General features: G+C 46.9%; 33 protein-coding genes and 1 pseudogene. 21 read left to right on the top strand and 13 right to left on the bottom strand.

Annotated elements, in window-relative coordinates:
* From NDI34_RS19455 to NDI34_RS19405, 11 genes and pseudogenes are all read left to right on the top strand, one after another.
* A pseudogene (locus NDI34_RS19455) lies at positions 1-106 on the top strand (IS630 family transposase); the annotation flags it as partial.
* A 316-nt stretch (positions 107-422) separates the two neighbouring features.
* A complete protein-coding gene (gene rfbF / locus NDI34_RS19450; RefSeq protein WP_190412202.1) occupies positions 423-1,196 on the top strand; it encodes a glucose-1-phosphate cytidylyltransferase in 774 nt (257 codons plus the stop codon).
* Between the two features lie 53 nt (positions 1,197-1,249).
* Positions 1,250-2,464: an L-2-hydroxyglutarate oxidase gene (gene lhgO / locus NDI34_RS19445; protein WP_348233559.1), complete on the top strand. Its 1,215-nt coding sequence runs from the start codon at positions 1,250-1,252 to the stop codon at positions 2,462-2,464.
* 11 nt (positions 2,465-2,475) lie between these two features.
* On the top strand, positions 2,476-3,525 hold the full coding sequence (locus tag NDI34_RS19440; RefSeq protein ID WP_348233558.1) for an SDR family oxidoreductase: 1,050 nt from the start codon (positions 2,476-2,478) through the stop codon (positions 3,523-3,525).
* Positions 3,512-4,753: a class I SAM-dependent methyltransferase gene (locus NDI34_RS19435; RefSeq protein WP_348233557.1), complete on the top strand. Its 1,242-nt coding sequence runs from the start codon at positions 3,512-3,514 to the stop codon at positions 4,751-4,753. Before NDI34_RS19440 ends, NDI34_RS19435 begins: the two co-directional genes overlap by 14 nt.
* Positions 4,750-5,298, top strand: a complete 549-nt coding sequence (gene rfbC, locus NDI34_RS19430; RefSeq protein WP_190412206.1) for a dTDP-4-dehydrorhamnose 3,5-epimerase — start codon at positions 4,750-4,752, stop codon at positions 5,296-5,298. Before NDI34_RS19435 ends, rfbC begins: the two co-directional genes overlap by 4 nt.
* A gap of 104 nt (positions 5,299-5,402) precedes the next feature.
* The gene (locus NDI34_RS19425) at positions 5,403-6,344 is read left to right on the top strand and encodes a hypothetical protein (RefSeq protein ID WP_190412207.1); all 942 of its coding nucleotides are present in this window, start codon (positions 5,403-5,405) and stop codon (positions 6,342-6,344) included.
* A gap of 313 nt (positions 6,345-6,657) precedes the next feature.
* On the top strand, positions 6,658-7,935 hold the full coding sequence (locus NDI34_RS19420; RefSeq protein ID WP_348233560.1) for a DUF4910 domain-containing protein: 1,278 nt from the start codon (positions 6,658-6,660) through the stop codon (positions 7,933-7,935).
* A gap of 31 nt (positions 7,936-7,966) precedes the next feature.
* Complete coding sequence (locus NDI34_RS19415) at positions 7,967-8,692, top strand: SDR family oxidoreductase (protein WP_348233556.1); 726 nt, start codon at positions 7,967-7,969, stop codon at positions 8,690-8,692.
* A gap of 164 nt (positions 8,693-8,856) precedes the next feature.
* A complete protein-coding gene (locus NDI34_RS19410; RefSeq protein WP_348233555.1) occupies positions 8,857-10,200 on the top strand; it encodes a glycosyltransferase family 87 protein in 1,344 nt (447 codons plus the stop codon).
* Positions 10,201-10,783: 583 nt separating this feature from the next.
* Entirely contained in the window at positions 10,784-11,056 is a 273-nt protein-coding gene (locus NDI34_RS19405; protein ID WP_199302994.1) for a hypothetical protein, read from the top strand.
* Between the two features lie 44 nt (positions 11,057-11,100).
* Here the strand turns inward: NDI34_RS19405 and NDI34_RS19400 are convergent, their stop codons facing one another.
* Positions 11,101-11,799 carry a hypothetical protein gene (locus tag NDI34_RS19400; protein WP_348233554.1) on the bottom strand — a complete coding sequence of 233 codons (699 nt, stop codon included), beginning with the start codon at positions 11,797-11,799 and terminating at the stop codon, positions 11,101-11,103.
* 563 nt (positions 11,800-12,362) lie between these two features.
* On the opposite strand from NDI34_RS19400, the gene NDI34_RS19395 reads away from it, so the two are divergent.
* The 3 genes from NDI34_RS19395 to NDI34_RS19385 are packed head-to-tail and all read left to right on the top strand — an operon-like array spanning position 12,363 to position 19,227.
* Complete coding sequence (locus NDI34_RS19395; protein WP_348233553.1) at positions 12,363-13,163, top strand: alpha/beta hydrolase; 801 nt, start codon at positions 12,363-12,365, stop codon at positions 13,161-13,163.
* Positions 13,148-16,837: a response regulator gene (locus NDI34_RS19390; protein WP_348233552.1), complete on the top strand. Its 3,690-nt coding sequence runs from the start codon at positions 13,148-13,150 to the stop codon at positions 16,835-16,837. The genes NDI34_RS19395 and NDI34_RS19390 overlap by 16 nt, the downstream gene beginning before the upstream one ends.
* A gap of 2 nt (positions 16,838-16,839) precedes the next feature.
* Entirely contained in the window at positions 16,840-19,227 is a 2,388-nt protein-coding gene (locus NDI34_RS19385; RefSeq protein ID WP_190429263.1) for a response regulator, read from the top strand.
* A gap of 22 nt (positions 19,228-19,249) precedes the next feature.
* Here the strand turns inward: NDI34_RS19385 and NDI34_RS19380 are convergent, their stop codons facing one another.
* Together NDI34_RS19380 and NDI34_RS19375 are read right to left on the bottom strand one after the other, a co-directional pair.
* Positions 19,250-19,918: a hypothetical protein gene (locus NDI34_RS19380; protein WP_348233551.1), complete on the bottom strand. Its 669-nt coding sequence runs from the start codon at positions 19,916-19,918 to the stop codon at positions 19,250-19,252.
* Positions 19,919-19,980: 62 nt separating this feature from the next.
* Positions 19,981-20,937: a glycosyltransferase gene (locus tag NDI34_RS19375; RefSeq protein WP_190536518.1), complete on the bottom strand. Its 957-nt coding sequence runs from the start codon at positions 20,935-20,937 to the stop codon at positions 19,981-19,983.
* 471 nt (positions 20,938-21,408) lie between these two features.
* On the opposite strand from NDI34_RS19375, the gene NDI34_RS19370 reads away from it, so the two are divergent.
* Together NDI34_RS19370 and NDI34_RS19365 are read left to right on the top strand one after the other, a co-directional pair.
* Positions 21,409-22,965: a serine/threonine-protein kinase gene (locus NDI34_RS19370; RefSeq protein WP_348233550.1), complete on the top strand. Its 1,557-nt coding sequence runs from the start codon at positions 21,409-21,411 to the stop codon at positions 22,963-22,965.
* A gap of 123 nt (positions 22,966-23,088) precedes the next feature.
* On the top strand, positions 23,089-25,017 hold the full coding sequence (locus tag NDI34_RS19365; RefSeq protein ID WP_348233549.1) for a pentapeptide repeat-containing protein: 1,929 nt from the start codon (positions 23,089-23,091) through the stop codon (positions 25,015-25,017).
* 25 nt (positions 25,018-25,042) lie between these two features.
* Here NDI34_RS19365 and NDI34_RS19360 read toward each other — a convergent pair whose 3' ends face one another.
* The 4 genes from NDI34_RS19360 to NDI34_RS19345 all read right to left on the bottom strand — a co-directional run bounded on the left by NDI34_RS19360 (position 25,043) and on the right by NDI34_RS19345 (position 28,617).
* A complete protein-coding gene (locus tag NDI34_RS19360) occupies positions 25,043-26,113 on the bottom strand; it encodes an LOG family protein (protein WP_348233548.1) in 1,071 nt (356 codons plus the stop codon).
* 375 nt (positions 26,114-26,488) lie between these two features.
* Positions 26,489-26,812, bottom strand: a complete 324-nt coding sequence (gene trxA / locus NDI34_RS19355; RefSeq protein ID WP_190412216.1) for a thioredoxin — start codon at positions 26,810-26,812, stop codon at positions 26,489-26,491.
* A 314-nt stretch (positions 26,813-27,126) separates the two neighbouring features.
* A complete protein-coding gene (locus NDI34_RS19350; protein WP_190412217.1) occupies positions 27,127-28,290 on the bottom strand; it encodes a GuaB3 family IMP dehydrogenase-related protein in 1,164 nt (387 codons plus the stop codon).
* Positions 28,291-28,443: 153 nt separating this feature from the next.
* Positions 28,444-28,617, bottom strand: coding sequence for a hypothetical protein (locus NDI34_RS19345; protein ID WP_190536445.1), 174 nt, complete (start codon positions 28,615-28,617; stop codon positions 28,444-28,446).
* A gap of 112 nt (positions 28,618-28,729) precedes the next feature.
* Here NDI34_RS19345 and NDI34_RS19340 point away from each other — a divergent pair, with 112 nt between their 5' ends.
* A complete protein-coding gene (locus NDI34_RS19340) occupies positions 28,730-31,441 on the top strand; it encodes a tetratricopeptide repeat protein (protein ID WP_190536444.1) in 2,712 nt (903 codons plus the stop codon).
* 97 nt (positions 31,442-31,538) lie between these two features.
* Here the strand turns inward: NDI34_RS19340 and NDI34_RS19335 are convergent, their stop codons facing one another.
* From NDI34_RS19335 to NDI34_RS19325, 3 genes are all read right to left on the bottom strand, one after another.
* On the bottom strand, positions 31,539-32,147 hold the full coding sequence (locus NDI34_RS19335; RefSeq protein WP_190536443.1) for a hypothetical protein: 609 nt from the start codon (positions 32,145-32,147) through the stop codon (positions 31,539-31,541).
* Between the two features lie 189 nt (positions 32,148-32,336).
* Complete coding sequence (locus tag NDI34_RS19330) at positions 32,337-34,460, bottom strand: flotillin domain-containing protein (RefSeq protein ID WP_348233547.1); 2,124 nt, start codon at positions 34,458-34,460, stop codon at positions 32,337-32,339.
* Positions 34,461-34,631: 171 nt separating this feature from the next.
* A complete protein-coding gene (locus NDI34_RS19325) occupies positions 34,632-35,336 on the bottom strand; it encodes a DUF1449 domain-containing protein (RefSeq protein ID WP_348233546.1) in 705 nt (234 codons plus the stop codon).
* Positions 35,337-35,848: 512 nt separating this feature from the next.
* Here NDI34_RS19325 and NDI34_RS19320 point away from each other — a divergent pair.
* From NDI34_RS19320 to NDI34_RS19305, 4 genes are all read left to right on the top strand, one after another.
* Complete coding sequence (locus NDI34_RS19320; protein WP_190412221.1) at positions 35,849-36,088, top strand: hypothetical protein; 240 nt, start codon at positions 35,849-35,851, stop codon at positions 36,086-36,088.
* Positions 36,089-36,190: 102 nt separating this feature from the next.
* A complete protein-coding gene (locus NDI34_RS19315) occupies positions 36,191-38,647 on the top strand; it encodes an endonuclease MutS2 (protein ID WP_348233545.1) in 2,457 nt (818 codons plus the stop codon).
* A gap of 143 nt (positions 38,648-38,790) precedes the next feature.
* On the top strand, positions 38,791-39,381 hold the full coding sequence (locus NDI34_RS19310; protein ID WP_190536439.1) for a DUF3038 domain-containing protein: 591 nt from the start codon (positions 38,791-38,793) through the stop codon (positions 39,379-39,381).
* 41 nt (positions 39,382-39,422) lie between these two features.
* Positions 39,423-41,054, top strand: coding sequence for a DUF4335 domain-containing protein (locus tag NDI34_RS19305; RefSeq protein ID WP_348233544.1), 1,632 nt, complete (start codon positions 39,423-39,425; stop codon positions 41,052-41,054).
* A gap of 159 nt (positions 41,055-41,213) precedes the next feature.
* On the opposite strand, the gene NDI34_RS19300 is transcribed toward NDI34_RS19305, so the two are convergent.
* From NDI34_RS19300 to NDI34_RS19290, 3 genes are read right to left on the bottom strand one after another with little or no spacing between them, the layout of a single operon-like run.
* Entirely contained in the window at positions 41,214-41,732 is a 519-nt protein-coding gene (locus NDI34_RS19300; RefSeq protein ID WP_347276234.1) for an ISAs1 family transposase, read from the bottom strand.
* A 14-nt stretch (positions 41,733-41,746) separates the two neighbouring features.
* The gene (locus tag NDI34_RS19295; RefSeq protein ID WP_190524830.1) at positions 41,747-42,004 is read right to left on the bottom strand and encodes a hypothetical protein; all 258 of its coding nucleotides are present in this window, start codon (positions 42,002-42,004) and stop codon (positions 41,747-41,749) included.
* Positions 41,979-42,302 (bottom strand): transposase family protein, encoded by a 324-nt coding sequence (locus NDI34_RS19290; RefSeq protein WP_190536437.1) that lies wholly within the window; start codon positions 42,300-42,302, stop codon positions 41,979-41,981. Before NDI34_RS19290 ends, NDI34_RS19295 begins: the two co-directional genes overlap by 26 nt.
* Between the last annotated feature and the right edge of the window lie 219 nt (positions 42,303-42,521).

Here is a 42,521-nt window from a genome sequence, read left to right as displayed (position 1 = left end):
TGAATGGATAGAGATAGAGGCTTATCGGGACTGGAAAAGTTTAGTAAAGTATGTCAAAAATGTGCTAAAAAAAGTCGGAACCGAATATGTAATTAATTTTGCTTAAGCACTTAGTTAGTATTCTATCGGCAACCTTCTAGGCTACTGCTCTAGCCTACAAGCTTGAATCGCAAAATTAGTCGATTTTGCGATTTTTTTGCTGTTTTTATGAGTTAAAAATTTAAAACTACTAGAGGCTCAACTTTTTAAAGTTTTAATAAAGACCCTCTATTTGTTTACTGTATCTTTACAGATATCTCAGTATTTTCCGCTTAGAATATTTAATTAGAGAAAATTGATTTTTTCGACTAAGAATACATTTCTATTATACATGAATCTATCTAAAGGTATAGATTCATTTTCATGAAAAAAGAGGCGATCGCATGAAAGCAGTGATACTGGCTGGAGGCCTTGGAACTCGACTCACGGAAGAAACCACAATCAAACCAAAGCCGATGGTGGAAATTGGTGGACGACCTGTGCTGTGGCATATTATGAAAATTTACGCAGCTTATGGAATCAACGATTTTATTATCTGCTGTGGTTATAAAGGCTACGTAATTAAGGAGTATTTTGCCAACTACTTCTTACATATGTCCGATGTCACGTTTGATATGCGGTTTAACCAAATGAATGTGCATTGTGGCTATGCAGAACCCTGGCGAGTCACGTTGGTAGATACCGGAGATCAAACGATGACCGGAGGACGCTTAAAGCGAGTCAGAGAGCATATTGGGAATCAAACCTTTTGCTTTACTTATGGAGATGGCGTAGCGAATGTCAATATTCAAGAGCTAATAGACTTTCATCGAGAGCAAAAGTGTTTGGCAACCTTGACTGCAACTCAGCCACCGGGACGTTTTGGAGCGATTTCTTTAGAACCCGATCAACATAAAATTACCACTTTTCGGGAGAAGCCTGAAGGGGATGGTGCTTGGATTAATGGGGGTTACTTTGTTCTAGAGCCGGAAGTCATTGATTATATTGAAGATGACTCCACAATTTGGGAGCAAGAACCCCTGAAAAAATTATCTCAAGATGGACATCTGGCTGCTTACAGACATCCTGGTTTTTGGCAACCAATGGATACTTTACGGGATAAGAACTACCTAGAAGAACTTTGGAAGAGTGGGAATGCTCCTTGGAAAGTTTGGTAACAAATTTTTAGGATAAACACTCATCCATTTCAGTTGCAGGGGCAAGAATTCTTATGTATGATTTTGCAATTATTGGCGGCGGGATTGTTGGACTTTCTACAGCAATGGCTTTAGGCAAACGCTATCCCTCTGCCCGTATAGTGGTGCTGGAAAAAGAGAGCCAGTGGGCGTATCATCAAACCGGCAATAATAGTGGCGTGATTCACGCTGGCATTTATTACAAACCAGGAAGTTTCAAAGCTAAATTTTGCCGAGAAGGAAGCCGCTCAATGGTAGAATTCTGCCGAGAGCATGGCATTGCACACGAAGTCTGCGGCAAAGTAATTGTGGCAACGGAGGAAAAAGAGCTGCCACGATTAGAAAGCCTCTATCAACGCGGCTTGGAAAATGGGTTAAGGATTAGCAAGATTAGTGCAGAGGAAGTCAAAGAAATTGAACCTCATGTCGCCTGTATCGCGGGTATTCGGGTGTACGCAACCGGGATTGCCGATTACAAGCAGGTGGCTCGGAAATATGCTGAGCTAGTTGAAGCCCAAGGTGGAGAACTTCGCCTCAATACCAAAGTTGAGAAAATTGTTGGAACGGGTGAGAATCAGGTACTTGAGACAAATAACGGCACGTTTGAAACGCGCTTTGTCATCAATTGTGCCGGACTGCATAGCGATCGCGTTGCCAAATTAGGAAACGTCGATCCAAAAGCGAAAATTGTCCCTTTCCGGGGAGAATACTACGAACTCACACCAGAAAAACGCTATCTCGTCAAAACCCTGATTTATCCGGTTCCTAACCCAGATTTTCCCTTCCTAGGCGTTCATTTCACCCGGATGATTGATGGAAGCGTCCACGCAGGACCCAATGCCGTTCTCAGCCTCAAGCGAGAAGGCTACAAAAAGACAGACTTTAATCTGCGTGATTTTGCTGAAGTGATGACCTATCCAGGTTTTTGGAAACTAGCGGCAAAACACGCCGACGAAGGCATTCAGGAAATCATTCGCTCCTTTAGTAAAGCCGCCTTTGTGCGGAGCTTGCAAAGGCTGATTCCGGAAGTGCAATCGGATGACCTAATTCCCACCCACGCTGGGGTTCGCGCTCAAGCTTTGATGAACGATGGCAAGTTAGTGGACGACTTTTTAATTGTTAAAGGCGATCGCTCCGTCCACGTTTGCAACGCGCCTTCCCCTGCTGCTACCTCTTCCCTGGAAATTGGCAAAGCAATCGTAGAGCAAATTCCGGAACCCCAACCCCTACAAACAACTGTTAGCGTTTAGGAATTGAACGAATGAAAGTATTAGTAACAGGAACAGAAGGCTATCTCGGCTCGTTACTCGCGCCCTTTTTGATGAAACGCGGACACGAAGTGATTGGGGTAGACACCGGCTTCTACAAAGTAGGTTGGCTGTATAACGCCACCGATTTAACTGCCAAAACTCTCAACAAAGATTTGCGGCACATCACACCAGAAGACTTAGAGGGTGTCGAGGCAATCGTTCACATGGCAGAACTTTCCAACGATCCCGCCGGACAACTCTCACCCAATATCACCTACGACATTAACCATAAAGGTTCAGTTCGCCTTGCCAATCTCGCGAAGGCAGCGGGGGTGCGGCGCTTCGTTTATATGTCTTCTTGCAGCGTCTACGGCGTCGCCACAAAAGATGATGTGACTGAAGAATCTCCCGTCAATCCCCAAACTGCTTATGCAGAATGTAAAACCTTCGTAGAAAGAGATGTCAAACCACTCGCCGATGACAATTTTTCTCCGACCTTTCTGCGAAATGCCACCGCTTTTGGGGCATCCCCCAGAATGCGTTTTGATATTGTTTTAAACAACTTGGCGGGCTTAGCTTGGACAACGAAAGAAATCAAAATGACCAGCGACGGAACTCCCTGGCGTCCGTTGGTTCACGCCCTTGATATCTGTAAGGCAATTATCTGCACCCTAGAAGCGCCCCGTGACATTGTTCACAACCAAATTTTTAACGTCGGGGACACCGCTCATAACTATCGAGTTAAAGAAATTGCGGAAATTATTGCCTCAGTCTTCCAAGGATGCCAGTTAACCTTTGGAGAAAATGGCTCGGACAACCGCAGCTATCGAGTTTCTTTCGAGAAGATTAACAAAACCCTACCGGGATTTAAGTGTGAATGGGATGCCCGACGGGGTGCCCAGCAGTTATTCGATTTGTTCAAGCAAATTGATATGACTGAAGATATCTTCTTGTTCAGAGGTTTCACTCGCTTGAAGCAGCTAGAGTACCTAATTCGCACCCAACAAATTGATCGAGATTTTTTCTGGAGTAAGGAGTTATTAAATCATGGCGATCGCTAAGTGTCGTTTTTGCAGCAAATCCCTTGAGCACACCTTTGCCGATCTAGGGATGTCACCCATTGCCAATGACTACCTAACACCAGAACAGCTGCGTCGGGCAGAAAAAAGTTACCCACTTCATGCCTATGTTTGCGAAAGTTGCCTTTTGGTGCAGCTAGAAGAGTTTGAATCTCCCGATCATATCTTTGGGGATGGAGACTACGCTTACTTTTCTTCTTACTCAGACAGTTGGTTGCGTCATGCCAAAGCTTACACGGACTTGATGGTAGAAAGGTTTGGGTTTGACAAAAATCATCAAGTCATTGAAATTGCTAGTAATGACGGCTACCTGTTGCAGTATTTCCATGAAAAGGGAATCCCGGTTTTAGGAATCGAACCAGCGGCAAATGTAGCAAAAGTCGCAGAGGAAAAAGGAATTCCCAGCTTAGTCAAGTTCTTTGGGGTGGAAACATCTAAGGAACTGGCAGCAGAGGGGAAGCAAGCCAATCTGTTGTTGGGCAACAACGTCCTCGCCCACGTTCCGGATGTGAATGATTTTGTAGCGGGAATGAAGATAGCCTTGAAGCCAGATGGCATCTTGACAATGGAATTTCCCCATTTGTTACAGCTGATGCAGCAAAATCAGTTTGACACAATTTATCATGAGCATTTTTCCTACTTCTCCTTCTTAACCGTCGAAAAAATCTTTGCAGCTCACGGTTTGACCTTATTTGATGTCGAAGAAATCCCGACTCACGGCGGTTCGCTGCGAATTTACGGCAAGCATGACAATGCGGCTGAGCCAGCCATGAGCGATCGCGTCAATCAATTAAAATCTAAGGAAACCCAGGCAGGCTTAGATAAGATAGACACCTATCAGACCTTTGGAGAAAAAGTCAAAGAAACCAAGCGCAAGCTACTGACTTTTTTGATTGAAGCGAAACAACAGGGGAAAGCGATCGCAGGGTATGGTGCCCCAGCCAAAGGCAATACCCTCCTAAATTATTGTGGAGTTCGCACAGACTTTGTTGATTTTACGGTAGATCGCAGCCCTCACAAGCAAGGAACCTTTCTACCCGGCACTCATATCCCCGTCCTCAACCCCGACGAAATCCGCGAAAGACAGCCTGACTACCTGCTAATTTTGCCTTGGAACCTCAAAGAGGAAATTATGCAGCAGATGGCATTTATTCGAGAGTGGGGAGGCAAATTTGTAGTCCCAATTCCAGAAGTGCAAGTTTACCTATGATATTCACCGAAACCAAACTCAAGGGTGCCTTTATTATTGACATAGAGCAACGAGAAGATAATCGAGGATTATTTGCTCGGACTTTTTGTGCCAATGAATTTGCAGATCGTGGATTAAAGCCAAACGTTGCCCAATGCAACCTATCCGTGAACTACAAAAAAGGGACGTTGCGGGGTATGCATTATCAAGCAGCCCCCGCCAGCGAAACAAAATTAGTTCGCTGTACCCGTGGTGCCATATACGATGCAATCGTCGATATGCGTCCAGAATCGCCCACGTATTTGTGTCATGTTGGCATCGAACTAACCGCTGAAAACCGACGTGCCCTGTATATTCCTGAAATGTTTGCCCACGGTTTCCAAACCCTAACCGATGACGCCGAAGTGGTATATCAGATGAGCGAGTTTTATACACCAGGGTATGAGCGCGGGCTGCACTATGACGACCCCATCCTGGGGATTGAATGGCCCTTACCCGTCAGTGAAATTTCCGAAAAAGATTTATCCTGGCCTTTGTTCAGCTCTTATGTTCTTGTCGGGGCATAATTTTTTTCTAACTATTGAGCGAGTTGTTCGATACAGAACTACCCGCTCAATGTTTGGATAATGTAGAGTGAATGGAGCGCTACAACCCTTAAGGAAATAGCAAAGTGAACACAATCTTTTTCGATTCTGATGTTAACGATGAGGTGAGGCGAAAACATCTTTTCAACGGACAGATTTTCGTCTTCTCACCCCGTCCAAGTGCGATCGCGCTGTGCGAATTAGCTCGCGAACTTACCCAAGAAGCGTTTGGTTCTCTAGATCCACGAGAAGCACAATTTAGCCTCCCCGTCGAAAAGTTTGTGGAGATTGTCGCTCCGCTCAAGCCCAGATTTATCCATCACCCCAAGTCAAAGCAGCTGATTCGGGAACTGCTAGAGGATCTTGGCTGCGAAATGAACAAAACCTATTTCGACGTTCCGCGCATGAGAGTCGTGTGTGATGGCACCTACCTCAACGCAGGGGTTGCTTATCCGCTGCACCCGCATCGTGACACCTGGTACGCCGCTCCCCTCTGCCAGATGAACTGGTGGCTTCCCATCTACGACTATGAATCCGAGAGTTCGATGGCATTTCAGCCCCGCTACTGGAGCCAGCCAGTAAAAAATGGCTCTAGCGAGTACAACCACTATGAGTGGAACCGAGAGGGGCGGAAAAACGCCGCCCAGCACATCAAGAAAGATACCCGGAAGCAGCCCCGCCCATTAGAACACGTCGATCTCGATCCGCAGATCCGAGTCGTTACCAAACCAGGCGGAATCATCCTCTTCTCTGGCGCACAGCTGCATTGGACAGTGCCCAACACCTCCGGACGCACGCGCTTTAGCATCGACTTCAGAACCGTACACCTCGACGATGTTATCGCTAAGGACGGCGCACCGAATCTCGACTCCGCGCCTCAGGGCACTACGCTCAGAGAACTCATGCGGGGTAGCGATCTCGCTCGCATTCCTGATGACATCATTGCGCTCTACGAAAACGAGCCACCACCCAGTGAGGAGGGGCTTGTGTTCCAACCTCCAGCGGAAGTCCTAAACTCTGTTCGTTAGAAGTTAACGAGCATTCAGCGAACACTTCCAGATCCAGATGATGCCCTCTTCGGTTTAGGATCTCCCCCAATCCCTTTTTAAAAGGCAATTGGGGGGATCTCCGAGAGCTGAAATGACCCACTCAGATGTATTGCCATCTGATGCAGCAACTAACAATCCTGTAAAGGTCGCTAAAATCAGTGCTAACTTTACGGGTGCTGAAGCTAGTATTAAGGACGTTCGAGTTGCCCTTGATTTTTTGCAAAAGAGGCTTAAAGCTGTGAACCTCACCGATCTAAAGAGAGTTCTTAACCCTGATGATATTGGCAACGAGATGTACCAGGTGATCTCAAAGCTATATCCGATTTGCCGCAGTATTACAGGAAATGGCTTTCGAGAAACTCTCAAGATTATTCAAGAACTCATTCCTTTAGAAATTCACGAGGTACCGACGGGAACGGAAGTGTTCGACTGGACGGTTCCGAAGGAGTGGAACATTAAAGATGCCTACATCAAAAATTCCCAAGGTGAGCGAGTCGTAGACTTCCAAAAATCTAACTTGCATGTTGTCAATTACAGCGTGCCGGTTCGGAAAAAAATGCCCTTCCAGGAACTGAAAGAACACCTGTTTACCCTACCAGATACTCCTGAGTGGATTCCTTATCGAACTTCTTATTATAAAGAAACTTGGGGCTTTTGTTTGAGCCACAAGCAATTTTTAGAACTAAAAGATGAAGAGTATGAAGTCTGCATTGATTCATCTTTAGAACCAGGAAGCCTGACTTATGGCGAGTATTACATCAAGGGAGAAAGCCCAGACGAAGTTTTAATCTCCTGCCATGCTTGTCATCCATCTCTCTGCGACGACAATCTATCGGGCATCGCTCTAAGTGCCTATTTAGCAAAACATCTCAGCTCGATTTCTCTGAGATACTCTTACCGATTTCTATTTATTCCGGGAACGATTGGTTCCATTACTTGGCTGTGTTTAAATGAAGCCCAAGCCCAAAAAATTAAACACGGATTGGTACTAACATGTGTGGGAGATCCAGGCAAAGTTACTTATAAGAGAAGCCGCCAAGGTGATGCTCAAATCGATAGAGCCAGCCTTCACGTTTTAAAGCATTCGGGGCAAGAGCATGAGATTATAGATTTCTTCCCCTATGGCTACGATGAGCGGCAGTATTGTTCGCCGGGGTTCAATCTGGCTGTGGGTTGTTTTATGCGATCGCAGCACGGTGAGTTTCCCGAATACCACACATCGGCAGATAATCTAGATTTTGTGCAACCGCAATATCTGGCTGACTCCTTCTCTAAATGTTTGTCAATTTTCCACGTTTTGGAAGGCAATGGGACTTACTTAAATCAAAATCCTAAATGCGAGCCGAGACTGGGAAAAAGGGGTCTATATAAAGGAATTGGCGGGCAGAAAGAGGGGGCACTGAATGAAATGGCAATTTTGTGGGTTTTGAATTTAGCCGATGGCAATCATACATTGCTAGACATAGCAGACAGGTCGGGTTTAGCATTTGATGAGATTAAAAGAGCAGCAGATGCTTTACTAGAACATGATTTATTGAAAGAGTGTTTAAAATCAGCAGCCGTCAGTTGAGATTAATCCAAATCCTTGCATCCAAGATTGAATGTCAACCTTAAAAGACAAAATTGCAGTTGTAACGGGAGCGAGTAGCGGAATTGGCAAAGCGATCGCTCTCGGTTTGGCAGCACAAGGAGCAACGCTTTGCTTGGTGGGACGTAATTTAGAAGCGCTAGAGGCAGTTGCCGAAACTGCTAAAGCAACTGCATCCAAAGTTCTGCTGTATCAAGTTGACCTGACACTAGACGAAGACATTCAGCAGCTAAAAACTCGTCTTGAGCAAGATGTAGGAGAGGTTGATCTGCTCGTTCATAGTGCTGGCGTTATCACCTTAGGACACATGAAAACCGCCTCTCTAGAAGACTTTGACTGGCAGTACCGTGTCAATGTTCGCGCTCCTTATGCGCTGACACAAGCCTTATTGCCGATGCTAACAGTTCGTCAGGGTCAGATCGCTTTCCTCAACTCGACCGTGGGTTTGAATGCCAGAGGCGGTGTGGGACAATATGCTGCAACCAAGCATGCACTGAAAGCGATCGCTGACAGTCTGCGAGAAGAAGTCAACGCAGATGGCGTGCGCGTTCTCAGCATCTACCCCGGACGCACTGCTAGTCCCATGCAAGCATCGGTTCAAGAGATAGAAGGTAGAGAATATCATCCAGAACGACTTCTGCAACCAGAAGATGTAGCCGCCGTGGTACTCAATGCCCTCAGTTTGCCCCGCACCGCCGAAGTAACTGACATCAACATTCGACCTTTGAGAAAAGCTTAAATTTCCTTCAGGTTCATAGAATCAAAGACACATTTGGGTAATAACCAAAGGCTTAATAGGCGTCATAATCCTCAACTTTATGTTTTCACGAGCTGAGATATCATTTGTCTGACCTTATCTTCAGAACTTTTTATAGCATTTATAGGAGTTAAATCAGGTTTTCTATGAAAAATTACTTGATTTTCATTCTTTTAATCTTAGGGGCAGTTGGGCTAAATAGCCTTGCTGATAAATACTTAAAAAAGCAATGGAATTTATGGTTAGGCTATGGATTCCCTGTCTTACTTATGATGCTATTTTTATGGAATATTTCTAATCCACCTGCACAAAATTTATTTGCTGACTTTGACAAAGCTTATTACCCAGCGGGTCGTCTTGTACTAGAAAATCCCCCAGATTTATACCTACCAGATAAAAATTGCTTAGGACAACCTGATTGTCCGGCTGGGACTTTTGTAAATATTCCAATAATTGCCTATTTATTTACTCCTTTTTCATTGTTAAGTAAGCAAAATGCCCACATTTTGCTGATGTTTTTAAGTGGCATTGCGATTCTCTTCACTTACTATTTACTAATCAAGCTAGGCGAACTAACAACCGAAAAACAAAAAATCGCCCTACTCGGACTATTTGCGATCAATGGTCCTCTTTATTACAATTTGCGAGAAGGAAATTCGACTCATTTTGTCTTGTTGTTGCTAATCGCAGCTTTTTTTTGCATCCAGGCTAAACGCGAAATTTGGACGGGTGCGCTCTTAGCGATCGCTGCTTTGATTAAAATTCCCTTGTTCCTTTTTGGTGTTTACTTTGTAATGAGAAGTCGATGGCGAGTAGTGGCGGGGTTTAGTGCAGCGCTACTGGCAATTGTCGGAGCATCAATCCTTTTGTTCGGTTTCGATTTACATCAGACTTGGTTTGAGATGTGCATTCAGCCTTACGCTGGAAAGCCAATCGCCGCCTACAACAGTCAGTCACTTGATAGCTTCTTAGCTCGTTTGCTAACTGACGGTGGTCTTACTAAGTGGCTGCCTCTAGAGGTAGGATTGGGGTTCAAACTGGTGCGGTACGCATTGCTCTCACTGCTGTTTGGTGCGACTATTTGGATTTGCTGGCGCTCAAAAAAACCTGTCACATTAGAAGAAGAAAATTTAGAGCTTTCTGTTGTCCTTTGTTTAGCACTGCTTACAAGTCCTATCTCTTGGACTCACTACTATCTCTTGTTGCTACTACCTTTATCTCTCTATCTAGGCAACAAATTAGCAGTCCCTAATAAACAGCTTTGGTCTAGCCTAATATTATTAGGCATTTTATTGATATCGTTGCCTGTTACCTATACTCTGGCTTACTTCAAACCAGGAAATGCTCAATTTCTGAGTTATTTAGTATCCAGGGTGTTTATCTCTCATTACTTCTTCGGCGGCATCTTACTACTGGGAGTCTTGTTGGCTGCTCGATGGCAGAATTCAAAACGCTTTCAGCAATCTCAAAGTAGTCTTGGTTCTCTGTAACCCTGCTTTGTGACCATGCTTTATGGCATTAATTCTTAAGGTGTCAGTATGATTGTTTTTGTTATACCGCTCAGAAGTCAGCAATCTTCAAATTCTTGGGAGCGCGTTCTTAAGTTATTTGCAAGATGTATTAAGTCAATCTCAATCAAACTTCACCAGATTTTAGGGTGATTTTTGTTTGTCACAAAAACCAAAATATTGAGTTGAATCATCCTCACATTACCTACATTGAAGTAGATTTACTACCGCCAGATCCAGCTTTAAAAACTGCGGCTATGGAGAAATAGACAGCTCCTGATTTGGCTGATAAGTGTTTAGACAAGTTGCAAAAAGTGATGGCAGGTTTCATCTATGCTCAACAGCTAAAACCCTCTCATATAATGCTATTGATGCCGATGACTGTGTAAGTAAGCATTTGGCAGAATTTGTCAATCAGCATCCTCAATCTAAGGGATGGTTTGTAGATAAGGGCTATGTATGTTAGGAGGATAGCCAACTCATATATTACAAAAAATATGCCTTCAATAGATCGTGTGGAAGCGGCCGGATTGTCCGCTATGATTTGTATGATTTGCCTGAAAAGGTGGAAGATGCCAATCTAGCTTTCCTTATCCATATTGATTCTCATAAATCAATTGAACTCAAGAAAGGAGTAAGACTCAAGCAATTGCCTTTTGAAGGTGCTGTTTATATTATTGGAAATGGAGAAAATCTCTATCCAACAGGTTTCGACACTTTATTTGGTGCTAAGGCGGGAATCACGTTAAGCCTCCGATCTCGGATAAGAGAAGCCTTCAATTATCGATTTATAACTAAATCAATTCGTAGCGAATTTGGCTTGTATAAACTGAATTAGAAATTATAAATAAGCCTTACAAGGAAAAATAGTTATAAAGCAATTTATTCATTTGATAGGTTGCGCGATCGCATCACTTCTTTTTCGCAGACGTCCCAAAAATAGAGAATAATATTCACTAATCCTAATATTTTGCTTCCATCTTCTAAAATAACTGGAGTTCCTTCACCCTTAATAGGCAATAAGTCTGCCATACCTGAGATTATAAATAAACTAAAACCGACTAGCAACAGAATATAGGGTGTTGATAATATTCTGCGCCAAAATGCAACGATATAGCTCACTAAACCAAGACCGTATAGGGAATACATAATCACCTTTGGGATACCCACTAATAAATCCAGCGTCAACGTGAGCCGAAATATATCATCCAATAGAAAGATAGTCAGCGCGATCGCAGAGAAGAAGATAAATGGATCGCCTTTGTGACTATGACGAATTCTTTTTAGTAAGGTAAAGCTAAATAAACAGATCGTTAAAGAGATGCACCAGAGGATTTCTGAAAAGTGAGTGAAAAGAGCCAGGTAAGGGATGTCTTTACGAAAAGGTTCAGCAAATAGAAGTTTTATGAAATTAACTCTGGCATAGTAGTCTGAACCGTAGTAGGTGCCTGCCATTTTGACATAGACTGTCATTCCCAGAAACAGTAACAGCACTAGACCATTAAAAACGAGAACGGAGCGGTCTTCTAGGATTTGCTTTTTGAGGTCTTGCCAGATTTTTTTTATTTGATAATTCCGCATTTTTATTCAAGCTAGTTGTGATTATTTTATAATAGAAAAACACAACGGATTTAAATAGTTAAGTTTTTGTACATCTTTATGTATTTGAGTATAAATAAATTTTAGCAAACGAGTCCAGGGAACCGGGAAATATTTTTGATTTATCTTTGGACTGAAGCTTTCTGTATTTCAAGGAATACAGTAGACGAATAGATAGCTTGAGCATCTGAAAAGAGTTGGAAGAACAAAGGGTTGGGAAGACAATCAAGCGAAATTATGTAATCTAGTCCTTGGGTCAGCTTAAATTATGTTCGTTTTATCGTTACTGTTTATTTTTGCATTAGGCTTAGTATGCCTCAACCTAAAATATTTAAAGGATCGTTAGGTTATTGCCTTTAGCTCCGGCTTGGGAACCGCGTTAAGAAAGTCGGTATAGTAATTGACAGCTTCTCGCATGGCTGCTGTTACATATCCGAGCTTTTAGGGAACGCTAAAATATAACCTCAATGAGGTAAGTCTTTCAGTTTGGTTTCGGTACAGTTTTTGTCTTGGATTAAGGTAATAAAGAGAAGGAGTAACTATCTATGGCAACGAGCATCATGCAGCGTAATAATGTCCAGATGCTGGGTGATGGCAGCCAGACAATTATCTTTGCCCACGGTTTTGGCTCGGATCAGACGGCTTGGCGACATCAGGTAGCAGCCTTCGCGCCTAATTTTCGCATTGGGCTGTTCGACCATGTAGGGGGAGGTAAGTCAGATTTTTCTGCCTATAGTCCGCGCCGCTACAGCAGCTTATACAGCTATGCTGAGGATTTGCTGGATTTATGTGCCGAGTTAAAGTTAACCAAGAGCATCTTGGTGGGGCACTCGGTTAGTGGGATGGTTAGTTTACTGGCAGCATTAGTCGAGCCTGATTGCTTTAGCCAACTGATCTTTCTAGATGCGTCCCCCCGTTATCTCAACGATGACGGATATGTTGGTGGCTTCGAGCAGTCTGACTTAGATACACTCTATGCAGCCATGTCAACCAACTACTATGCTTGGGCTAGCGGTTTTGCGCCGATCGCAATGGCTACTCAGGATAAACCTGAATTGGCAGCGGAGTTTGCTAATACGCTAGCCGCTATCCGTCCAGATATCGCGCAAGCGGTCGCTAAAGTGATTTTCCAGTCTGACCACCGAGATGATTTACCACGATTGAATGTACCGACTGTGATTTTACAGGCAAGCGATGATATTGCCGTACCGCCTGAAGTTGGTCAGTACATGGCAGATAAAATTCCTCAAGGTAAGCTGATGAATATCGCTGCTAGAGGACACTTACCGCATATCAGCGCTCCCGACGTGGTAACGAGTGCAATTGCCCAATGTATCGCCGCTTAAACTTAAATCTTCTTCGATCGCGGTTGCTGCTTTGTCCTCCTGACCGACTACCGACCTTTAGAGCCGTCCTAATCTGGCTAACCCTCTTTTTCGTAGGACTGGGCGTGCTGGATGGATGGAAGCCTATGCAGATGGTCGCCCCAGTCATCTTGACAATATGCACGCTTCTGCCCCTACCAGCGGTGCAAGTTGCACCCGCCGCAGGGCTTTGCATTCTGTTGTTGGGACTGCTGCATGGCGATTGGCGGCTAACCCGCCAGTCACTTGAGCTGGGCAGTGTGGCTGTGTTCGGAACATTTGTAGGCTCTTTTCTGCGGGGAATCGAGTGGCGGTTGGCGTCCCAATCGGTGCTGAGTACTCTTACTAATACCGATACTAGAAATTCTCCCGATATACCGATCCGGCAAGCCCTGATTTTACTGCGGGAGTTTGTTTGTGCCGACGCAGCGATCGCGCTACGCCAACTTGATGATGTCACCGCTGAAGCCTTGGTGTGTATTCCCCAGCAGGCGCTGCCAGATCAACTGACAACGCCCACCTTGTTTGAGAAAGCGATCGCTCAAAATCGCTGTCTCTACTATCCAAACTACCCCGCTACTCCCGGTGCTTCTCATGTCTTGGTCGCTAAAGGGACTCAATCCCTCGCCATCCTTCCATTTCAGTATCCCGGTAGGGGCACGACTTTATCAGCGCCCCATAGCGGTGCAATTTTGCTGATCTGGCATCGCCAGACCAACATCTCCCCACGTCTGCGCCAATTTATTGAGTCGCTACTTGGCGAGTTACGCACCCTTCTACAGTTCAGCGATACCACCCTACGGCTGGAGAATCTACAAGCCCGCTTCGGTGCCATGTTAGAGACAATCCATCAGGGAGTGGTATTTGTAGATGAAAGTGGGGAGCAAGGGTGGATCAATCAAGCCGCTGCCGAGCAACTGGGACTCACCCCAGGGGCTGTAGAACCCCCCGTGCTAGCTCAGGCGATGGCATTGCTACGCACTAGCGCTGATAATCAACAGGAAATCGTGGCGCAGGCAGCAAAGTTTTTTTCCCAACCTCAAGCAGTCATTCGCAATTGGATCTGGGTGTTCAAAGGCGACACGCCAAAAACCCTGAGTATCTCTAGCACGGCGACGCGGGTACACGACGTGCCCGGTCGCCTCTGGATATTCGATGATATTACCGAGCGATATTTCGCGCAACTGGCACTCGTCGAGCGTACTCAGGAGTTATCCCAGGCGAATTTGGAACTGGAAAAGGCAAAAGCAGCGGCTGAAGCAGCGACTCGCATTAAGAGCCAATTCCTCGCCAATATGAGCCACGAAATCCGCACCCCGATGAATGCAATTATCGGCATGACGGGACTGCTACTCAACACTGAGTTAACTCCTCAGCAGCGAGATTTTGTGGAAACCACCCAAAGCAGTGGCGATGCATTGCTAACGCTAATCAACGACATTCTTGACCTTTCTAAAATTGAGTCAGGCAAGCTGGAATTAGAAAAGCATTCTTTTAATTTGCGAGTTTGTGTTGAAGAAGCCCTCGATTTATTAGCTTTCAAAGCAGCCGAAAAAAATCTGGAATTAGCATATTTAATTCATCCAGGAACCCCACTCTCGATTGTGGGAGATGCCAGCCGGTTGCGCCAAATTTTAGTAAATTTGCTTAGTAATGCGGTCAAGTTTACTCAAACTGGAGAGGTAATTGTATCGGTCAGTGCAAAAGAGGCGATCGCTCAGGAAGAATCGGAAATCAGTCACGAGCCAACCCACGCATTGCCCGATTACCAAATCCAATTTGCGGTTAAAGACACCGGCATTGGGATTCCCGCAAACCGGATAGACCGCCTGTTCAAATCTTTCAGTCAAGTCGATGCTTCCACAACTCGCCAGTATGGGGGAACCGGGTTGGGACTCGCGATTAGCAATCATCTGAGCGAAATGATGGGCGGTCAGATGTGGGTCGAGAGTATGGGAGCGATCGCGGGAAATCCTCCTTCTAACTGGCAACCTACAATAAAAAAAGATCCGGGTGCAAAGAGCAACCCTGAATTTCATTCTCCCCTTCAAGAAGGCGAAAGCGTTGCGGCGGCAAAGCCGCTAGGGCCTACATCCCCTGCTACGCTTTCGGTCGCTAACAGCCCTCATCCAGACGTAGGCTCTACTTTTTATTTCACCATTGTTGCGGCATCAGCTCCCAATGTCTCTGCGATCGCTTCTCAAAATCCTCAACCTCAGTTAGATGAAAAGCGGCTCCTAATCGTGGATGATAACGCTACAAATCGCCAAATATTGACGCTACAAGCCCAATCTTGGGGAATGCTGACTTGGGCGGCTGAATCTGGTTTTGAAGCCCTCGACTGGTTGAACTTAGGGGAACCGTTTGATATCGCCATTCTGGATATGCAAATGCCACACATGGATGGTCTGACTTTAGCGGCTAAAATCCGTCAGCTGCCTAACTATGAAAAATTACCCTTAATTGTGTTGACCTCCATCGACAGGCCAGAAAGGAGTCATGATGTCCAAGCCGTCGATTTCGCGGCATTCCTCACCAAACCCGTTAAACAATCCCATCTCTATAATGTCTTGAGCCATATCTTGGGGGAACAGCCGATCCAGGTAAAGCCCTCGCGCTCAAATATACCGGCAATCAATCCCCAACGAGGGGTACAATTTCCCCTGCGGATTCTGTTAGCAGAAGACAATATTGTGAATCAAAAGGTAGCCTTGTATTTACTATCCCAGATGGGCTATCGAGCAGATATTGCGAGTAATGGATTAGAAGTGCTAGAAGCTCTACATCGCCAATCCTATGACGTGGTACTGATGGATGTGCAGATGCCAGAAATGGATGGATTGACAGCGACTCGCCGCATCATTGGGGAATGGTTGCCTGCTTCTCGTCCCCGCATCATTGCCATGACAGCGAATGCGATGCAAGGAGATCGAGAAGAATGTCTCAAGGCAGGCATGGATGACTACCTGAGCAAACCGATCCGAACCGAGGAACTCATCCAAGCTTTGAGCAAGTGTCAGCCTTTAAGCGAGGCTGAGGAACCAGGATTGTTAGCGAAGCAGCACGTTAGCGAAGCCAAGAGCGATCGCGCCTTAGTCCAGACTGAGGAAGAAATAGACAGTAGAAGAATTCCCCCCGTCATCCCGTCACCCCCGCACCCCTCTCTTCCGACTCCCCAACTCAGTCCTCAGCCCTCAGTCCTCAGTCCTTCTATCGACAGTAGAAGAATTCCTCCCGTCATCCCGTCACCCCCTCAGCCCTCTCTTCCGACTCCCCAACTCAGTCCTCAGTCCTCAGCCCTCAGCACTTCCATTGATGCCAAAGTATTGCAATCATTTCGCAAAATGGTCGGTGAAGATGCCGAGGCGATTTTAGGAGAGATGATCGATTGCTACCTCGACGATGCGCCAAAACTCTTAGAAGCGATCGCGATCGCAGTTGCCCAAGCAAATGCACCCCAGTTGCAACGCACCGCTCACACCCTCAAGTCAAGCAGTGCCACCCTAGGTGCCACAACCCTCGCCCAACTCTGTAAAGAGTTAGAAATCATGGCTCGGACTGGAAATATTAAAAATGCATTAGACAAATTGCCGCAGCTTGAAGCTGAGTATGAACAAGTTAAGGCGGATTTGCACTCTCAACGCCAGCCAAATTAGCTATGAACACCACCGACGCTAATCAACATACTCCCCTCATCCTCGTCGTAGATGACGACAAATTCATGCGGCTTCAACTTCGCCGAGCGATGGAACAAGCCGGATACGAGGTAGCAGAAGCAAGCGACGGAGAGGAAGGTTTAGCCGCCTACACGCGCCTACACCCAGATATTGTGCTGCTGGATGCCATGATGCCAGTGATGGATGGTTTTACCTGCTGTCATCTATTGCGTACCCTTCCAGAGGGTGATTCTCGTGGAGAGAAGTTTGGCGATTCTCCTACAGCGACGGGAACTGCTGAAAAAAGTCGCCCCCCTAGAGGATCGCGGAACACACCCGTATTGATGATTACGGCTCTTGAAGATCAAGAATCGGTCGATCAAGCATTTGAGGCGGGTGCCATTGATTACATTACCAAGCCGATTCACTGGGCAGTTCTGCGCCAGCGCGTGCGTCGTGTCCTCCAAGCTAGCCAAGCAACAGAGGAATTGCGACAGCAAACTGAGCGGGCACAACTGAGCGAGGAGCGACTAAGGTTAGCCCTAGAAGCTGCCCACATGGGCACCTGGGACTGGAATATCCATAGCGGCAAAGTTGTTTTCTCCGCAACCGCAGAAGCGAATTTTGGTCTTCCCCCAGGTTCCTTTGACGGCACCTATCAAAGCTTCCTCACCAAAATCCATCCTCTAGACCTAGAATTAGTCACTCAAGCTTTAGTACGCCCCGTGGAAGAAGGGGCGGACTATGACATCGAATACCGGATTATTTGGTCGGATGGTAGCGTTCATTGGATAGCCAGCAAAGGTCAAGTTTATTACGACCAAACCGGCAAACCCATCCGTGTGAACGGCATCAACATGGACATCACCGAGCGCAAGCACTCGGAACAAAAAATTTGCGAACAAGCTGCTCTACTGGATATCGCCACAGATGCAATTCTGGTTCAAAATCTAGACAACCAAATCTTATTTTGGAACCAAGGTGCGGAACGTCTCTATGGCTGGAAGCAAGAAGAAGCCCTCGGCAATAACACTGCTGAGCTGTTGCATAAGCAAATTTCACTAAAACTTCGAGCCGCCCAAAAAACTCTCATCGAGGAAGGAGAGTGGTATGGGGAGTTGTATCAAATGACCAAATCTGGTCGAGAAATCATTGTTGAAAGTCGCTGGACGCTCGTGCGCGATGAGGCGGAAAACCCAAAAGCAATTCTGATTGTCAACACCAATATAACTGAAAAAAAACAACTAGAAAGGCAGTTTCTCCGCGCTCAGCGCATGGAGAGCTTAGGAACGCTGGCTAGCGGCATTGCCCACGATTTAAACAATGTGCTAGCGCCTATTTTGATGTCAGTTCAACTTTTGCAAATCAAAATCCAGGATCGCCAGAGTCAACAGCTGCTTTCCATCCTCGAAACGAATGCCAAACGTGGAGCTGATTTAGTTAAACAGGTGCTTTCTTTTGCGCGAGGCATGGAAGGCGAACGGACAAATCTCCAAGTCGGGCACCTAATTTACGAGATTGCGAAGATCGCAAATGAAACTTTCCCTAAATCAATCGAGATTCATACGCATATCCAGACAAGAGAGCTGTGGCCTGTTTCTGGCGATGCTACTCAACTACATCAGGTACTGATCAATCTTTGCGTCAATGCTCGTGATGCCATGCCAGATGGCGGGACGTTGAAGATTTCCGCCGACAATACAGTAATTGATGAAAACTATGCCAGGATGAACTCAGGTGCAAAAGTGGGTTCCCATATTGTGATTAGTGTCTCTGATAGTGGAGTGGGAATGCCTACTGAGATGCTTGATAGAATCTTTGAGCCATTTTTCACAACTAAAGAAATTGGCAAAGGTACGGGTCTGGGTCTTTCAACGGTTCTTGGCATCATCAAAAGCCACGGTGGGTTTTTGAATGTATATAGCGAAGTGGGAAAAGGCACAGAATTTAAGATCTACTTGCCAGCAATCGAGGGAGAATTAACATCGCAAGCTCTAAAAAAACCATCTAATCTGTTAACTGGAAACGGCGAGTGTATTCTGGTTGTTGATGACGAAGCTTCAATTTCTCAAGTGACTCAAGCATCTCTAGAAACTTATGGCTATAAAGTTTTAACTGCGAGCGATGGGATTGAGGCAGTCGTACTGTATGCCCAGCATAAAACGGAAATTAGTGTTGTACTCCTCGATATGATGATGCCGTCTATGGACGGGCCAACAACGATTCGCACGCTACAAAAAATTAACCCGCAAGTTAAAATTATTGCGGTTAGCGGACTCTTATCTAACGATAGGGTGAGTGAGCTGGCTCGCGCTGGGGTCACAACCGTTTTGTCAAAACCCTACACTACAGAAGAGTTGTTGAAAGCCTTACATGAGGTAATTATCTAATGCAAGACTTAACAGCAACTGCTCAACTGATGCCATACTTTCTCTGCATGACTTCCTGACGACAAACGTACCAAAAGTAAAATGCGATATTGAGGATTCCCAGTAACTTCGTGCCATCTTCTAGCATTGCCGGAGTACCATTTCCTTTGATGTGCAAGATGTCCACTAAGCCAGAAATGCCAAATAAGATACCCGCAATTATCAGCAATACATAAGGCGTTGATAAAAGTTTGCGCCAGAAGCATAAACCATAAGCGATCGCGCCAGTACCGTATACTAAGTACATCACCCCTTTGGGCACCTTAGCTACATCTCTCAAAATTAAGGTAATCCGAAATAAATCGTCGGCTAATAAAACAAAAATCCCAATCGCAGAACATAAGATAAATAGATTTGCTTTGCGATTGGGAGAAATTATGTTTAGCAAGCTAAAGCTAAACAAACAAACTGTACCTGAAAGGCACCATAACACTTCAGAGACACTCGTTAATAAGCCGTAGTAGGGTCGTCGGATTGAGAAGGGATCTGCAAAAAGAAATTCAATCCCTTGACCTTTTCCCAGAAATTTTGCGTAAACTGACAGCGCCAAAAATACTAATACAGTTCCGCCATTCAAGAAGAGGATCAGGCGATCGGCTTCTATTTGCTTCCTACTTTCTTGCAAGATTTTATTAAATACGTGAAGCTGCATTCTTATTCAAATCAGTTATCACCTATTTAACATAGCTGATAACTGATTGTACCGGCTACAGTTTAAATAGAAGCCGTTCTGTAGGTTACAACTTCTTGAGGCACGGTAGGAGCCTGAGTATTGATTTTTCTGGAATAAGTAACTCTCGCTAAAGAAATCCAAGCGGCAAGCGAAAACATGGCTGGATATGCCATCTTGAGTGCCATTAAGATTTTTCCTTGCTTGAGTCCTACCAAACTCCAATGCAGTTTGAGAAACGCCTTAATTTCCTCAAGTTTCGGAATAGACGAGCGATATTTTTCATGCACTAACGGGTAGATTCTTTCCTTGATTAAGATATTGGTTTCTAACCGTTTTTGCAGTGAAAACTTCTGATTGCATCCACCCGGCCATAATGTCCGGAAGGTAAGATACTGATTAACAAATGCGGCATCCCCATATTGGGCAATTTTCACCCAAGAGTCGATGTCATCGCAGTTACCATCTAAAGCCGAATCCCAACCGCCTGACTTGAGAAAGGCATCTTTTTTGAAAGCAACTTGAACGGGTGTCCCAAAAGGAACTACTTCCATCAACATCCCGTAGTGGATATCCTCTTGTTTCACGTAAAATAGTTTGCCAGGACCGCTCGGCTTGGTGCGGGTAACTTCTTCACCATTGACATCAACTTGAACGGCTTGACACGAGCAAATCGCTGCTTGAGGACGTTGAGCGATCGCTTTTACCATTTCCCAGACACAGTTGGGTGCCAGATAGTCATCATCATCCAGCGGTTTGATCCAGTCTCCGGTTGCCACGGCAACCCCAGCATTTACGGTAGCGGAGTGACCGCTATTGACTGGGTTGCGGTAGTAAACTACGCGATCGCCCAAGCTGCGGACGTATTCTTCGGTACCGTCCGTGGAACAGTCATCTGCTACTACCACTTCGCAGGGCAAAGTTTGCGCGAGCGCTGATTCAATCGCCCGCCGCAGCAGCGGTAAACGATTATAGGTTGTAATTACGATGCTAAATTTCAGCATATAGAGCAGCTCCTGAGCCGTTATAAAGTTATTTGTTATCAGCGCAGCTTTCTACTTAAGCCACAAAAGTCAGGTACTTTTTCAATCCATTAGTTTACTTTTTCAGCCTTTAGGGGGATGAATTAGCCGATTTTACTTACGTAAGTACACTAACATCTACCCGTAGATAGAGAATAGACTTGCAAAATTTATCCGTATAAACACTTATCTTAAGCAATTTTTTTGAAGAAAGCATCAAGATAAGGTGAAGAAAATGTATATCCCGGATAATCTTCTTAAAGTTTTCGTAAAGATATCGGCAACCCGCTATCAATTCATCGGTTTGTATCATTAAATACAAACAAATTTCACAAAAGACGCGATCGCTCGAAAACCCGATTTTACAGTATCAACTATAAACTCACCGTGCTTTTAAGGATGATAACTTCGGCAGGTTTTGGGGAACTCAGTTAAGGAAAGAAGTTTCTATTGCTGTTAGAGACGCTGCCGCCAGTGAGTCGGAGCGATGTCCCATCATCTGCTTTTACAGGCAGCTATAGTGGGAAAAGTGCCAAAGCCTACAGCACGCTGCGCTTACCGCGTAGCGATACTTGTAGGGGTTATCGTCGCCTAACCATCATGAGCGAATTCCCAGATTTTTCCGATTTAGGCTATCAAATCGAAAGAGAGCTAGGGCACAACCCTTGCGGGGGTCGAGTTACTTACCTGGCAAGCCGTACCAATACACAGCAGCGCGTCGTTATCAAGCAATTTCAGTTTGCCCATTCGGGTGCCCGCTGGTCAGACTATCAAGCTTATGAGCAAGAAATTAAGGTGCTACAGCAGCTGAACTCACCCAGCATTCCCCAGTACCTCGATTCCTTTGAAACTCCCACTGGCTTTTGCCTGGTTCAAGAATATAAACCGGCTCCCTGTGTCTCTACATCGCGTCACTTTACCCCAGAGGAAGTCAAGCAAATTGCCATTGCCCTGTTAGAAGTTTTAGTCTACTTACAACAGCAAAATCCCCCGATTATCCATCGAGATATTAAGCCGGAAAATATCTTAGTGGATGAACAACTGAAGGTTTACCTGGTAGATTTTGGCTTGGCTCGTATCGGAGGTGGGGAAGTCGCCGCCAGCAGTACCGTCAAAGGCACGTTGGGATTTATGCCGCCAGAACAGGTGTTCAATCGTCAGCTAACCCAAGCATCTGACTTATATAGTCTCGGCGCGACGCTGATTTGCTTGCTCACCCAAACCAAATCTACTGGAATTGGCAATTTAGTTGATGAAGCTTATCGGATCGATTTTAAGCAGATGGTGCCGCATCTGAGTCGGCAATTTGTAGACTGGCTCTCAAAAATGACGGCACCCAGCCTCAAAAATCGCTTCGAGCGTGCAGTGGATGCCCTAGAAGCTCTGAGGTCGATTGGTGTTCGCCGCCGCGTACTCAAGCCAAGTGATATTGTCCGCTATGCCAAGGCATTCGGAACTCTAGACCGTCCCACAAAAACTAAGATTCTTGCCGCTGGATTAGTGTTAACATCCCTGGGGTTTGCCACGGTCAAAGACAGACCCAGTTTAGTTAAAGCGGATCTCGTCAGGCAGTTGTTGGAAACTAACCACTGTGACAGATGCGACTTAAGCTATGTTCATCTGAGTCGAGCCGATTTGAGTAACGCCTATCTAACGGGTGCCAACCTTCGAGATGCCTATCTCAGGGGTGCTAACCTCATCGGTGCCGACTTGACGGGTGCCGACCTCAGGAATGCTTACTTGGCAGTTGCCGATTTAACCATTGTTAAGTTCAGGGGTGCCAACCTCGAAGGTGCCGACCTCCAGGATGCTTACTTGGGGAGTGCCGACCTGAGAGGAGTCAAACTCAGGGATGCCAATCTGGAAGCGGCTGACCTTGAGGGTGCCGACTTGACGGGTGCTGACCTCAGGGGAGCGAACCTCAAAGATGCCAACTTAGAGGGTGTCACGATAACCGGAGCCAAGCTGACAGATACCATCATGCCCGATGGCTCGGTTCATCGATAGCTTAATGCAAGTGGTTCCAACGAGCAATCTGGATGATAGCAAAAACAGAGCGATCGCATCCGTTACTTTTGCAGCCATCTGTTATAAAAGACTCACCACCTACATCTATCGATAGGTAGGCTCATGGGTAATTTAGCAGACTTTTCTAGCCAAGGCTATCAAGTAGAACGAGAGCTAGGACAAAATCGCGCCGGGGGTCGAGTCACTTATCTGGCAACGAGTTTGGCAACGAGGGAAAAAACCCAGCAGCACGTTGTGATTAAGCAGTTTCAGTTTGCCCAATCCGGTGCCAGCTGGTCAGATTATGATGCTTACGAGCAAGAAATTCAACTATTGCGCTGTCTGAATCATCCCAGCATTCCCCAGTACCTCGATTCCTTTGAAACCCCAAGCGGCTTTTGCCTGGTTCAAGAATATAAACCCGCTTCCTCCCTGTCTACGTCACGTCACTTTACTCCAGAGGAAGTCAAGCGAATTGCCGTTTCCCTATTAGAAGTTTTAGTCTACTTACAACAGCAAAATCCCCCGATTATTCATCGAGATATTAAGCCGGAAAATATCTTAGTGGATGAACAATTGAAGGTTTACCTGGTAGATTTTGGCTTGGCTCGCATTGGAGGTGGAGAAGTCGCCGCCAGCAGCACCGTCAAAGGCACGTTGGGATTTATGCCGCCAGAACAGGTGTTCAATCGTCAACTCACCCAAGCATCTGACTTATATAGTCTCGGTGCAACGCTGGTTTGCTTGCTCACCCAAACCAAATCCACTGAAATTGGCAATTTAGTTGATGAAGCTTTTCGGATCGATTTTAAGCCGAGGGTGCCAAAACTGAATCCACAGTTTATCCGCTGGCTGGAAAAAATGACGGCACCCAACTGTAAAAATCGCTATCCCAATGCGGTCACTGCTCTGGAAGCACTCAAGCCGATTGATGTATTACGCCGTACCACAATTCCCAAGACTCTCCTGCGTCCTACAAAACAAGGGGTACTGGCAGCTGTAGCATTGCTAACCCTAAGTTTTGTCACTCTCAACACCGTGACTCGTCTATTCCAAGAACACCAAATCACGCAGTTGAGAAAACAGCACCTTCGGCAGTTGCTCAAAACAAAACAGTGTCGAGGATGCGATTTAAGCGGTGCCAACTTAGCTGGAGCAAGTCTGAATGGTGCCGACTTAAGCGAAGCCAAGTTGATAAAAGCAAACCTGAAGGGTACTGAACTCAGAAATGCGAAGTTGAATCAGGCAAACCTCGCGGGTGTATCCCTAAGCAGTGCTGACCTGAGAGGAGCCAGTTTAGTTGAAGTGCAGTCAAGTTGGAGTGATTGTGCCGATTTTAAAGATGCCAACCTGAGCCAAGCTAACTTAAGTAAGGCCAATCTGGGATGTGCCTCCCTATACAATGCCAACCTGAGCAGTGCTGAACTCAGCAGTGCAGATTTAACAGGAGTTGACCTGAGGCATGGCAATTTGAGAGGAGCAACTCTGAAACTGGTGCGCCTCCAGACTGCTAATCTAGGCAGTGCTAGCCTCATAAATGCTAACTTAAGCGGTGCTAACTTAGGCGGTGCCAACTTAAGAAGCACTAACTTAAGTAGTGCCAATCTCAATGATGCAGCTTTAGTGGGTGCCAGCTTATATGGTGCCAACCTCAGTGGTGCCAACCTTACAGATGCCAATCTTAGTCATGCCAACCTCAGTACAGCTAATCTGAGCGAAGTCAACCTCGGCGGTGCCACTTTAATCGGTGTAAACCTAGAGTCGGCTGATTTGAGTTTTGCTAAGCTGAGTGACACCAACCTCAGCCGCGCCAACCTAAAGTTCGCTAATTTGAGTTATGCCACTTTAACGCAGGCCAATCTGAGGGGTGCCAATCTCAACCAAGTGAATCTGAGTCAGGCGAACCTGAGCCAAGCGAACCTGGAGTATGCTGACCTGAGTTACGCTAACTTAAAACAGACTAACTTGAGCCGTGCCAACTTGAACCAGACCAAGCTGCACCAGACTGACCTGACAAACACAAGAATGCCCGATGGTAGCACTCACAAGTAATCAACATTTAAGTTGACTGAACCCATTACTTAAGCTCTGGATGCGCTGCTACAGAGGGTGGCGGAGTTACCATCTGGTTAATCGTAGAAATCATCTGGTACAAGCGCCCCAAATCCCGTTGGTTGAAGTACAAAACCAGACGAGGCAAATCCAATGTTTCATCCACTGCCTCTTGGGGTAATGCCTGAGTTTTTTCAATTCGTCCCTTCACCAAGATGTCGCTGAAATCAGCATTCAGCTGTTCAACTTCTGCATCCGATACTTCAGACTTAAGACGAAGGACAAATTTATCCTCAACATAGCGGCTGGAGTGATAAACCCGGTAAAAGCGATTGATCGCTTCACAAGCGACATCTAAGTTATCTGTAATGGTATACAGATTTGGATCGTCATGACTCACTAAACCGGGTTCGACTAAATGCTTGCGAACATAAGCATCCCAGGACGACCAGTAATCGCCGCCAGGACGGTCAATTAAGACCATCGGCACAGGACCATATCTTCCCGTCTGGCAAAGCGTCAAACACTCCAAGGCTTCATCCTGCGTGCCAAAGCCACCGGGAAAGAGAGCGATCGCATCGCTTTCTCGCAGGAAAAACAGCTTCCGGGTGAAAAAATACTTAAAAGGAATCAGCTTGGGGTCGCCTTCAATAAACGGGTTTGCTCCCTGCTCAAAAGGTAGCTGAATATTCAAACCAAACGATTTTTCAGCTCCCGCGCCTTCGTTTCCCGCCTGCATAATCCCCCCACCGGCACCCGTCATCACCATATAACCGAGCTGGGTGACACGGCGAGCAAACTCAACCGCCATGAGGTATTCGGGGCTATCAGACGCAAGGCGAGCCGAACCAAAAATCGTTACTTTGCGGACGTGTCGATAAGGATAAAAAACTTGAAATGCCCGCTCCATATCTTGCATAGAAGCGCTCAAGATTTTCCAGTCCAGCCGGTCGATTTCCTCCCCAGCCAGTCGCACCAGCACTGACAGCGCCCGTTGTATCCATTTTCCGTGTTTCAGGTTCGGTAGCTGGTGAATTAGATCGGCTACGTCTGATTGCAGTGACTCAAGGGCATTAGAAGGAGGAGTGATGGTCATAATTTATGCAAGCACCAGCGGCACTCTATTCTAACGGGATTCGCCCCAGCATCGCCGCTACTGGTATCATCCTATACGATTTTCTCCCTAATCGGCTTTCAGCGCCTGTCTAACAGAAAGGTTGAAGCTTCCATTAAGGGGGCGGAACTCCTCAAAAAAACCCGTTTTCTACAAGAAAACGGGTTTTTTCAGATCGTGCATATCTTTCGTTATTTAAAACAACCTACTGAATGGTTCAAGAAGGCGAGTAAAAAAGACAAATGACAAGCAGAACTGTCAACTCAACTTAGAGAGTCTGGGTTGATAAGCAGCGATTTCCCGCAAAAATAGGTAACTATGCTGACGGTTTATCCATTCTTGCTGAGAAAAAGTTGGTTAGAGATACTTTTCCAAAGTATTTGCCAAAGTGGTTTTGGGAACCGCTCCCACCACCATATCCACCCGTTGACCGCCTTTAAAAATCATGAGCGTGGGAATGCTGCGAATCCCATACTGGCTGGCAACGTTAGGGTTTTCATCGGTATTGAGTTTGACTACTTTTACTTGACCGTCGTACTGCTGGGCAATTTCATCCACCACAGGCGCAACCATCCGGCAAGGTCCGCACCAGGGTGCCCAGAAATCTACTAGAACGGGAACTTCACTGTCAAGTACTTCTTGTTTAAACGAAGCGTCTGTAACTTGTGCGGCTGATGACATGCCTAGAAATCCTTAAGCGTAACAGTTTCTAATTTTTAGCAAATTCTACCATAGGCAAAACAGACATTTTCTGACTCAAAAGGTATACATTTAGACATAATTGACGAGTCAGTGGGTTTGACTGCTGGCTGGCTGGCGGTGATTTTAACCCCAGAAAAGGAACCGCCCGAACAGTAGTCCGGGCGGAGTGTGGTGTGAGGAGTGAACGGAAACATTCGTCTCCGCTTTCTCTATTCTAAGCGACAGCTTTAGATTTTCCAGCCCTCTAAGCAGGAGTCCGGAATTTCTTAAGGAACGCAAATGAGTCAGTGAGTTTATTTACCCATTCCCAACTGCTGTGCCTTCTGGTAGACCTTCCCTTCGGTCAGCAAAGAGGGTGCGATAACGACTTCAACTTGCTGCATCTCCTTGATATCTTTGGCTCCCAGCGTGCCCATACTGGTTCTCAAGGCTCCCAGCAGGTTATGGGTGCCATCATCCAGACCAGCGGGGCCGCGCAGGATTTGTTCGCACGTTCCCGTCGTGCCGACGCGAATGCGTGTACCACGAGGGAGAACGGGGCTAGGTGTTGCCATCCCCCAATGATACCCCCGTCCGGGTGCTTCTTTGGCTCTGGCAAACGGAGAACCAATCATCACGCCGTCAGCACCGCAGGCAAGCGACTTGCAGATATCGCCGCCAGTGATTAAACCGCCATCGGCAATCACGGGGACATAGTTGCCGGTTTCGTGGAAATAGTCATCGCGAGCGGCTGCACAGTCGGCAACCGCGGTTGCTTGGGGAATCCCTACTCCCAAAACGCCGCGAGAGGTACAAGCGGCACCGGGACCAATCCCCACCAGCACGCCAGCCGCACCCGCCTTCATTAAGTTCAGCGTCACGTCGTAGGTGACGCAGTTCCCTAAAATGACCGGGATGGGCATTTCTTGACAGAAGTGAGCCAAATCCAGGGGGGTCACTGACTCAGGCGAGAGGTGAGCGGTGGAAACCACCGTCGCTTGCACAAAGAACAAGTCAGCACCCGCTTTTGCCACCGCTGCGCCGTACTTTGTCGCTCCCGCTGGTGTGGCGCTGACGGCTGCGATGCCGCCTTGTTGCTTAATTTCTTGAATCCGTCGTTCGATTAATTCTTCCTTAACGGGTTCTGCATAGAGTTCTTGCATCAGCGCGACAAACTCTTCTTTGCCCACAGAGGCGATGCGATCTAAAATCGGCTCTGGGTTTTCATAGCGAGTTTGAATTCCTTCTAAGTTGAGGACGCCTAATGCCCCCAGTTGAGAGAGTAAAACTGCCATGCGGACATCTACTACCCCATCCATCGCACTGGCAATAATCGGTATTTCTCGCTCGATGCCGCCGATGCGCCAGCGGGTATCAGCCAAACTGGGGTCTAGTGTCCGATTTCCAGGCACTAGCGCTATTTCATCGATGCCATAAGCTCGGCGAGCTGTCTTACCCCGCCCAATTTGAATATCCACTCTTAACTTCCCGTTCCCAAGACTATTTAAGTTAGAGTATCAAATTCAATGAGAAATTTGTTCTGGGCGGAGGGTCAAGTTAGCTTGGGCGATCGCATCCTTGGTTGAGTCTAGTGGAATCACGGAGCGATCGCTTCTTTGCTTAAGGTTCCGTTATTTCTCGTCTTGATTTTCATCCTCATCATTTTCGTCGTTGTTGGGTATTAGGTACAGGTAGCCGAGAATGGCTGCACCAGCGGCAATTCCCAAAGGCTGGGAATAAGCAAAAAGAGCCACTACAATCTGGGTGATTTCCAGGGCTTTTATGAAGCAGTTGAAGTCTTTCATGGGCTGTCTTCGTTTAACGATTGCGCTGTAACTCATCTTTTTACAGTTTTGGGCAACAGACTCTCATATATTGGTAGTGAGAAGAATCTCAGTTTTATGAGAATTCCTTTATATGAACGAAAGGCAAATAAAAGAAACTTTAGATAAGCTACCTTCTAAGCGCAAACAGGTACTTCTGAAAATCTTGGCAGGTGATACCAAAATAAAAATCGCTTGTGAGCTTTGTAATGGGAGCGAAGAGGCTGTCCAACAGCATTTAAGACAGCTTTATAAAAATTTTGATATTCAGGGAGACGAAGAGCGCAAGTTACCTGCATTAATTACTTTATTTGCCAATAAGAAGCCTGAGTTAATCAGTAGCAATTCTCAAATCGTTAGGGGTAGTGAGAATGAAGAAAAGACCGTCAACCAGCCTCAAACTCCGTCAATCCCTTGTAGTGCCTATGACGAGGAGACTTGGGTAGAGCGAGGAGAACTGAGTCGCCAATTAAGCGAAAAGTTGCGGGGACAATGCCGAGTATTAGTTATTACTGGTATCGCGGGACAAGGTAAGACCGCTTTAGCTGAACGCTTGGCTAGTGTTGAGTTGCGGGAAGACTGGCAACAGTATAAATGTGTAAATTTTTATGATAGGGGTATGCGAGATTTTGTCAGCGCCGCAGATACGCTGCTGACCCAACTGGGAGAAGAGGTAACGGCAGATGAGCGCAAAAATGCAGATGGCTTGCTAAATCGCTTGGTGCAAAAGCTGCGAAATCACCGTTACTTTGTGCAGATAGATTCCCTAGAATTTCTGCTGAAAGGGAAAGGGGATGAGGATACTGCCAGGAATGAGTTTGAGAATGAGCGGTGGTGGGAATTTTTTAATCGCTTGCTGGCGGGTGGGGAATGCCAAAGTCGGCTGATTTTGACTTCACAGGATTTACCAACGCAGTTTAAAAGTTGCCAGTCTCGAAGATTTTGGCATGAGGAACGGTTAACGGGACTTGATGAAAACGAACACTTCGAGTTGTTTCAGAAGTTGTTCCACAGAGATGAAAAGGAGATTCCGCCAGAATCAGAGACAGCAGATTATCTCAAGCGGATGGGGAAAGCTTATGAAGGACATCCGCTAGTTATCGAAGTGATTGTTGGGGAAATCCTTGCTCAGCCGTTTAATGGCAATGTGGTGGCGTACTGGAACAAATACCGTCAAGAATTTGAAGCCATTGAAGCAGCGATTGGTCATCAGGAGTTGCAACTGCGAGTTAAAGACAGGGTGAGGAAGTCTTTAGAACGGTTGCAGCAAGATGTACCCTATGCCTATACACTCCTCCTTCGCAGTTCCGTTTATCGGCATCCAGTGCCAGAAAGATTCTGGCTGTCAATGCTGGGGAGTTGCACAGAACAAGAAAAAGCAACTGCACTGGGAACTATAGAATCTCGCTATCTCGTTTTTAGAGAGGCAGTTACTCACACGGGTCAATTTTTGCTCCGTCAGCATAACTTGATTCGGAATACAGCCTATGAACTGCTTAGAAAAATCTCTAATCAAGGGTTAGAGTGGCAAGACGATCACTATATTGCTGCTGAGATGTGGCGCACGGCGTATGAACCAGAGCCAGATGCCTCTAACCTAGAGAAAGTGCAAGGCTACCTGGAAGCATTTCACCATTTCTCTGAGGTAGGATTCTGGGAAGAAGTTAGCCAAATCCTTTCTATTCGCCTCGATATTCCTAGTAAGGAACAATTACACAATCAATTAGGAATTTGGGGTTACTATCACCAACAGATTGAACTGTACAACAGAATGTTAGGTAAGTTAAACGATCATTGGAATGGTATTTGCTATGGCGGTTTGGGAAATGCTTACTATTTTCTAGGAAATTATTCCCAAGCCATCGAATATCTCCAGCAGCATTTGACCATTGCACAAAAAATTGGCGAGCGCAAGGGTGAGGGAACTGCACTGGGAAATCTGGGAATTGTTTACCAAACTATAGGAAATTATCCCCAAGTCATAGAGTATTACGAGCAGCATTTGACTATTACGCGGCAAATTGGCGATTGTAAGGGTGAGGGAACTGCACTGGGAAATCTGGGAAGTGCTTACTACTTTCTAGGAGAATATCCCCAAGCCATCGATTATTACCAGCAGAGTTTGACCATTGCACGAGAAATTGGCGATTGCAAGAGTGAAGGAACCGCACTGGGAAATTTGGGAAGTGTTTATCGTACTCTAGGAAATTATCCCCAAGCCATCGATTATTGCCAGCAGAGTTTGACCATTGCACGAGAAATTGGCGATCGCAAGGGTGAGGGAAGCGCACTAGGAAATTTGGGAAGTGTTTACTATTCTTTAGGGAATTATCTCCAAGCCATCGATTATTACCAGCAGAGTTTGACAATTGCACAGCAAATTGGCGATCGCAAGGGTGAGGGAATTGCACTGGGAAATTTGGGAAGTGCTTGCTCCTGTCTAGGGAAATATCCCGAATCCATCGACTATATCCAGCAGCATTTGACCATTGCACGAGAAATTCGCAACCGCCACGGTGAGGGAACTGCACTGGGAAATCTGGGGAATACTCTATTCAAAATTGAGCAGTATTCAGAAGCTCTGGAAAAGTTGCAGACGGCTTTAAAGATTTTTCTAGAAATTGGCTATCGTTCGGGTCAGGCTGTAATTTTCAACGACTTGGCAGAACTTCATCTAAAATTAGGCGATCGCGCTTTGGCTCTTGAGTATTGCGATCGCGCCTTATCCATCGCTACAGATTTAGGCATACCGTTAGCGAAAGAGTGCCAGGAACTGAAGGAAAAACTACTGAGTGAGGAAGCATAGGAAGTGAGGCGCTGCGATTGCATTCCCTATTTGGTGAAAATTGCAAAAGCGCGAACTGACTTGTCAGCGCTTCGCTATCGCATTCTCAAAAAAGCGATCAGCACCGATTATTTTGTACAAAATTCACATCATTGATGCGCCGCAGTATTTTGTCATCCTTACCCAGTACCCGCATTTGGCAAGAATGATTAGCTCCTGGTGATATTAGGACAAAAACACCGTTAGTGGCTTCGTCGCGCAGAATTTTCCCGTTATCAAAGGTTATTTCGACAGCAGCAACTTTTGGCGAGAGTACTTTACCGTAAGTGAGGGCGTAAGTCTCACCTTGATTGTTCGAGTAGTTGCTGCCTCCATACCATACCAGCTCCTCTGGCGGTAGCTGTGGGCGATCCAGAAAGAATTCAGCGCTGTCATTACCAATCTGTTCCCAGCCACTTCCTTTACTGACAAGCACGCTGTAACCAAATATCTGCGGCGGCGCTTGCTTGCGATCGCTGCTGGGGCAGATGGCGTTATAGAGTACCACTACACCCTGCGACCATTGGCGGGTACCCAGCACACGGAAGTCCTGAGCTTGGGTTGTGGGAGAGGGACAGAGGTTGTTTTGGCGTACAACTTGTTCTGGGGTGGCTACCACACGTTCAGAACGACAGCTAGAGGTGAAAAGCGCCAGCAACCCGATTAGGGGGAGGATTAACCGTCTCATTGTCGTGTGGCTGGATTTGCCTGGGTAAAATTCCCTTCAAACTTGGCTCAGCCGTTCGTAAGTGGCATCTTCCCAAAGTAGGGTGGATATGGCAATGCTTCTCGGACAAGAAGACATAAACGCCTTGCCAATTACGGAAAAGAGACGCGATATATCGCGTCTCTACAGGAGAGGGGTTGGAACGAGGGTTTAACTGGTTTGTATACCGTCTTGGTTGTTATTTTGGCTTGGCTTTTCTACTGAGGAAATCATGGCAGTGAGAGCTTCTGGCGGAATGCTACCGTTGTTGCTACGAACCAGATTACTAACTTGACCAATTAATGAGCCTAATTTGCCATCTTCAAGCAAGGTGTTAATTAAGGCTAAACCGCTGGTAGATAGTAACATTTTGTTGATGTCACCTGCACCGTTGCCGTTGTTGCCATTTGCGCCGGGGAAGGAGTAAATTCGGGCATCGCCGATCACTCCTGGTTGCGGTGCCAATGCCTTGACAATTTCTGGCAATTTATCTGCTAGATCGGGCCAAATTGTGGTGATAATCTTGGCAGTGAGGTTAGCGTCGCTAATCGTATTTTGGGCAGCAATTTGGGCTTGAATACCTTCAGCTTCGGCTAAGGCTTTGTCGCGGTTGGCATCTGCTAGGGTGCGAATTGCTTCGGCTTCTAGTTCTGCTGCTTGTTGGGCGATTTCGGCTTGCCTTCTGCGTCGGAAAGCGTCAATTTCGACAACGTTGCGATCGCTAATACTCTTCTCTTGGGCTTCTCGTTCGGCGGCAATAATGGAAAGCTGTTTGTCCCGTTCGGCTTTCTCAACTGCACTTGCCGTTGTCACAGATGATTCTGCTCTCGCTTGCTGTGCCTCAGCGACAAAGCTTTCCCGTTTTTTGTTGGCGACTGCGATCGCTACCTCTTCTTGGGCAATTCTTGACAGTTTTTCAGACTCCGCTACCTGCACTTGCGCTTGCAGTTTCGAGGATTCTACTGTCTGTAGACGAATAATTTCCGCCATTTCTGCTTCTTGTTTTTGCAGTGTTTGCGCCACCTTGAATTGTTTATTGCGTTCCTCTAGGGAAATATCTGCCTCAATTTGGCTTTGTTGTACTGCCAGTTTTTTGTTGATTTCTTCCTCTTGAATGATGCGTTGACGGGTTATTTCCGCAACTTCTGCTTCTTGTTTTTGCAGTGCTTGCGCCACCTTGAGCTGTTTGTTGCGTTCCTCTAGGGAAATATCTGCCTCAATTTGGCTTTGCTGTACTCCCAATTTCTTGCGAATTTCTTCTTCTTCAACGGATTTAAGCTGCAAAATCTTGGTACGCTGTACTGTTGCTGCTTCTCTGTCTCTGGATTCTTGGATTTCCCGCTGTTTCTGAGCTTTGAGTGCTTCTACTTGTAACTGTTGCTCTTGTTTGGCGTTTTCTTTCTCTTGTTCAATTTGGAGCGATCGCTTTTGAGCATCCAGTTCTTTCTGCTCAATGGTAACTTGAGTCGTTAATTCAACTTCTCTTTTTTGTTGAATCGAGCGTTGAATCGTTTCAGTCCGCAGTCGCACGCCTTGAGCATCAAAAAAGTTATTCGTATCGTAGGTATCGCTTTCTTCAATTTCCGAAATTGCAATATTGTTCAGCGTTAAACCGACTTTCTTCAAATCTTGCTGAACTAAATTTAAAACAGCATCAGCAAACCCAATCTTGTCTGAATCAATCTCGGCTAGACTCTTATTTTTCGCCGCTGCTCGAATCGCATCATCTGCGCGTTTTTCCAGAGCATCTTTAATATCTTCCGGCGTAATTTTTCCAGCTCTAGATAGCCTAGCTGCTGCTGTTAAAACATCTTGTTCGTCGGCATTGATGCAGACATAGAAAGTCACCCGCATATTTGCCCGGAGGTAATCTTGGGTACGAACCGCCAGCTTCCCGGTGCGTTCAACATCAATCGAAATTTCTCGCAAAGGTACGCGGGTAAGCTGATGAAAGCCAGGTAAAACAACGCAACCACCATAGAGGATAACGGATTTACTTTTAATGAAAACGCCGCCTGTCCTCACAAAGGCTTCGTTGTTGGGTGTAACAACATAAACTCGCGTATATGCCCAAATGCTAAATAGCAGTAATAAAACCAAAGCCCCAATAATTCCTGGGAAGACAATCCCACTTCCCAGTTGGGCAATCGTTGGTTGTATCGGGGCAGGCAGGGTTTGAGCGATTAAAGTAGACTCATTTTTGGGTAAATTTGCCTCGGTTTGCCATTGTTGCTCCGAGAGTTCAGATGTGGTAGCAATTGGTAATGATTGGATGAAGGTAAGCCAAAATAGCATAATTTTGAAGAAGTTGGTTGTTAGCTGTTAGTTTCTCTAGCAATTGGACGTTACGGCTATACAGATAAAACCTATCTATTTAGGCAAGTTGAATTTCTAAAGTCAGGGTTAGCGTAAGCGCATAGGTAGACTTGGCTTGGAGCGCGGTGAATTCTATTCTTCAGAGATTTCTTACTTGATTTTGGATGCATTTTCTAGCCAATGCTCTTGATCGGGACTATCTTTAGCGACGACTAAATAGTGGTGTTCCAAACGTTCAATGACTAAGACTTTTTCATTGCGACGCGGGAGAACCGTTGCCCAATCAGGTAAAGTGGCGCTGACGGTGACAAGATTTCGCGCTGAATCGATGACATCTACCTGACCAATTTTGCCTCTGTGTTTATGGGGAATAAAGGCAGAACTTACCGTACCGAAACAACCAATTAAGCGATCGCTACTGGCATCTTCCCCAAAGGCAGCAAAGATTTTTCCTAGAGGTCGAGAAATCAACCCCCCTAGAAACAAGCTGATTGCCATTGAACTTAATAACACCACTCCCCCTAACCCAAAAAAACGGTAGGGGATGCCACCTGTGAGGCTACCAACCCAAACATTGAGCATCCAGCCGATGACACCCCAAAGGCTAAAGTCAGTTCCTAATAATAGGATTAGCGGCGCTTTGCCAATGCCCAACCATCCCAAAATTTCCAAGGAGTTAAAGCTACCATCCGTGTCGGTGTCTACGTCTATAACATCTACGTCGGTATCTATGTCAGCGTCTATGTCGGCATCTACGTCGGCGTCTCCTCCACCGGAAACAATTACCAATAGGAATAAAAGGACTCCCATCCCTAGAAACATCCAGTAGGGTAGGTTGGCTGAATTAAACAGCATGAATGCCTAGTGTCCTTAATTGAGTTAGAAATTCCATCGTTTCAAGACTTACGCAAGAAAGTCCTTAATAGAGAAGTTCGTCTTTGCGCTTCATCGATTAATTAAACTGACTGCACTTAGATCATCTCAGAGCGTTATTGGCGATTCAGCTCACTCTTTGGCTCACTCTTTGGCTCAGTTGTTGGCTCAGTTTGCCTGAAGTTGAAACTCTTGGTTTCATCAAATGTAGGTAATCCCTCGCCTCGATCAAACGGCTTTCTTAAACCTGCACATCGCGTGAACTGAGATAAAACATCACTAGCCTAGCCGCCATTCCTGAAAAACCGGAAAAAAGATAACTTTTTTTAATTTGTATTCTCTATAAAGAGAATTTTGGAGTTAAGTTTAAGTGATTTTATAAATAACATCCCCCTAAAGGCAGAGTTTAAGAGCAATAAACTTCACTAAAGGGATAGAGGTAAGCAGCTAAAGCCTGTTTTAGGTTGAAGCAATTATCTTCATCAGGAACGCAAATGTCTGCATCTACCAACAAGTCAGCGCTGGCTTGCTATTTCACAGTGATGCAAATGCCGATGAGGCAGCGCGACTTGCAAGCACTCACTGAAATATTTGATGATTTTGACACAGAGGAGCTGATGCACTTGGAAGCGATCGCTCCCTTAGAGTCAGCCGGAGTTCTGGAACCTTGGGAGGAAACTGGGTGGGCTACACTTACCGAAAGCCAGTATGAGATGGAAGGTGCCTTTGCGTAAAGAAAGCGGTGCTGGCGGATGTTTGTTCTCGTGCGGTCAGTTAATCAGAGCTTAAAATTAATATAGATAAGCACTTGAATATTTAGATATAGCTTTTAAGCTTTGATTCAATCTGAGACCTTAGAATTACTCGAATGGCCCCGCCTGTGTCAGCATTTGTCTACCTTTGCTGCCACGAAGTTGGGCGCGATCGCTGCCAATCATCTGCAAATCCCAGCGACTCAGCCAGAGAGCCTGCAACTGATCGCCCAAACTCAGGAAATTTACCAGTTGGAGAATCGTCTTTCTCCAGGGTTGAGTTTTGAAGGAATTCAGGACATCGGAGATTCTCTGGAGCGGGCGGAACTTCAGGGAATTTTAGCAGGGGAAGAGTTGTTAGCGATCGCGACCACCTTAGTTGGAGTTAGGCGTCTGCGGCGCGTTATTGACGATCAAGAAGATGTGCCAGTGCTGAAAGAGCTGGTTGCCGATATCCGCACCTATCCAGAATTAGAGCAGGAAATTAACCACTGTATCGATGAGCGGGGAGACGTAGCTGATAGGGCGAGTGCCAAATTGGGCGGGATTCGCATCCAACTGCGGCAGCTACGCGGTCGCATTTATCAGATATTGCAGGGGATCTTGCAGCGCCAAGCCAATGCAGTCCAGGAACAGACGATCAAACAGCGGGGCGATCGCTTCGTGATCCCCGTCAAAGCACCGCAAAAAGACGCCATTCCCGGCATCGTCCACGACACTTCCGGTAGCGGCGCGACGCTATTTATCGAACCGAACGCGATCGTGCAATTGGGAAATCAATTGCGGCAGTTGCGGCGTCAAGAACAAGTCGAAGAAGAAGCCATCCGCCAAGCGTTGACGGTACAAGTGGCAGCCGTAAAACCAGATTTAGAGCAGTTGTTGGCAGTGGCGACGACTTTGGATTTGGCAGCTGCTAGGGCACGATACAGCTATTGGTTAGAAGCGAATCCTCCCAGATTTATCGAACGTACCCCGCCAGAAAAGCCGGGGAACCCGGAAGAGGCGTCGGAAGAATCCCCAGCCGAAAATCGAAAATCGAAAATCGAAAATTCCATCACCCTGCGCCAGTTGCGCCATCCTTTATTGGTTTGGCAACAGCGACACGAAAACGGGGGTGCCGTCGTGCCCGTAGATTTACTGGTTCAGCCGGAGATTCGGGTCGTAACGATTACCGGGCCGAATACTGGCGGCAAAACCGTCACCCTAAAAACTTTAGGATTAGCCGCACTAATGGCAAAGGTGGGGTTATTTGTCCCGGCGCGGGAGCCGGTAGAATTGCCTTGGTTTGATTTGGTGCTGGCGGATATTGGCGACGAACAATCTTTAGAGCAGAGTTTATCGACTTTTTCCGGGCATATTCGTCGCATCAGCCGAATTACCGAGGGAATGACCCCAAATTCCCTTGTTTTGCTAGATGAAGTGGGAGCGGGAACCGATCCGGCAGAAGGGAGTGCTTTAGCGATCGCGCTTTTACAATATCTGGCAGACCATGCCAATCTCAGCATTGCTACCACTCACTTCGGCGAACTCAAAGCGCTCAAATATGAAGACGAGCGCTTTGAAAATGCCTCGGTAGAATTTGACGATCGAACCCTCAGCCCCACTTATCGCCTGTTGTGGGGAATTCCAGGACGTTCTAACGCCCTGACGATTGCGCGACGCTTGGGATTGAAGGGGGAAATTGTCGAACAAGCGCAAACTTATGTGGGTGGTGCTTCAGAAGACATCAACCAAGTGATTGCTGGACTGGAAGCACAACGGCGCAATCAAGAAACTAAAGCCCAAGAAGCCAGTCAGTTGTTGCAGCAAGCAGAGCGTTTTTATCAGGAGGTGTCGAGAAAAGCCGCCGCTTTGCAGGAACGGGAACAGCAGCTGAAGCTTTCCCAGGAACGCGCTGTGCAGGAAGCCCTGATTCAAGCCAAAGGAGAAATCGCCCAAGTCATTCGGCGGTTGCAGCAAGGTCCAGCTACCGCTCAAGATGCCCAAAGTGCAACCAACGCCTTGAATGAAATTGCCGAACGTCATCTTTTGCCCTCGCCGCCTCCCAAACCCAAGCCGGGATTTAAACCAAAAACAGGCGATCGCGTCCGGATTCCCCGCCTAGGACAAACCGCCGAAGTGCTGAGCAATCCCGACGCAGAGGGTCAGATGAGCGTGCGATTTGGGTTAATGAAAATGACCGTCTCCCTCGAAGATATCGAATCTTTGGACGGTCAAAAACCCGATCCCATCGCCAAAGCCAAACCGGCGGCGACTCCAAAAGAGCCACCCGCACCTCCCAAACCACAACCGACAATTCGCACCTCCAAAAATACCGTCGATATTCGGGGGAGTCGAGTTCCGGATGCCGAGATGGCATTAGAGAAAGCGATCGCCCAAGCGATGGATGCAGGCTGTTTGTGGATTATCCACGGCAAGGGAACCGGAAGGCTGCGAGACGGGGTTCACGAATTCTTGAAACAGCATCCTCTCATCGAGCGTTTTGAATTAGCTGGCACCCCAGAAGGTGGCACGGGGGTCACAATCGCCTATATTAAGTAGCGAATTACTAATGGCGAATTGTTTAAAAACAGTCAGCCATTCGCCATGAGCGACGACAGGAAACTTACTTAAAACCGCGATAGTCTGGTTTCAAGACTCGTAACGGCGAAGTTATTACCAGTTGCGTCACCTAAGCTAAAAATATGCCCTCCATCGTGAAGACACCAACGACGCCAACCCCCCGCTGGGAGGATTTACCCCTTGCTTCCGCGCCAGATCCCGTACAGTTGGACAATATCAAAGCCCAACTGGATTTAATTTTATTGGCGCTCGAAGCATTGGCAGGCATCGGTTCCGACGCGATACTCCAAGCCGCAGCTCAATTGAATTTAGAGTCAATGGTGGCAGATCGGGTGGCTTTGTGGCGATTGCGCCAGTCTAACCCCATGCGGAAGAGTTCGGGAGGGCGGAAGAAGTTAGATGTGGAGGAAGCGCGATCGCTTGTTTTAATCGTCTGTCACCTTGCCGGACAGCAGCAAGAGCTAATCCGACGTGCCGTTGCCTTGCTCGAACAGCTAGCCGAGCAAAACCGGGAACCCCACGAAGCTTCTTTACTAGGAGATTATCTTGATGCCTTCAGCAACACTTACCAGGAACGCATGGAGGAAGAAGACAATGTATCGTCCGACGCTTTGAGCCACTTGGCCTTGAAACTTCTGATCGATCTCCTGTTCTACAGTAGCCCCAATGGTCATCGGCGTCTCTGGTTAGCACTTTTGGATCGCGCCCGCTAGCAATTCACACTTAGCAATTAGCAATCCTCTGAATTAGCAAAATGGTTTTGCGACGCTTTACACCCCCCACCTGCACGTTGGAAATCCAGGCGAAAGATTCGCCCCTGTCTCGCTGGGCAGGACAACCCGTGCTGAAGCATCTACGATTTGAGCTAAGCTTTGACGATCCGCGACAGCCAGAAGATCGACGAGTGACGATCCGCGGAAATCGCGCTCAATTAGAAAGCCTTTGCGAAGCCGTTAGCGTTTACGTGCAGGACTTCCTTCAGCAATCCCCGCGATCGCAGCCGGTGGTGCATCAAATGCCCGTAGGCGAGCCGATGATGGCTGCTGCTGCCCCCGCCCAAGCGGCAACCATTCTTTCGCCGCCTGAATCCCCCACTCCTCAAACCTTTGTCCCTTATATACAACCGAGGGGACTTTTGTCCCACGACCTATTTTTGGGGCATTTGGCGACGGAAGAAACGGGACCTGTCGTAACGCTGAGTGCGCTGCAACTGTTCGACTTAGCTACGGCTTTGGATGAATACAATGCTGAATTGGTGGCGTTGCCTCCCCTCAAACGCACCCAGTGGTTGAAAAATCCGCCCATCTGGACCCGGACGGCAGCCATCTTTCTGTTAGGGGTGGGGATAACAGCAGCCACGCTGAAGCTAATGCAGCCTAGTCCCACTATCATCTCCTCTGCACCGGCACCCACACCATTACCCACTACCCCGGCACCAGTGCCCGGTACCGAGGTGTTGCCGGTTCCAATAACGCCGACTCCAACGACGGGAGTGCCGACGCCTCCTCCTTTGTCTTCCCCATCGCCGACGCCAACGGGGTCTCCTTCGTCAATTTTGTTATCTCCGGCTCCTGTGACTACGCCGACACCTTTCAGTGCCAAAAGCCCAGGGGTCGTCGTTGTTCCTCGGAATCCCCCTGGAAATTCCAACCCCGTTTTCAGCAATCTGCCCCCGATTCAACAACGTTCTGCCCCAGAGGGAAGAGCCATTTTCCAGCCCCCTCCTCCCAGTAACTTCCCGCCCATCCCCAAACCCCCGGCTGAACAGCCAAAGCAGGCGATTCGCAATAATCTCCCGTTTGAGCCGCTCCCCAGTAGCGGTGGGGTGAGTGCGCCCCGAATCGGGCAATCAGCTCCTGCTCCTGGTTCCATCGCCTCAAGTTCTGAGGGTGCAAACCAGTCTGCATCCCCCAATGCCCCCGGCATTCCTGCCGCGCCTCCCCCGCTTCCCAATCTGCCGTCGCTTGCCAGCCTTCCTGCGGAAAGCTCGGCTGCAAATAACAGCGATCTGAGTCCCGGTGCGACTCGCGGCAGCGTTGCCCCACCGGCAGCGAAACGCGGCAGCGAATCTGGAAGCGATCGCGCCCAGAATGACCGGCTATTTGACACGATTCCTCAAGTCGCACAAGTGCGGGACTATTTCCAACAGCAATGGAAACCGCCCGCCGATCTGACACAGCCGCTGCAATACTATCTCCGGCTGAATCCGGATGGCTCCATCGAGCGCATTCGCCCCCTAGGAGAACTGTCAGTCAAGTATATTGACCGTACCGGGATGCCAGTACCAGGGAAACCGTTTGTTTCTCCCATCGAAGACGAGCGCAACGCCCACATCCGGGTAGTTCTTGGCCCCGATGGCAAAGTGGAAACGTTTCAGGAACCTTAAGTGGGTTGTCGATCGAGAAAAATAGAATTCTTGAGAAACCGGGTTTTAAAAAACCCGGTTTTTTTGTTTTCCAGCAAATTAATCTAGCAGTTCTCGATGAGAGGCAGTAGGGTTTGACCCCACCCCTGCCCCTCCCTGTTCACGGGTAGCAGGCTGGTTTCATACAAGGAGAGAAAAAACACGGTGGAGTTGGTTGGCTAGAGTGCGTTGTGCCTGTGGAATCGTTCGGAAACCGAGATATCTGGCAATCGTGATGAAAAAGGTGTGTAAAATCGCCCAGTTAACCGGAGCATTGCCACCACGTCGGGGTGGAAAATCTTCCGAGAAAGTCACGTCTTTCACCCAATGCAGTCGGTTTTCAATTCCCCAATGTCCGACGGTGTCGGCAAGCAAGTGTTGGGCAGATAAAGACTGGCTACAAATATAGAACTGACGCTCGTGAAATGGCTGACCATCACGTTTGCCCTCTCGTTCAATAACGACAAAGGTTTTAATTCCAGTCCATGTTTGCTGTAGTTGTTGGGGAACGGCGAAAACCTTGCACTCGCGTTGCACTTGTCGAGAATGAATATCTTCTACAGTTGTAGCACTACTGAGTGGGATATCTCGTTGTGATTGGCGTTGAGCCATTTTATATAGGGTGGGTTGATTGTCTTTTAATCCAATCAGGTAGTCAATGCCACTGTTGATAATTAGCGATACTGTTTTTTTTGGCAGTGTAAAGCATCAAGAGTGAAAATCACCTGTTGACCACAAAATTCAGAGATTAATTGCTGTACGATAGCCACCTCACTCATGTGCTTATTTGACATCGGTTGCGTTCTCAGAACAATGCCCCGTTGGTGACTGTAAACCGATACTGTACTGATAAAGTTTTGATAAGACTCGGTGTAATCTGTAACCGTGCAGCGAATGCTTTTCCCATCAATTGCCAGCCGTTCTCCAGGCATCGGTGGAACAAAAGCGGCTGCCCAAGTAAAGAATTAAGTCTGTTAAAGGCTGAAAATCTACTGTTTTGAGGACTCGTCGGAACGTTGAGTACGAGGGAAACTTGCTCGTCCTATCCAGGTCTAAAAGTTCTATCAAGCTGTGTCTGTGTACACGGGTAAAGTCTTCGAGTGGTCGGTAGCCCCAATACCCTGTCATTGCTCCCAATAATATGAGCAACAATACCAACCAGAATTCATGTCTTCGTCCCCGGAGGTGACGGTAGTCTGGGACTTGCTGCAATTGTGCGATTAGATTCATACTTTTTAGCTATCCGTTTTCATACAGCCTCTAAAAAGTATTCTGATTTTTCTACCGCTGTATGAAACCACCCTGCCCTCCCTGTTCACGGGGAGGGGTTCAATACCAGGACTTACGCAAGTCCGCTATAGGTAGGGTCTAGCTAATCCAAAGAATAACCAGTACAGTAGCTCCATTGCTGGCAGCGCTCGACCGTCTCATGACCTTTAGCAAACTGGA

It is taken from the genome of Trichocoleus sp. DQ-U1 (assembly GCF_039961925.1).
Taxonomy (GTDB): domain Bacteria; phylum Cyanobacteriota; class Cyanobacteriia; order Cyanobacteriales; family FACHB-T130; genus FACHB-T130.
Note: the sequence above shows the minus strand (reverse complement) of the source record. Positions and strands in the feature narration are given on the sequence as shown.

Coding starts and splice junctions, on each gene's coding strand:
- NDI34_RS19310 (WP_190536439.1), top strand. CDS start 38,791: ATGCCCTCCATCGTGAAGACACCAACGACGCCAACCCCCCGCTGGGAG.
- rfbC (WP_190412206.1), top strand. CDS start 4,750: ATGATATTCACCGAAACCAAACTCAAGGGTGCCTTTATTATTGACATA.
- lhgO (WP_348233559.1), top strand. CDS start 1,250: ATGTATGATTTTGCAATTATTGGCGGCGGGATTGTTGGACTTTCTACA.
- NDI34_RS19330 (WP_348233547.1), bottom strand. CDS start 34,460: ATGCTATTTTGGCTTACCTTCATCCAATCATTACCAATTGCTACCACA.
- NDI34_RS19410 (WP_348233555.1), top strand. CDS start 8,857: ATGAAAAATTACTTGATTTTCATTCTTTTAATCTTAGGGGCAGTTGGG.
- NDI34_RS19390 (WP_348233552.1), top strand. CDS start 13,148: ATGTATCGCCGCTTAAACTTAAATCTTCTTCGATCGCGGTTGCTGCTT.
- NDI34_RS19290 (WP_190536437.1), bottom strand. CDS start 42,302: ATGAATCTAATCGCACAATTGCAGCAAGTCCCAGACTACCGTCACCTC.
- NDI34_RS19440 (WP_348233558.1), top strand. CDS start 2,476: ATGAAAGTATTAGTAACAGGAACAGAAGGCTATCTCGGCTCGTTACTC.
- NDI34_RS19345 (WP_190536445.1), bottom strand. CDS start 28,617: ATGAAAGACTTCAACTGCTTCATAAAAGCCCTGGAAATCACCCAGATT.
- NDI34_RS19420 (WP_348233560.1), top strand. CDS start 6,658: ATGTACCAGGTGATCTCAAAGCTATATCCGATTTGCCGCAGTATTACA.
- NDI34_RS19365 (WP_348233549.1), top strand. CDS start 23,089: ATGGGTAATTTAGCAGACTTTTCTAGCCAAGGCTATCAAGTAGAACGA.
- NDI34_RS19325 (WP_348233546.1), bottom strand. CDS start 35,336: ATGCTGTTTAATTCAGCCAACCTACCCTACTGGATGTTTCTAGGGATG.
- NDI34_RS19305 (WP_348233544.1), top strand. CDS start 39,423: ATGGTTTTGCGACGCTTTACACCCCCCACCTGCACGTTGGAAATCCAG.
- NDI34_RS19380 (WP_348233551.1), bottom strand. CDS start 19,918: ATGCAGCTTCACGTATTTAATAAAATCTTGCAAGAAAGTAGGAAGCAA.
- NDI34_RS19335 (WP_190536443.1), bottom strand. CDS start 32,147: ATGAGACGGTTAATCCTCCCCCTAATCGGGTTGCTGGCGCTTTTCACC.
- NDI34_RS19395 (WP_348233553.1), top strand. CDS start 12,363: ATGGCAACGAGCATCATGCAGCGTAATAATGTCCAGATGCTGGGTGAT.
- NDI34_RS19400 (WP_348233554.1), bottom strand. CDS start 11,799: ATGCGGAATTATCAAATAAAAAAAATCTGGCAAGACCTCAAAAAGCAA.
- NDI34_RS19320 (WP_190412221.1), top strand. CDS start 35,849: ATGTCTGCATCTACCAACAAGTCAGCGCTGGCTTGCTATTTCACAGTG.
- NDI34_RS19295 (WP_190524830.1), bottom strand. CDS start 42,004: ATGCCTGGAGAACGGCTGGCAATTGATGGGAAAAGCATTCGCTGCACG.
- NDI34_RS19340 (WP_190536444.1), top strand. CDS start 28,730: ATGAACGAAAGGCAAATAAAAGAAACTTTAGATAAGCTACCTTCTAAG.
- rfbF (WP_190412202.1), top strand. CDS start 423: ATGAAAGCAGTGATACTGGCTGGAGGCCTTGGAACTCGACTCACGGAA.
- trxA (WP_190412216.1), bottom strand. CDS start 26,812: ATGTCATCAGCCGCACAAGTTACAGACGCTTCGTTTAAACAAGAAGTA.
- NDI34_RS19385 (WP_190429263.1), top strand. CDS start 16,840: ATGAACACCACCGACGCTAATCAACATACTCCCCTCATCCTCGTCGTA.
- NDI34_RS19435 (WP_348233557.1), top strand. CDS start 3,512: ATGGCGATCGCTAAGTGTCGTTTTTGCAGCAAATCCCTTGAGCACACC.
- NDI34_RS19415 (WP_348233556.1), top strand. CDS start 7,967: ATGTCAACCTTAAAAGACAAAATTGCAGTTGTAACGGGAGCGAGTAGC.
- NDI34_RS19360 (WP_348233548.1), bottom strand. CDS start 26,113: ATGACCATCACTCCTCCTTCTAATGCCCTTGAGTCACTGCAATCAGAC.